The 45,178-nt window shown below is 49.6% G+C and carries 41 protein-coding genes and 1 pseudogene; 4 read left to right on the plus strand and 38 right to left on the minus strand.

From position 1 onward, the window contains the following. The coding region (locus J3350_RS05695; RefSeq protein WP_207686003.1) for an SPP1 phage holin family protein at positions 1–211 on the plus strand (211 nt) is incomplete at its 5' end. A 296-nt stretch (positions 212–507) separates the two neighbouring features. Here the strand turns inward: J3350_RS05695 and J3350_RS05700 are convergent. From J3350_RS05700 to J3350_RS05740, 9 genes are all read right to left on the minus strand, one after another. Continuing rightward, positions 508–1,719: a site-specific integrase gene (locus tag J3350_RS05700; protein ID WP_003526283.1), complete on the minus strand. Its 1,212-nt coding sequence runs from the start codon at positions 1,717–1,719 to the stop codon at positions 508–510. Between the two features lie 147 nt (positions 1,720–1,866). After that, complete coding sequence (locus J3350_RS05705) at positions 1,867–3,084, minus strand: site-specific integrase (protein ID WP_044926716.1); 1,218 nt, start codon at positions 3,082–3,084, stop codon at positions 1,867–1,869. Between the two features lie 84 nt (positions 3,085–3,168). Next, positions 3,169–3,399 carry a helix-turn-helix domain-containing protein gene (locus tag J3350_RS05710; RefSeq protein WP_009321998.1) on the minus strand — a complete coding sequence of 77 codons (231 nt, stop codon included), beginning with the start codon at positions 3,397–3,399 and terminating at the stop codon, positions 3,169–3,171. A 551-nt stretch (positions 3,400–3,950) separates the two neighbouring features. Next, the gene (locus J3350_RS05715) at positions 3,951–4,364 is read right to left on the minus strand and encodes a sigma-70 family RNA polymerase sigma factor (protein WP_015516006.1); all 414 of its coding nucleotides are present in this window, start codon (positions 4,362–4,364) and stop codon (positions 3,951–3,953) included. Positions 4,365–4,947: 583 nt separating this feature from the next. Further along, positions 4,948–7,458 (minus strand): ABC transporter permease, encoded by a 2,511-nt coding sequence (locus J3350_RS05720; RefSeq protein ID WP_005335788.1) that lies wholly within the window; start codon positions 7,456–7,458, stop codon positions 4,948–4,950. A 15-nt stretch (positions 7,459–7,473) separates the two neighbouring features. After that, entirely contained in the window at positions 7,474–8,139 is a 666-nt protein-coding gene (locus J3350_RS05725; protein WP_005335790.1) for an ABC transporter ATP-binding protein, read from the minus strand. Positions 8,140–8,280: 141 nt separating this feature from the next. Beyond that, positions 8,281–9,312: a sensor histidine kinase KdpD gene (locus J3350_RS05730; RefSeq protein WP_007882187.1), complete on the minus strand. Its 1,032-nt coding sequence runs from the start codon at positions 9,310–9,312 to the stop codon at positions 8,281–8,283. Beyond that, positions 9,309–9,992 (minus strand): response regulator transcription factor, encoded by a 684-nt coding sequence (locus J3350_RS05735; protein WP_009322000.1) that lies wholly within the window; start codon positions 9,990–9,992, stop codon positions 9,309–9,311. The genes J3350_RS05730 and J3350_RS05735 overlap by 4 nt, the downstream gene beginning before the upstream one ends. 50 nt (positions 9,993–10,042) lie before the next feature. Beyond that, on the minus strand, positions 10,043–10,222 hold the full coding sequence (locus tag J3350_RS05740) for a hypothetical protein (protein WP_005335797.1): 180 nt from the start codon (positions 10,220–10,222) through the stop codon (positions 10,043–10,045). A gap of 162 nt (positions 10,223–10,384) precedes the next feature. Here J3350_RS05740 and J3350_RS05745 point away from each other — a divergent pair, with 162 nt between their 5' ends. Further along, positions 10,385–10,741, plus strand: a complete 357-nt coding sequence (locus tag J3350_RS05745; RefSeq protein ID WP_005335798.1) for a helix-turn-helix domain-containing protein — start codon at positions 10,385–10,387, stop codon at positions 10,739–10,741. A gap of 222 nt (positions 10,742–10,963) precedes the next feature. Here the strand turns inward: J3350_RS05745 and J3350_RS05750 are convergent, their stop codons facing one another. Beyond that, positions 10,964–12,376: a relaxase/mobilization nuclease domain-containing protein gene (locus J3350_RS05750; RefSeq protein ID WP_207686004.1), complete on the minus strand. Its 1,413-nt coding sequence runs from the start codon at positions 12,374–12,376 to the stop codon at positions 10,964–10,966. A gap of 126 nt (positions 12,377–12,502) precedes the next feature. On the opposite strand from J3350_RS05750, the gene J3350_RS05755 reads away from it, so the two are divergent. Next, the gene (locus J3350_RS05755; RefSeq protein ID WP_004800190.1) at positions 12,503–13,915 is read left to right on the plus strand and encodes an ATP-binding protein; all 1,413 of its coding nucleotides are present in this window, start codon (positions 12,503–12,505) and stop codon (positions 13,913–13,915) included. Between the two features lie 74 nt (positions 13,916–13,989). Here the strand turns inward: J3350_RS05755 and J3350_RS05760 are convergent, their stop codons facing one another. From J3350_RS05760 to J3350_RS13905, 6 genes are all read right to left on the minus strand, one after another. Beyond that, positions 13,990–14,289: a CD1845 family protein gene (locus J3350_RS05760; protein ID WP_207686005.1), complete on the minus strand. Its 300-nt coding sequence runs from the start codon at positions 14,287–14,289 to the stop codon at positions 13,990–13,992. Then, on the minus strand, positions 14,286–14,588 hold the full coding sequence (locus J3350_RS05765; protein WP_008728402.1) for a hypothetical protein: 303 nt from the start codon (positions 14,586–14,588) through the stop codon (positions 14,286–14,288). The genes J3350_RS05760 and J3350_RS05765 overlap by 4 nt, the downstream gene beginning before the upstream one ends. 151 nt (positions 14,589–14,739) lie before the next feature. Then, entirely contained in the window at positions 14,740–15,078 is a 339-nt protein-coding gene (gene mobC, locus J3350_RS05770; protein WP_003526263.1) for a plasmid mobilization relaxosome protein MobC, read from the minus strand. Between the two features lie 2 nt (positions 15,079–15,080). Continuing rightward, the gene (locus tag J3350_RS05775) at positions 15,081–15,899 is read right to left on the minus strand and encodes a DUF3849 domain-containing protein (protein ID WP_207686006.1); all 819 of its coding nucleotides are present in this window, start codon (positions 15,897–15,899) and stop codon (positions 15,081–15,083) included. Between the two features lies 1 nt (position 15,900). Then, positions 15,901–22,065: an SNF2-related protein gene (locus J3350_RS05780; RefSeq protein ID WP_370569268.1), complete on the minus strand. Its 6,165-nt coding sequence runs from the start codon at positions 22,063–22,065 to the stop codon at positions 15,901–15,903. A gap of 1,496 nt (positions 22,066–23,561) precedes the next feature. Continuing rightward, the gene (locus J3350_RS13905) at positions 23,562–23,918 is read right to left on the minus strand and encodes a TnpV protein (protein WP_081016879.1); all 357 of its coding nucleotides are present in this window, start codon (positions 23,916–23,918) and stop codon (positions 23,562–23,564) included. Between J3350_RS13905 and J3350_RS13910 the strand changes: the two genes are divergently transcribed. Beyond that, complete coding sequence (locus J3350_RS13910; RefSeq protein ID WP_242700152.1) at positions 23,905–24,672, plus strand: hypothetical protein; 768 nt, start codon at positions 23,905–23,907, stop codon at positions 24,670–24,672. The genes J3350_RS13905 and J3350_RS13910 overlap by 14 nt on opposite strands. Positions 24,673–24,814: 142 nt before the next feature. On the opposite strand, the gene J3350_RS05785 is transcribed toward J3350_RS13910, so the two are convergent. From J3350_RS05785 to J3350_RS05890, 22 genes and pseudogenes are all read right to left on the minus strand, one after another. Continuing rightward, a complete protein-coding gene (locus J3350_RS05785; protein WP_006573504.1) occupies positions 24,815–25,234 on the minus strand; it encodes a nuclear transport factor 2 family protein in 420 nt (139 codons plus the stop codon). A 143-nt stretch (positions 25,235–25,377) separates the two neighbouring features. Further along, entirely contained in the window at positions 25,378–25,593 is a 216-nt protein-coding gene (locus J3350_RS05790) for a transposon-transfer assisting family protein (RefSeq protein ID WP_195956844.1), read from the minus strand. A gap of 1 nt (position 25,594) precedes the next feature. Further along, the gene (locus J3350_RS05795) at positions 25,595–28,879 is read right to left on the minus strand and encodes an LPD16 domain-containing protein (protein ID WP_207686008.1); all 3,285 of its coding nucleotides are present in this window, start codon (positions 28,877–28,879) and stop codon (positions 25,595–25,597) included. Between the two features lie 6 nt (positions 28,880–28,885). Beyond that, the gene (locus J3350_RS05800) at positions 28,886–29,164 is read right to left on the minus strand and encodes a hypothetical protein (RefSeq protein ID WP_004798047.1); all 279 of its coding nucleotides are present in this window, start codon (positions 29,162–29,164) and stop codon (positions 28,886–28,888) included. Continuing rightward, a complete protein-coding gene (locus J3350_RS05805; RefSeq protein WP_207686009.1) occupies positions 29,161–31,269 on the minus strand; it encodes a type IA DNA topoisomerase in 2,109 nt (702 codons plus the stop codon). Before J3350_RS05805 ends, J3350_RS05800 begins: the two co-directional genes overlap by 4 nt. Next, a complete protein-coding gene (locus tag J3350_RS05810; RefSeq protein ID WP_009003368.1) occupies positions 31,256–31,459 on the minus strand; it encodes a hypothetical protein in 204 nt (67 codons plus the stop codon). The genes J3350_RS05805 and J3350_RS05810 overlap by 14 nt, the downstream gene beginning before the upstream one ends. Continuing rightward, complete coding sequence (locus J3350_RS05815) at positions 31,456–32,220, minus strand: DUF4366 domain-containing protein (RefSeq protein ID WP_207686010.1); 765 nt, start codon at positions 32,218–32,220, stop codon at positions 31,456–31,458. Before J3350_RS05815 ends, J3350_RS05810 begins: the two co-directional genes overlap by 4 nt. After that, the gene (locus J3350_RS05820) at positions 32,210–32,467 is read right to left on the minus strand and encodes a DUF4315 family protein (RefSeq protein ID WP_002576231.1); all 258 of its coding nucleotides are present in this window, start codon (positions 32,465–32,467) and stop codon (positions 32,210–32,212) included. The genes J3350_RS05815 and J3350_RS05820 overlap by 11 nt, the downstream gene beginning before the upstream one ends. 28 nt (positions 32,468–32,495) lie before the next feature. After that, positions 32,496–34,232 (minus strand): CHAP domain-containing protein, encoded by a 1,737-nt coding sequence (locus tag J3350_RS05825; RefSeq protein WP_207686011.1) that lies wholly within the window; start codon positions 34,230–34,232, stop codon positions 32,496–32,498. Beyond that, positions 34,225–34,608 carry a DUF3851 domain-containing protein gene (locus tag J3350_RS05830; protein ID WP_044024583.1) on the minus strand — a complete coding sequence of 128 codons (384 nt, stop codon included), beginning with the start codon at positions 34,606–34,608 and terminating at the stop codon, positions 34,225–34,227. Before J3350_RS05830 ends, J3350_RS05825 begins: the two co-directional genes overlap by 8 nt. After that, complete coding sequence (locus J3350_RS05835; RefSeq protein WP_110436572.1) at positions 34,605–37,007, minus strand: VirB4-like conjugal transfer ATPase, CD1110 family; 2,403 nt, start codon at positions 37,005–37,007, stop codon at positions 34,605–34,607. The genes J3350_RS05830 and J3350_RS05835 overlap by 4 nt, the downstream gene beginning before the upstream one ends. After that, on the minus strand, positions 36,964–37,419 hold the full coding sequence (locus tag J3350_RS05840; protein ID WP_004798062.1) for a PrgI family protein: 456 nt from the start codon (positions 37,417–37,419) through the stop codon (positions 36,964–36,966). The genes J3350_RS05835 and J3350_RS05840 overlap by 44 nt, the downstream gene beginning before the upstream one ends. A 20-nt stretch (positions 37,420–37,439) precedes the next feature. Beyond that, the gene (locus J3350_RS05845) at positions 37,440–38,309 is read right to left on the minus strand and encodes a VirB6/TrbL-like conjugal transfer protein, CD1112 family (protein WP_207686012.1); all 870 of its coding nucleotides are present in this window, start codon (positions 38,307–38,309) and stop codon (positions 37,440–37,442) included. 69 nt (positions 38,310–38,378) lie between these two features. Continuing rightward, a complete protein-coding gene (locus J3350_RS05850; RefSeq protein WP_003525154.1) occupies positions 38,379–38,597 on the minus strand; it encodes a Maff2 family mobile element protein in 219 nt (72 codons plus the stop codon). Between the two features lie 216 nt (positions 38,598–38,813). Continuing rightward, a pseudogene (locus tag J3350_RS05855) lies at positions 38,814–39,629 on the minus strand (VirD4-like conjugal transfer protein, CD1115 family); the annotation flags it as partial. Between the two features lie 41 nt (positions 39,630–39,670). After that, positions 39,671–39,829, minus strand: a complete 159-nt coding sequence (locus tag J3350_RS05860) for a transposon-encoded TnpW family protein (RefSeq protein ID WP_006428300.1) — start codon at positions 39,827–39,829, stop codon at positions 39,671–39,673. 142 nt (positions 39,830–39,971) lie between these two features. Then, a complete protein-coding gene (locus J3350_RS05865) occupies positions 39,972–41,843 on the minus strand; it encodes an AAA family ATPase (RefSeq protein WP_207686014.1) in 1,872 nt (623 codons plus the stop codon). Then, on the minus strand, positions 41,840–43,336 hold the full coding sequence (gene mobQ / locus J3350_RS05870) for a MobQ family relaxase (RefSeq protein WP_207686015.1): 1,497 nt from the start codon (positions 43,334–43,336) through the stop codon (positions 41,840–41,842). The genes J3350_RS05865 and mobQ overlap by 4 nt, the downstream gene beginning before the upstream one ends. Then, the gene (locus tag J3350_RS05875) at positions 43,302–43,661 is read right to left on the minus strand and encodes a DUF3847 domain-containing protein (RefSeq protein WP_102287169.1); all 360 of its coding nucleotides are present in this window, start codon (positions 43,659–43,661) and stop codon (positions 43,302–43,304) included. Before J3350_RS05875 ends, mobQ begins: the two co-directional genes overlap by 35 nt. A gap of 358 nt (positions 43,662–44,019) precedes the next feature. Then, on the minus strand, positions 44,020–44,292 hold the full coding sequence (locus J3350_RS05880) for a hypothetical protein (RefSeq protein WP_173858621.1): 273 nt from the start codon (positions 44,290–44,292) through the stop codon (positions 44,020–44,022). Positions 44,293–44,429: 137 nt separating this feature from the next. Further along, a complete protein-coding gene (locus J3350_RS05885; protein WP_055182593.1) occupies positions 44,430–44,774 on the minus strand; it encodes a TnpV protein in 345 nt (114 codons plus the stop codon). Next, the coding region (locus J3350_RS05890; RefSeq protein ID WP_207686016.1) for a DUF4368 domain-containing protein at positions 44,771–45,178 on the minus strand (408 nt) is incomplete at its 5' end. The genes J3350_RS05890 and J3350_RS05885, both read right to left, overlap by 4 nt.

The following is a 45,178-nucleotide window of genomic DNA, read 5'->3' on the forward strand; positions in this document are numbered from 1 at the left end:
CACCGCCGCGCTGGCGCTGGCCCTGACCAACCAGATCCTCAGCACCACCGGCCACGCGGTGCTGCCCATCGAGTCGGCCCAGCTGGAGCAGCTGGTCTCCACCGGCCTGACCGTGGCCGCCGCCCTCATCAGCTGGTGGAAGAACAACTCGTTCACCCCGGAGGCCATCGAAGCCGATGACTACTTCTACAAACTGAAGAGCGGCCAGTAAACAGATGAGGGCCCGGTGCGCAATGCACCGGGCCCTCCGTGCTGTCCGGGGCCGCGATGCAGCCGCGCACCCCCGTTCAGCGAAAAAACAGCTATAATAAAAACAACCCTGCCGAAGCAGGGTTGCAAACGTACATTTTGAGGGTAAATCAGCGCTTGCTGAACTGAGGTGCGCGACGAGCAGCCTTCAGACCGTACTGCGCGAGTTTTTGAGCTGTTTTCCCTTGATACTCCGGGATTTTCCGGCTTTCTGCCTCTCAGTTATCCGGTGTGCGGACCATAAAAAACGGCATTTTTTCATTCAGCAATAGCCTGATGAAACGCACCATTTACTACCCCAAACAGCTCCTCTGGTTTATTGTACTTCACTTTTGCATAGATGTCCATAGTTGTTTTGCTGTTTTCGTGTCCGGCAAGGTATTGGACGGTCTTTGGATCAACACCAGCATAGAGAAGATTGGTAATGTAAGTGTGCCGCAGCTGATGCGGGGTTACATCAAAGTCCAGCGTATATCTGATTTTGGGTTGATTTTTCTGGGTCATGCCCAGCGTTGGGGTAACCGTGTATTTGATGCTCTGCCCATTCACATACTTATAATAGTTCCGGGGCTTAGTGGAGCGGACAACGACATACTGCCACACTCTTTGAAACTGCGAAGCAGCCAGCGGCTCCCCTTTGCTGTCAGCAATCACATAATCTGATATGGAATTTTCTTTCGTTTCTCTCAGACAATCCACCAAACACTTCGGTATCGGAATATCCCTTTTTGCCGCCGGAGTCTTTAGCACCGTAGAAATCACGGGTCTGTTATGCTCTGTACGCCATGCCCGCCTCACCGATAGATAAGGTGTATCCTCGTCCAGAAATACACAATCCCATTGCAGTGCAAGAATTTCTTCCCGACGCAGACCGGAATACAAACCGAGCATAATAAACAAATATGGAGGAAGTCCCTTGACTGTATCCAGAAGCACGGCTACCTGCTGATCTGTCAATGCCTCCTTCTTTTTTGTCGGTTTTCCGCCTTTACCGGATATTCCCGCACAGGGATTGTGTTCAAGAATTTGGTTTCTCTCTGCCGCATAAAAAATGCACTTGAGTAGCATATTGACCTTATTGTATAAGCCTTCCGATTTCTTTGACAATGGAACAAGCGCCAGCCGAATATCGTCAGCAGTCACTTCTTCCATATACATCTCTCCCAGAGGTTTGATGATATAGTTTGTCATATCCCTCGTATAACCTCTGAGTGTAGACGCAGACACCTTTGCCGACTGCATCAGCAGCCACTTCTCGCCATACTCGGCTACTGTCGGGTGCTGCCGGTGAAAGATAATTTCTTCCACCTGCTTCCGGGCCTCTAACTGCTTCTCATACAATTCTTCACAAGTTGCGGCATACAAACTCAACTCTTTGCCATCTGCATCCGTAATCCTGGTTCTGTAATACTGGATTCCTTTCAATGTAATGGTCCCGTACTTCGGGATCTGTGTTTTCTTTTTTGCCATCTTTGATCGTCCTTTCTTGATAATGTGTAGTCTCCGTATCTACACTCTCTTTTTATCAGAAAGCCCCGATTTAATCAAAGATACGGCTGAGGTAAAACAAAGAGCGAGACATCCTTGCCTCGCTCCTTCTTCATTTCCTATTTGTTATTACTGTGCTGCATCCCAGCTTGCAAACGCACAGTTCATTGATCTGACCAGCTCATCTGGTCTGTTGTACTTAACCTTTGCATAAATGTCCATGGTAATCTTGCTGCTTTCATGGCCTGCCAGGTATTGAACCGTTTTGGGATCTACCGATGCATGAATGAGATTGGTAATGTAAGTATGCCGCAGCTGATGGGGTGTTACTTCAAAGTCCAGACTGTAAACCACTTTTCCGTTATGAGCAGCCTTTTCTCCCAAGACAGGTGTGACAGTATGCTTTACTCTTTTTCCATCTTCATACCGATAATAGCTCCGCTCCTTGACCGTCCTCGTAACAATATACTGCCAAAGTCGCTTAAACTGCGTGTAGGACAGCGGTTCGCCATCCCGGTTTGAAACCACGTACTCCGAAGTCGAAGTTTCCTTTGCTGCTTTCAAACACTCAGCCAAGCAAACAGGAAGGGGGATATTTCTCTCCGCAGCCTTGGTTTTCAATTCATCCGAAATCACCGGTCTGTTGTGTTCTGTATGCCATGCCCGCCTTACCGTCAGATATGGAGTATCCGTATCCAGATATACTGAATCCCATTGCAGAGCAAGAATTTCTTCCCGGCGCAGACCCGCATACAAACCGATCATGACAAAGACATAAGGCGGCAAATCTCGGATAGCATCCAAAAGTCGCTCCACCTGTTCATCTGTCAAAGCCTGACGCTCCTCTTGAGGAACACCGCCACCTTTTGTTGTCAGATAAATCGTTGGGTTATGGTCAATGATCCTGCTTTCCATCGCTGCGCGAAAGATAGACTTGTAAAGGATCACCACAGATTTATAAACCGATGCAGATTTCTTGGAAACCGGAACAAGGGCAAGTTGAATATCATCCAGACTAACCTCTCCCATCCGTTTATCTCCCAATTCCGCTATAATATGCCGCCTGACCTTTGAGGTGTAATCCGTCAAGGTAGTGGCTCGTACATGAACCGACTGCATCAGCAGCCACTTTTCACAATACTCTGCAACTGTGGGCGTTTTCCGATGAAAAGTAGCATTCTCAATCTGTTCCAACGCAAGCGTTTCTTTGTTATATAGTTCTTCAGGTGTTTTTGCGTAGATAGCTACGAGCTTACCATTCGCGTCTTTGATTCTGGTCCTATAATATAGGACACCTCTTTTCATGACTGTACCATATTGAGGAAGTATTATTTTTCTATTTGCCAATTCCTCCACCTCCTAAGAATAATCTCCAGCGCTGTACCTTTGTTTTATCAGACCTCTCTGATTCCATCAAGGATACGGACCGGCTCACGATCTTCCGCTTCGAGGTTTACGGTAAGTTGCGCTTCTCTCAACTGGTTTTGCTCTGTGCGTGCATTTTGCGATATACTCCTGGAGACCTGCCGCAGTAAAATACACACAGCCATTCTGAACATACTGCACATAAGAGATCAAGCCGTTGTTACGGGCGGCATCCAGCGTTGCTATGCTGATTCCTAAGATTTCAGCAGCTTCTTTTCGTGTAATGAGCTTTTCCATAGACTATATTCCCTCCAATCTGTCAAGGTTATCATCGTGCTTTCAAAATCACATGAATACGCTGGCAGCCGAAACTGCCAGCGCATGGTATCTGATTTTGAATAGAAAGCGGCCACCCAAAAGAGCAGTCGCTTCCTATTTCAATATGACTCAATTCTCGTCACATTTGCCACGCAACCCTGACGATGGGAACATAACAGGTCTCCGCTGGCGCGGTTGTCATAACTCCGCGGCGTCGTTTTACTCGTGCGCCGCAGGGTTCCCCCCAAGTCTTTGGCGGGCCGTGAGGAAGTATCTTTAAGCCCCCATGCAGTCATCGCGCCGAATCTGCCACAATCCGTTTTATGAAATCGTAGATCGCTCCGAAGCAGTTCTTTCATCACCTCCCTGACTGCTCCATCTTCGCGGCGTTTCATATTCGCTCGTACATGGGTTATGTACCTGTTGTGCTGTCTATTCGATTGTCAATGTACTGATGAAGGAGGAAAACTTGTCCTTCTTATTAACACTGACAAAAAAGGCAAAAAACAGGCGTATCAAATGAAATTTTATCAAAAATATTTTACAAGCTGCTTTAATCCACGGCGGATACTGTCTCGGACACGGCTTGGGTCTACACCTTCTACTTCGGCAATTTTATTTACCGTCATTCCCAGATAGTATCTGGCATAAATCCTCTTTGCCTGTTTCTCCGGCAGCTTCATCACAGCGGCATAGACCTGCTCCTGAAACTGTTTTTCCTCCAGAACCATCTCCGGTGTCTGCGGCTTCAACAACACCGCATTTTCAATGCCATTCTCGCAATCCAGAGAATACTGTGCTTTATAACGATACATCTTTCGCTCATACGCAGCCTCCGCACGTTCAGCTGCTCGAATAGTCTCCATTACTTCCTCTGTCACATCTACAAAAAAGTCTGTTGTATAAACATCAGGATAAAGTTCCCGAAGGTTAATTTTCTTCATTATGTACCTCCATTTCGATTCACGGGTGATTGACGGGTGAATCGAATGGAGGTGGAGACCGACACCGGCAGACAACCGGGTCATCTCCGAAAAAATGGCAACAAAAAACGCCAGATTTCCGTGGGGGAAAACTGGCGCGCCAAGAACAGCCATTATTATACCGAATTACATAGAACGATAATGCCGATACAATATTATACTTGCCCGGAGGAGGAGCAATGCTTTTTTTAACTGATGTAGATCATGTGAGCTTTGAAAAAGCAAACGGGACACGGTAAATTAACCTCCAATCGGCTACCGTGTCCCTGCAAGTCGTCATTGGTTTGTGCAATCGCAAAGAAACGGCGGCTCTGAAAATCAAAGCCGCCGTTTCAAATGGGCGTGTTGATAGGCTGCTGTACGACGGCTTTTTTTCTTTTGCCGTCGTGCGGCAGCTTGTTCCTTTTGCGCTTATCTTAACAAGCAATCCTCACAGAAATGTCACTGACACACGCTGTTTCGACAGAATAATGGGCTGAAATCTCACGAACCTGTGAGATTTGAAAAACCGGGAGAATAATCTCCCGGTTTTCATCGCAAATATTTAATTCTGCCGCAGTCTCTCTACAACGCTTTGCTTAACATTTTGCATGAAAGTTATGACGGGGGTTGCCAAGCAGACCAGCAAAACAATAGCTGCGACAACCAACAGAGAAATTACAGGATAGTGAAAAGCTGCATAAGGAACCATTCTTCTAAAGGCTGAGTATATTGGAATATATATCGCTGTTCCCAGTGTGGCAAGCAGTAGGAAAGAAATACTCCAATAATACACGCCTTCCCAAAGCAATACATTTCTAATTTGCTTTTTCGTCATTCCTATACTTTCAAGTGTTGCAAATTCATGTTTCCGAGTATTTACACTAACAACCATTGTGTTAATGAAATTCATAATTCCTATCAGCAAAAATACAGCGGACAACCCTGCGGCTATAATCCTTGAGGTCAGCAAATATCCGGCCATTTCTTGCTGCTTTTCATATCGTGACAGAATCGTAATGCCCGGTGACGAAGCAGTAATGGATTGAAGCTGCTCCATAATCCCTTTGTCATAACTGCTATCAATCGTATCAAAAGCAATCCGAAAGATTTTGGTTTCTCCAGACAACTTCTCTATTGCCTGCTTACTGATATACAAATCAGGGGCAGTACCTCTCTCATTTCCTCGACCACTCTGAAAATCAGCGTCCAGAAAGCCAGTTGCCACTGTAAAGACCTGTTCCCCGGACTCACCGACAACGGTGATTGCTTGCCCTGGCTGAATCAATAGGTTTCCCTCATCATCCGTCATAGCGGACAAAACCACCAACTCTCCCTTTTCAAAGGCGGTTAAGTCAATAGGCTTATCAAGCGTTTTATTAAGTTCTTCGATATATCTGGAATCTATTCCGTAAACGCCGCTCCAAAAATTATCTGTATAGTTTTTTCGTGTTTCCGCATTTGAAAAATCAAGACCTGATACGCCATCCAAGGAATCAATATATTTCCCGAATACATTTTCGTCGTAAATGACATCCATAGTGGGCCACGGTGAAGCAGAATAAGTGACGCGCAGATTTTCAATTCCCTGCATTGTTTCAATTTGCTGCAACATTTCATCAGAGAGCAGGTTTCCTTCTTCGGAAATGCTGTAAGTCAATGCGAAATCACTTTCTCCCCATTGATTTACAAAATTGTCGGGACTTAGGCTTGATAGTAGACCAGCAGAAACCAAAAACAATATTAAGCCTAAAAATAAGGACGCAAAAGTAAGGAAAGCGCTTTTAGGGTTTCTAAAAATATTATCTCGTGCCATCCGAGATAATTTTGTTCTATGGCTCTTATGATCTCGGTAACTCCTTGTATTTGCCTCCGTATAGCGTGAAGCCGCAACAGGAGAAATACTTGCAGCTATTTTCGCTGGTTTCATGCTGCCGATGATTGCAGTAAAAAATGTGAAGATTGCGGCACCCGCAAAAATAATGGGGGAAAAGGACACTATCTCCCCAAGGTCTGTATCGCTTGAGTACATCATATTCATGGCAAACGGAACAAGTCCAAGCGAAACAATACCACCGACAATCAGGCCGCTGGGAATACCGATCACCGCCGTTCTGAATATTTGAGAACGCACGATCCGCTTGATTTGTCTTTTTGTCGTGCCTATCGTTTTAAGCTGTCCATAGAATTGTGTATCTCTTGAAATTGAGATATACAGAATGTTATAAATCAGCAAATAGCCGCTGATAATGATAAAGACGATAATAGCAGCCAGTGGAAGAACAATGGTGGTGGAATTGCTCTGAGCAATAGGTACAATTTCAAAGGACTGACTTTCTGTAAACGAAATCTTCCGTTTTAGTTTTTCACAGGATCGCAGGGCATTACTGTCATCAGAAAAAGAAATCATTGCGGTAGACACACTATCAAAGGGAAGCCCTGTTTGTGTTGCAAAAAGCTCCGAAACATAAGCGGCACCACGGTTGCCTGCACGTGAAGCCGAATAATCTGTATAATAGCCCGACAAAACAAATTCATCGGAGATATATTGATAATCTGTTCCGAGTTGATAGGAAAGGGAAATATTCATCCCTATCTGTGGATCATCAATCCCCATTGCACGCAAAGCCCATGTAGGGAGCATAATTTCATTTTTTGCTTGCGGATAATCTCCGTGTATATCCGAAATTGTTGGTACACGGTGTTCTTGCCATTCTGTTTCGTCTATCCAAGTAATACTCAGCAGGGCATCGTCCATTCCAGATGTATCAATGCTGCCCAATCTCTGACTGACACCAACTACGGATACCAAGCTGGATCGGCTCAATTCTTCATATTGTTCTTCTGAGAGACTTGTAATTGCCACATCCGCAGTCGTGCCCATCGCACGAATTTGCTGCATTTGATAGGTTTCAAAATAACTGCACCCCAAACTAAATACAGATGTAATCATAAAGGCGGTCAAGAATAATGCGATGGTAACGAAAACATTTCTCTGCTTATTAGCGCGGTAGCTTCTTTTGGCAAGACGATTGATTGTTGCCTGATTATTGTTCCCAAATAAAATATCATCCATCAATGTCACCCCCTGTCACTGTGCGATTTTTCCGTCCTCAATACGGATAATTCGGTCGGCAAGCTGGGCAATTTCATTGTTATGGGTAATCATTACAAGCGTTTGATGGAACTTCTGACTTGTAACTTTCAGCAAACCAAGAACATCACTACTTGTCCGGCTATCCAAATTGCCTGTCGGTTCATCTGCAAGTATAATAGCTGGTTTGGAAACAAGGGCGCGGGCAATCGCTACACGCTGCTGCTGGCCGCCGGACAGATTGTTAGGCATACTGTTCAGCTTCCCATCGAGAGCCAGCATTTTCACTACTTCATCCATAAACCGCTTGTCCACGGTATCACCATCCAGCTCCACCGGCAGGACAATATTTTCATAGACATTCAGCACAGGAACAAGATTGTAATTCTGAAAGATAAACCCGATGTTACGTCTGCGGAAGATGGTAAGCTGTTCATCCTTGAGTTTCGATAATTCTTTCCCTTTTACTTTAATACTGCCGGAAGTTGGCGTATCTAACCCGCCCATCATGTTCAGCAAAGTAGACTTACCGCTGCCGGAAGTACCAACAATGGCAACAAATTCACCTTCCTCAATGGATAGGGTCACGCCATCCAATGCTTTTGTAATGTTCGGTTCGGTGCCGTAATATTTCTTCAAATCTGTCGTTTGTAATATGTTCATATAGAACACCACCCTTTCTTTTTGATGGCTCTATCATAAAAGGTAAACCTCACAGAAATGTCACGGGAAACAAAATACCTCTGTTTAATTAAATCTCAAATGTCATAGGTCTGTGACATTTTGTTTTTTAGCGTACTTATTTTATTGTCGAGGCAGAAAGACGGAAAAAGTTGAACCCCTCCCAACCTCGGATGTTACCCGGATATAACCGCCTTGCAAGGTTACGATCTCACGAGCCAGATATAGACCAATACCAATTCCATCTACATCATGTACGATGTCCTCTCGATAGAAACGCTTGAAAATTGCTCCCTGATGCTGTTCTGAAATGCCAATGCCTGTATCTGCAATGTCGATTTTCACATACATTTCCCAACTTTCAACCGAAACACGGATTTGACCGCCCTCCGGCGTATATTTCACCGCATTGTCCAAAATATTGAACAATGCTTCACCTGTCCATTTTCTGTCATGGGAAACGACCAAGTTCTCCGGGCAGTCCACTTGAACATTGATCTGTTTTTTCTCGGCGTTCAGAAGAATACCGCCCAATGCGGCGGCAAGCGTGTCATAAAGCGGCTGGCTTTTCTTTTCCAGAGAAATGACACCTGCTTCCAGACGAGAGGTTTTAATCATCATCTGCATGAGAAAATCCAGTTTATCAAGTTGGCTGGCCTGTGCTGTAAGAAACTCTTTTTGCTTTTGCACAGGGACTTCATTTTCAAGCAGGGTGCTGTTAATCATTTTCAAGTTCGCAATCGGGGTCTTGACCTGATGAGAAATGTCGGAAATCAGTTCTTGCAGGTCAGCCCGTTCTTGTGCAATGCTGTTCTTGTTTTCCTGCATGACTTCATATAAACGGTTCAGCCGATATTCAATTTTATAGAAAAGACTTTCTTCTTCAATAATCTGTTTCGGCTGCATATTCCCGGACAACATATTATCTATCAGACTACAAAAGCTATCGGAGAACATTGCCAGTTTACGCCGAACCAGCACCATAAAACAAACAGCGCAAAGCAGCACAAAGATGCCGAACAATACTACATACCAGACAGCGGTTATATTCTGAGTTAGCCCATACAAAGCTGCTGAAACCGTCCCCATTGCCACCAGCAGGAGAACAGCTAAAAAGAGACAGGCTTTGTTGACAGAGAGTTTTCGCCCATTCATTTCAGCACCCCTCCAATCCACATATAACCCATACCATATACCGTTTTGATGTACTGACGGTCGGGTGTTTCAATTTTGTTTCGTACCCGGCTGATAGCCGCAGTCAGAGCGTGTTCATCCACGAAATTTCCGTCTGCGTCCCACAATTTTTCCAACAAGACTTGCCGGGTCAAAACAATCTGTGGATTTTTCATCAGAATTTTCAAAAGTCGATATTCCAGTGGTGTGAATGTAAGTGGCTTTCCTGATAGAGTAGCACTCATTTCTGAAAAATTGATGGTCAGTATGTCATCCTCATAAGTATCACCACCATATTGTTTTGTCAGCCTCCCTAGCACTACCGCCAGTTTCTTTTGAAAGACACTCATAGGGAAAGGTTTTGTCACATAATCTTCTGCACCCAGCTCATACCCTTTGAGCATATCGCTTTCCATATCATTTGCGGTCAGAAAGATAATAGCGGTATCGGGACGGCGTTCTTTTACCTCCCGGCAGAAGTCAAAACCGTTCCCATCCGGCAAATTTACATCCAGCACAATTAGGTCATAGTCCTGCTCTGTCAAGAAACTACCGGCCGCTGATTTTGTCAGCGCAGAATCCACCGCATAGCCCGCAGTATTCAAGTTATAGCATAAAGTATTATTCAAAAGTCGATCATCCTCGACTACTAAAATTCGCATGGTATCACACTCCTTCATTTTCAGTGTATCACCCAAATGTCACAGAAACCTCACTGAGATTTGTTTTCTTTTCTCCGCCTGTCTACTGGCTTCTCTGCATTTTTAGGAATAAGCCAAATCGTCGCCATTTTTACAGCACCGGGGATGCGCCCAGATGTACACAAATAATTTATCTGGCGCGGCGTAACATTCCATTTTTGGCTTGCCTCTTTTAATGTTATGTAGTCCATTTTGCACCTCCTAAAATATTATATTTCGTCTTCTCGAAGAATACAAGTTTATCCCTACCTATTACTCTACAAAAATCAGCATAATCTTACCGTTCATCAGGCATAATTAGGTTATTCCTTTGCACAAACCAGAACGATACAATGTTATTGAGGTGAACGATTATGCCGATTGATGATTTAACTGCTTTAGGGCAGAAAATGCGGGAAGCCCGAAAGAATAAAGAGCTAACACAACAGGAGCTATCTGATTTGAGCCATGTTTCTGTAAAGCAAATCGCCAATATCGAAAAGGGGAAAATGAATCCTTCTTATTTGATTTTGAGAGCATTGGCCAAGGTCCTGCATATCTCTTTAGATACACTTATAAATCCAGATGTTTCTCTGGAGGATGAAGGTGTCAATCAGATGAAAATGCTTTATTCCAGCTGTCCGCCAGAAATGCGTGACACCCTGCTGCATCACACCCAGGAAACGGTGAAAGAACTGACAGAGTTGTCAAAAAAATTTGAAACGAATTGAGCCAGTGAGTGAAATTTAACGATTCTCTCACTGGTTCTTTTCATTTTCGGAGAAAAGAGGCAAGCAATGCCTGTGTTAATACACACAGGCCCGCAGAGAAGAAAATCCCTCCGTGATTTTCCTCTCCGCTTGCTTGTTGAGGGCAGCGCCCCCAAGCCCCTTTGAACACAGAATTTCATTCTGTGGCTGCGCGTTCTGCGAACGCTTTTGACCAGGACCAGCTTACCGCTGGCCGTGGTCTTTTTCTTTTTCAACATCCTGTTCTACCTCCATTTTCAGCACTCGATCTACATTTGCTTTTGCAGTCAAAAGCTCCCTCATTTCTTCACGGGAGCGCCGATACTCGGAATAAGTCTTTTTCTTTTCTTCCAGCAATTTTGCGTACTCTGTCTGTAACTCTTTGACCTTTGGCAGCTTCTTGACGCCCATCTCATCAAAGGCATTCTTAGCAGCCTGGTGGAGCAGGATTTCTTCCTCATGTGCCTCCCGGAATTTCTTAGAGTAGCCCGCCTTGCGGTATGCCACATAGACCTCACGGGTCTTGGCATAATTTACGATGTGAGTACGCAGAACAGCGATCTCTGCCATGCGCTTTTCAGCCGCTTTGATCTGCGCCGAAAGATCATTGTGATGTGCCGTGGCAGCCGCAGCCTTTTCTTCCAAAACCGCATACTCCAGCAGATTGTTCTCTGACAGGTAATTCATGGTCTGCGCCATTTGTTTCAGATTAAAAACTTTAGCCCATCGAGCATAGCCAGCACCTTTTCCAGCCTGCAATTTTGCCTGAATGTCCACCAGCAGATTGACCTTCGGCGGCTCTGCCTGTGTGACGGTTTTCTTTCGCGGGGTATGTGCTTTCTTCCCTAAGAGAACTGCCCGCAAATCTTCCAATCCATATCCTTCGCCCAGACTGTCCATGCGGGCGGCTTTCTCCCAACCAGAGAGCTTCAGTCGATACGATTTTCCGCGCTTTGAGACTTCACAACCATACTCTTGCAACAGCTTCAGCAGTTCTTCAAAGTCAGCAGGACTTTGTGATAATGCGTTGTCAATCATCACACGCAGCTGTTCCCGATGGGAGGGCTTGGCCTGTTCGCCCAGCCACTTGTTGTAGCTTTTTCCGTGGGGTTTTGGGTCCTCCACAATGGACAATCCGTTCTCGATACAGATGGTATCGCTCAATCGCCGGACGGCTCTGGTGCTGCCCCAAAAGTTGCGGAATTTTCGGTCACAATCTGCATTGACCGCCGACCAGATGATGTGATTATGAACGTGCGATTTGTCTATGTGGGTGCAGACCACAAAGGCGTGATTGCCCTTAGTAAACCGCTTGGCAAATTCCACGCCCAGGCGGTTTGCTTCCTCCGGCGTGATTTCACCGGGTTTGAATGACTGGCGCACATGGTAAGCGATCACATCATCCGCGCCGCGCACTCGTCCGGTGGCGGCAATGTACTGCCGCTTTGCCAGAAGAAACTCTGCATCCGCAGTCCGGCTGTCACACGCATAGCCGGTAATGAGCTTGCCGTTATCTGTTTTCTTTGGGTTTGCCACATAATCGATGATGTCACTGATTGCCCGACTTTCTGTGCGACCCTTGCCAACATGAAGCGGCATGATTCTTGTAGTTGCCATAATAGAAGGACCTCCTCTCATAAATATTTTTGTTTTCGCTGAACTCTTTGCCTCTATCGTTGCAATAACTTTCTCCGCTGGGTATAATAAAAAAGAATATTCTACAACCTCAAAGGAGGGATTTCTATGATAGAACAGCTCATTGCTGAGGCAACAGAATGTGATTTCAAAGTTGCTCTCGAAACAAAAAAGCCAAAAAGCTGGTTGAAAAGTGTCAGTGCCTTTTCCAATGGAATCGGCGGCACTCTGTTTTTCGGAGTCTCCGATGACCGGGAGCCTATCGGCTTGTCCGATGTTCAAAAGGATGCTGAAGCGATCAGCCGATTAATCAAAGAACGTATCACACCATTACCTCAGTTTATCTTAAAACCATTACAGGAAGATGGTAAAAATCTATTAGCTCTGGAGGTTTCTCCCGGCCGTAGCACCCCATATTATTACAAGGCAGACGGCGTGATGGAGGCATATATCCGTGTTGGAAATGAAAGCGTAATTGCCCCTGATTACATTGTGAATGAATTGATCTTAAAGGGAACCAATCAGTCCTTTGATACCCTAACAACAGACGCGGTAAAAAAGGATTACAGCTTTACACTTCTGGAAGCAACCTATCTGGAACGGACCGGTCTCCGCTTTGAGCCATCCGATTATGTTTCCTTTGGTTTGACTGATAAAAATGGACTCCTGACCAATGCCGGAAAACTCATGACCGATCAGCACACGGTTTATAACTCCCGTATGTTCTGTACCCGGTGGAATGGCTTGGAAAAAGGCTCTATCTTTGATGATGCGCTGGACGATAAAGAATACGAGGGAAATTTGATTTATTTACTGAACAGCGGCAGTGAATTTATTCGCAATAATTCCAAAGTCCGTTTTGTCAAAAAGGCACAGTATCGTGTAGACAAGCCGGATTATGCTGAACGAGCTGTGACAGAGGCTCTTGTCAATGCGCTTATCCATCGTGATTATATTGTGCTTGGCAGCGAAATCCATATTGATATGTTTGATGATCGGGTGGAAATCACATCTCCGGGCGGTATGTTTGGCGGTGGATCAATTCAGGAATATGATATTTACAGTATCCGTTCCATGCGGCGAAACCCTGTGATTGCTGACCTGTTCCACCGCATGAAGTACATGGAACGCCGTGGAAGTGGCCTACGCAAAATCGTCAGTGAAACCGAAAAGCTGCCTGGATACACAGAGGCATATAAGCCCGAATTTTCCTCAACAGCGACAGATTTCAGAGTCATCTTGAAAAATGTAAACTACAACTTAGAGGGTGACGCCCACCAAGTTATCCACCAAGTTACCCACCAAGTTATTGAACTATCAACGGTATCCAAACAGATTTTGGCTTTTTGCACAACACCAAAATCCAAGAAAGAGCTTGCAGTATTTTGCGGCTTCAAAGATTTAAGAAACTTCACCTTGAAGCATATCAATCCGCTTTTAGAATCCGGGCAATTAGAAATGACTATTCCCGATAAACCTAAAAGTCGCAATCAAAAATATATTACAGTTCGTTCCGAATAAACAGAGAAGCAGGGCATTGGGTCTCATCTCCCATTGTCCTGCTTCTTTTTCATTCCAAATTATATTCACATCATTTACCCATACACCCAATCCTGGATCGCAAATTTCAAATCCTGCACCTTACCCAACAGCCAGATCGCCGCAAGCGGCAATCCCATCGGGCTAATCAAAAAAGCTATAACCAGCAAAATCACACCATTCTGCGGGGAATAGGTAATAAGCACAGCCACGCCAAGCAGAGCAATTACCGTGCTGAGCAGACCAAGCACCAGACCGGATATGTAGATCAGCCCCATGCAGAGCCAGACAAAAAGCGTCAACGCCAAAATGACCGGTGCAGTTACAATCATCAGCAAGCATTTCAAAATCTTCATTCCAGTTCCTCCCTCCAACGCTCCAGATGCCGTTTGCACAGGGCATCCGCTTCTCTCTCATCATCTTCCGTCACTTCCCGTTTTCCTTTGGTCAGTTCAATCTCCAGATAAGTCCGGTAATCATCGGCTAAGAGGTCGAACAGTTCCTTGGGAGTATGGCACACCTCGCCAGAGCAATAGTGAAAATCTTGGTCAAATTCAACTCTTACACATCCATGGCGGCTGATATAAACTTCTATGGTCTCGTCTGCGGTCAGGTAATCCGCAAAAATCTCCAGCACCTTTTCAAAGGTCAGCATCTGTTTTCACTCCTTTGCTTCACTTTTTATTCTACTCATATTATCCGGTACGGACAGGCAAAAAACAAGGATACCGCCAAAAAGAAAAAGCGGAGGAAGGTGCGGCGAAGAAACGCCGTTCCTCCCTCCGCAAATGGAGTATCTATCCCTGTTATGAAAGTTTGGAGAGTTGGGTAAGGATTTCCTTCACACCCTCCCACAGTTGTTCCTGCCGCTGGGATATATCCTCCAAGTCAGCATTATAAACCCGCCCGGTCTCATGCACTTTGCGGGTCAGCTGGTTCAAGTTGTTGCTGCTTCGGCGCATCAGGGAGACCAACTCCTTCAGCTCTGGCAGTTCCAGCTTGACCACATAACCATCCAGCGCCATTTTCCGCAGATAAGCGCTCAAATTCTCTGTCCCGTATTGCTGCATCTTTTGATGGATCAGTTCCAGTTCTTCTGCGGACACCCAAAACAGAACCGGCACATCCCGCTTGCGCTTTGCCATGGTTATCGCTCCAGCTCCCGTTTTTTCGGGGCGGCAGACTTATTGGCGGGCAGCTCCTGTTTGAGCTTATCCCGTACTGAGGGACGGGACGGTTCCAGTTTTTCTCTCTGGGTACGGCTGCGCTGCTGTTCTTCACGCACCAGATCAATAAAACCATCCAGCACAGCAGGGTGGCTGTTTAAGGCATAACCACAACGGACGGTTTCGGGATTATCATTAGGAATGGTCTTGGCCCATTCTTTGTTGCGTCGGGAGTAGCGCCCATCCCAGTCCTGAAGCTGGATCGTGTTAGACAGAACCATAGATACACGCTCCATGCCATAGGTCTCGATCACACCCTTTGCCGCATCGTGGCTGAGATACATTCCGTCGAAGTGTTCCCGCACCGCCGCTTCAATGGACTCCTTGCATTGGCGATTTACATTGTTGGAAGCTCGGTACTGCTCCAGCTCCCCATGTTCTCTCGCATAGGCAGCTGAATGGGGATAGACCGGTGTTGTTCGCAGTTCCTCTTTAGCTCTGCACACATCGTCGGCACGGTTCTCAATGCTGTCCCGGATCATATCCATATAGCCGGTCTCCAGCTTTTCAAAATAACGGTACACATCAGCCAGCGGCGAGGGGGAATCCAAAAGCGCCTGGGTCTGTGCGTCGGTCAGCTCCAGCTCCTCCATCGCCATCACGATGTCCTCGCGGATGGTGTACTCATAGGCATGGTTTAAGACTTCTTCCGGGGACTGGCTTTTCAGCCAGTCCCTATATTTTTCCTGCTCAGTGGCCATCTTTTCATAAAGGGCCGTATTCAGATTATTGGTATTCATGTTATCGCACCTCCTCATGCTGTTTTGGTTTCTTGTCTGTACTGCGGGGCGTCACCGGGCGCTTCAGGCTGTCCAGCACCGAAGTCCGTGTGCTTTTGGCAACAACAGCCTCGGCGTGCGCCTGTCCCTTTCCGTCGATGTTGAGCAAAGTATCCAGCTCCACCAGACGGGCATTTTTGCTTCGCAGTTCTTCTTCATAAAGGAATGGCTTTCCGACTTCCTCCTTTGCGGCAGCCTGCTGCTGATAGAGGTTATCCAGCTGGGCCTTTGCCGCCTCCAGACGCTGGGGCATCAGGGCGAGGGCATTGTCGATACGGGTAAGATTTCCGCGAGGGTCTGTACCAAGGGTTGCCCGGTGGGTCATCCGTCCTTTCAGCAGGAGCGTATACTCCTGTTTCCAAGCGGAAAATTCCACGGATATGGCATAGCCCCGGTAGCTGCCGATCTGCACCGGATCGGAGGTTTTGACCTCCTTGCAGGCATCCAAAAGGGCTGCACCGGCGTTCTCCTTATCGGTCAGCAGATCGCCACGGATTTCCATACCAGCAAAACCGTCCTCCGGGTGCGGGTGCGCTGCCAAAACCTCCAGATCGGATTCAAAGCCCTTGATAAAGCCTTTGTGCTTTTCAATCTCCTCCGGGAAGTATTTGAGCAGCTGGTCCTCCAGACGATATTGCTTGCTCTGGTGGTCGGCTTTCATCAGCTTCAGGCGGGATACCTCCACATCCAAATCCATACGCTCCTTGATGCGGGGATCTCCGGCACACAGAGCCTTGATCTCGGCAAAACTGAGGGCTGTTTCATCCACATCATCGCAGGAGCGCACCGGCGATTTAGAAGTCATGATCTGGCTGATGAATTTTTGTTTATTCTCCACCGTCTGCCAGAGGTATGCGTCAAAGGTTCCTTCAGTCACATAGCGGTACACATGAACAAGAGGATTCTGGTTACCCTGGCGCTCGATACGGCCCTTGCGCTGGGCAAGATCTCCCGGTCTCCACGGACAGTCCAGGTCATGAAGTGCCACCAGACGGTCCTGCACATTGGTGCCTGCGCCCATCTTGGCGGTGCTGCCCAAAAGGACACGCACCTGACCGGTACGGACCTTAGAGAACAGCTCCTTTTTCCGCACTTCGGTATTGGCTTCATGGATAAAAGCGATCTGGTCGGCAGGCATTCCCTGAGCAATGAGTTTCTGACGAATATCGTCATATACCGTAAAGACCGGTTCCTGCTCCGGCAGAGGCACAGAGCCTTCCAATGCGTGAAGCAGTGGATTATCCAGCGTTTTCGCCGCCTTGCTTGCAGGAGCTTTTGCCTGCGGTGTAGAAATGTCGCAGAACACCAGCTGGGTCAGCTTGTCAGCTTTGCCATTCCGCCAGATCTGCATGATGTTGTCCACGCACTGATTGACCTTTGTGCCAGGTTCATCCGGCAGCATCTGGTTGACGATTCTCTGGTCCAGGCCCAGCTTACGGCCATCCGAGGTAATCTTGAGCATATTGTCCTGGGACGGGTCAACGGTTCCGCTGTGTACCAGCGATGCGCGCTCCGAAAGGGTCTTGACCATTTCCTGCTGATGTTCGGTAGGCTGCGCCACGATGTTGTGGTATTCCACCTCCGGGGTGGGCAGATTCAGTTGGTCAGCGGTCTTGATGTCCGCCACTTCTTTGAACAGGTTCATCAGCTCCGGCAGATTAAAGAACTTGCTGAATCTCGTTCTTGCCCGGTAGCCGGTGCCTTCCGGTGCCAGCTCCAATGCTGTGACGGTCTCCCCGAATCGGGAAGCCCAGCAGTCGAAGTGGGTCATGTTCAGTTCTTGCAGGCGTTCATACTGAAGGTAACGCTGCATGGTGTAAAGCTCAGTCATGGAGTTGCTGACCGGGGTGCCGGTGGCAAAGATTACGCCACGGTTTCCAGTAATCTCATCCATATAGCGGCACTTGGCAAACATATCGGAGGATTTCTGTGCATCCGATGTGGATAAGCCTGCCACATTCCTCATTTTTGTGTATAGAAACAGGTTTTTATAGTTGTGGGCCTCGTCCACAAACAAACGGTCCACACCCAGCTGCTCGAAGGTTACCACATCGTCTTTTCGCCCTTCGGCTTGCAGCTTTTCCAGTCTGGCTTCCAGAGACTTTCTGGTACGCTCCAGCTGCTTGACGGTAAAACGCTCGCCGCCGCTGGCCTGTACCTCTGCAATCCCCTCGGTGATCTCGTCGATCTGCTCATAGAGAAGCCGTTCCTGACGCTCCCGGCTGATGGGGATACGCTCAAACTGGCTGTGTCCCATGATAATGGCATCATAATCACCCGTCGCAATACGAGCGCAGAACTTCTTTCGGTTATGGGTCTCAAAGTCCTTTTTTGTGGTGACTAAGATATTGGCGGAAGGATAGAGACGCAGAAACTCCGACGCCCACTGCTCGGTCAGATGGTTTGGAACCACAAAGAGAGATTTCTGACACAGTCCCAGGCGTTTGGCTTCCATCGAAGCAGCCACCATCTCAAATGTTTTGCCTGCGCCCACTTCGTGTGCCAGCAGAGTATTACCGCCATACAGCACATGGGCGATGGCGCTTTTCTGGTGTTCCCGCAGGGTAATGGCCGGATTCATGCCGCCAAAAGTGATATGGCTGCCATCATATTCACGGGGACGGGTAGAGTTCATTTCCTCGTTGTACTGGCGCACCAAAGTCTGGCGGCGTTCCGGGTCTCTCCAGATCCAGTCCCTAAAGGCTTCCCTGATAGCTTGCTGTTTTTGGGCAGCCAGGGTGGTCTCCTTGGCGTTCAGCACGCGGCGCTCTTTTCCGTCTGCGTCCTCTATGGTGTCATAGATACGGACATCTCGCAGGTTCAGGCTGTCCTCCAAAATCTTGTAGGCATTGGCACGACTGGTCCCATAGGTGGTATAAGCTGCCACATCGTTGTAGGATACGGAAGATTTCCCCTTAATCTGCCATTCAGCGGTAAAGGACGAATAGTTGACCCCAATACTGCGCTGGAGATAAAACGGGGTATTAAAGGTCTCATACATAAACTGCTGGATATATTCCTTGTCAATCCAGGTAGCGCCCAGACGCACCTCGATCTCCGACGCATCCAGGTCTTTGGGCTGGGCGGCGGTAAGAGCTTCCACATTGACTGCATAAACCGGGTCCTGCTGTGCGGCCCGTTGCGCCTGACGCAGTTTGCGGCGTACATTGCCGGAGAGGTATTCATCAGCAGTCACATAATGGGGTGTGCCGTCTTTCTCCAGCTGTCCCGGTACACGGAAGATCACGCCTTGCAGCTCTCCGGCCAGTTCTTCTTTTGTTTTTCCGGTAAGCTGGCTCATATAGTCCATATCCACGCAGGCTTTTTCCGAGATGGACACCGCCAGTGCTTCACTTGCCGTATCCACCACAGCCACCGCCTGATGGGGCTTGATGGTCCGCTTGGTGAACATATCTGCCTTACGTTCCAGTTTCCCATCCTCGTCAATGACTTCCAGCGCACAGAGCAGGTAATAGGAAGAATCATCTGCATAGGCCAGTCGGTTTGCACGGTCATTGATGAGACCGTATTTGGCAGAAAAGCTGTCATAGAGGCTGTTCAGTTCCGCCTGCTTTTGGGTAATGGTGCTGTCTGGAACCGCTGCATCCATCTGAAGGTCGATCAGTTCCTGCACACAATCACGCAGTTCCACAAGACCTTTTACACGGGCTTCGGCGGTGGCGTTGAGGTCAGGGCGCACCATACGGCTGTTTTCCCGGTAGTACACCTGCCCGTCTACAATGGCATAAGAATAGTTCTTCACATTGGGGTCGGCAGGAATGGAGGTGTCAATGGCTTCGCCCTCGCCCAGCTCCGGCAGCTCTGCCTCCTGATAAGTCCCATGAATGTACTTCACAGCATCATGCAGCTGGTCGGAAAGCTCCAGTCCCTCGATGGGGTTCACGGTGTAGTCCATACCATGAGCAGTGCTTACCGGCTCCTGTCTGCCCAGCACCATTTCCGGGTGGTCGATAAAATACCGGTTGATGGCAAATCCGTCCTCCGTCTGTCCGGTTTGAGTCCATTCCGGCACGATGTCCAGCGGGCGGTCCCGTTTTTGGAGGAAGATGATGTCCGATACCACCTCGGCACCGGCATTCTTTTTGAACGCGTCATTCGGCAGGCGGATAGCTCCCAGCAGCTCGGCACGCTGGACAAGATAGCGGCGCACGGTGGAATCCTTGGCGTCCATAGTATAGCGGGAGGTTACAAAAGCTACCACGCCGCCGGGACGCACCTGGTCCAGTGCTTTGGCGAAAAAGTAGTTGTGAATACTGAAATTCAGCTTATTGTAGGCTTTGTCATTGACCTGATACTGACCAAAAGGTACATTGCCGATGGCAAGGTCAAAGAAGTCACGCCTGTCGGTGGTCTCAAAGCCGCCTACTGTGATGTCCGCCTTGGGATAGAGCTGCTTTGCGATGCGACCGGAAACCGAGTCCAGCTCCACGCCATACAGACGACTGTTTCGCATTTCTTCCGGCAGCATACCGAAGAAATTGCCCACACCCATAGATGGCTCCAGAATATTTCCGGTCTCAAATCCCATACGGTCCACCGCTTCATAGATGGCCTGAATGACCGTAGGGCTGGTGTAATGGGCGTTGAGGGTAGAGCTTCTGGCGGCGGCATATTCCTCCGGGGTCAGCAGCTCTTTTAGCTGAGCATACTCTAAAGCCCATGCCGGTTTCTCCGGGTCAAACGCATCAGAGAGACCGCCCCAGCCCACATATCGAGAAAGAACCTCCTGCTGTTCGGGGCTTGCCTGCTGTCCGGCAACTTCCAGCTCTTTCAGCAAGCGAATCGCATTGACATTTGCCTGGAACTTGGCTTTCGGACCGCCTTCGCCCAAATGCTCATCGGTAATGCGGAAGTTTTTTGCATTGCGGCGCAGGTTAGCCTTGTATTCCTCATAAGATGCTTCCTCGGCAGCTTTGGCATTGGGGAAGGTCTGCCACTGGCCATTGACCTGAATGGAAACCGGGTGTTCATCCAACACTTCCTCAAAGGTTTTCTCCGGCTCAGTCACAGGGGCTGGTGGCTCCGGCTCCTCGATATGCAGTCGTTCCACCACCACATCATAAGGCAGATTGTTCTTATCGCCCGGATAGACGGCCATGGTCTCGGAATGGAAGGTCGGGGATTCGGTAGCCGGTTGGGGCTGTTCCTGTCCAAAACCGTCCTGCTGACGGGCATACATCCCGCGCAGCAAAGACGCAACCTCATCCCAGCGGAAATACAGCATAGCCAGACGCTTTTCCTCTGCATCCATGACTTCCAGTTCTATGCCCTGTGCCGTGGTACGGTAATCGGCAATATCGCCGGTCTCCAGATTCAGTGTCTCGATCTCACCGGAATAGGCTCTGCTCAGCCAGTAGGCGATCTCGCTGTTGCTCCTGCCGGATTGCAGCAGCGTGGAAATCTGCTTTTTATCCGCTTCATACATCAGTCCATGAGCCAATACATCCCGCAAGTCCTGATCTGCCTTGTCCGGGTCAATAGGAAGAAACTCGGTATAGTAAGCATTGCGGCGGTCTGCCCGAAGCAGCTGCTCAAACTGTTCTTTGCGCTCTGCCCGGTAGATGGGATATACCATCCCGGTGGGCAGAAGCTGTACGGTGTCCTCCCGCAGCTCGGTGATCTGATAGGCGTCATCCTCGATATACACGGTATCGCCCACGGCATAGACCGGGGCGGCTGGGTCATAGGAGGTTCTTTGCGGAATTGGGCGGCGAACTGCGTCATATTCCTCATCGGAAATGGAAACTTTGGAAGTCTGCTCTGTCTCGGCATCTGCGATCTGCTCGGCATCTGACATCACCTGTTGGATAAACGGGGCATTGTCCAGTTTTTCCGGGTCTGCCACCTGGCCGTTGACGATTCCTCTTTCTTCCAGAGCTTCCCGGATGGCGATGGGGTCGATGTCGTCAAAACGGTCCTGTTCTTCTTCGGTATAGAACCGGTCCTCCTGAATGAGCTGGGCAATCCGGCGCTGTACCTTCGGCCAGGGCAGCTGCGTTTCCTCCGGGCTGCCGGCACGGACAACGAACAGGCTGTTGCTGTTACTGCCGCCGTATTCCTGAGCCAGCCATGCGGCGGTATCTTTTTCTCTTGCATGGTCTTTCATATAGCGGACAACAGCGTGTTTACTCTCGATATTGCCGTTCCATGCACAAAGGGCAGTATCAATATCTTCCTGAGAAAGAGGGCGCAGAAGCTCATGGAGCTTTGGATAGGTCTCGTCGATCACTTCCCGGTGTAAACGCTGACGGAACTCCGGCACATCCGAATAGAGTCGGATCAGCTCCATATCCTTAGAACCAAGGACTGCACGGCGCACAGCGGCATTACCCTCGATGACAGCATTTTCACGGTCAGAATGACCGCAGGCATTGCGATATGCGGTATCCTCGGAAATGGCGGCAGTCACCACAGGCTTATACTGCTCAAACTGCTCCCCAAGGGTAGGCTTTGGCGTTTCTTTCTCCACCTCCGGCTGCTGTGCTTGAATGGCATCTTCTTCTGCCAGTTCCTTTTCAGCCTGGATTTTGTCATACTGCGCCTGTTCCTGTTCGGTAAGATAGCGGTCTTTCTGGACAAGTGAGGTAATGCGCTTGGCAACCTTTTCCCAGTTCAAGTGAACATCCGGGCAGTCCTGCTTTTTATAGTGCAGTCCTTTCCCATCGTGATCTTCGCCGCTGTGTGTTGCACCGGACAAGGCATGAGAGCGTCCGCCAATGCCATACTCGTCTTTGAGGAATCTTACTTTCTCCTTATCCGTATGGTTTTCCATGAAGAACGCATAGATACGGCCTTTTCCTCCGGCGAAACTGCTTCCGCCGGTCATGGCGGCGTCGATCTCATCCTCGGTAATAAAGTGCTGGACGGTTGGCACTTGGGAAAGCTCTGAAGAAAAGGTCCTGCGGGGCAGGTCAAGGTCCTTCAGGTTCTCCCAGATCTCCCTCGGTCTATGATAGTGAAAACGCAACAGGTCACGGTCCTGCTGATAGGCAGTCCAGAAGGCAGCGTATTCTTCCTTGAGGGTCTGGCGGAAAGCCGGGTCACTCAGCTGCTCCGTCAGGCGGCGGGTCTCCTCTGGGAAACCATTGCCTTTGATCTCTGACAGGCAGGACAAATATCCGGCTTTTCTGGCGTCCTCACTGAGATCGTGATACAGATGCCAGAGCTTTTCCGAGAGGAGGGAGCGTTCATAGCCTGCCGCTTCTGCAAGCTCCACATTGGAGGCAAACTGACCACTTTCCAAAAGCTCCCCGATACGCTCTGCGGCGCGCTCCCAAGAAATGACCTGGGCAGACCTGTCATAACGGACAGACTTCCCGTGGGAAAGATGGATACCATCCTCGGCATACCATGCACTCACACTGCCAAGGCCGTTGCCACCGTGGTACAGCGTTTTCAGTATCTCGGCAATCTCAGCGGTGGTTTTCTGCTTTTCAAAGGCTGCAACCACACGCTCCCTCTGACGGTCTGTATTGCCTCCCAAACGCAGCACATGGTCAATGTCATTTTGGGCAAAAGAAAAAGCAGAGGATGTATGCGCTACATTCTCTGCTTCATCTATGGATTGGATCTGTTCCGCTTCGGAGAGGAACAGGTTTAGAGTCAGCTGTTGATAAGCTCCGCCATCAGGATTTCCTCGGCCTGGGCTTTGCAGGTGTTCATCAGCCCCACCCACTTCATGGGATCGCTGGCTTTCAGTTCCTCGGTGGCTCCCGCTTCCTTCGCCAGCTGGGGCATCATCTGCTCCAGTCTGCTCTGGGCGGTCTCGTCGATCTCCAGAAGGTGCGGGTACAGCTTCTCGCTCAGCAACATCTGGTTGTAGAGGATGGGACGGTGTTCCTTCAGGTAGGTTTTCCTCATCCTTCCGTACTTGCCCAGGGGTTTCTCCGGCTGCTGGCTCAGCTTCAGGTCGGGAATCAGATAGTCTCCGTTCTGGATATAGGTCATGGGATTGTTCATCTTGTTTGCTCCTTTCTTGGTTGGCTTCGCGCTCTGCATTTCGGACGGTAACGCCGATCTGCCGCAGCACCTGCTGGTTGATCTGGCTGACCGCTGTTCCCAGCGCTCCGATGGTTGCCGGAGTATTGAAATCAAAGATCGCCATGAAATCTTCGTGGTCGAAGTAGCGTTCCGGCTCCAGTCCACAGCGGGACATCAAAGCGTAAGTGATACTGACGGTGGCTGCTGCCTTGAACTGTACTCCGATGTTAAACTCATCATATTCCTCCAAAAAGGAACCGTCAACGATATAGAAGAAGTCCTGCTGATGCTCCGTCCAGTATTCCTCAGCCAGTTTTCCGGCTACCTTAGTGAGCTGTCCGGCAAGGTCATCACCGGAAACATCATAGGTGCGCTCAAGCATGGCCTGCACCGAATCCAAATGGTGCTCCTCCAGCTGCCACAGCCAGGGAGTGCGGGAATGTTCACGGGTTCCGGTGTCGGAAATATCAAAAACATAGCGCAGGCGGGGCCTGTCCCCGGAATCGTCCACCAGAGCAATCCCTTTGGAACCGCGCCTTACATACCGGCCCATCTTTTCATTCCACAAATCGTACTCCGCACAGGCGGTGGCGTCTGGTCGCTGGGCATAGATCATCAGCTGCTCATGGAACGGGTACTTGTAAAGGCGGGAAGCAGTAGTGAGAAACCCTGCCCATTCCTGCCAGCTCCCCGTGAGCTGCGTTGTTACCTTCTCCGCCATCTGTGCATATAGTTCAGCTTTGGTTGGCATGGTGTTCTGTCCTCCTTTCGGTTTTTGGGTAAAAGAAAAGCAGGAAACCGAATTGATTTCCTGCTGGGTGAAACTGTGAATATTAAATTATTATTGGTTATACAAACTTGAATTTATAGTCCTCTCAAAACCAATTTGCTTTTTCTTCTCGAAATACGGGAATATCACTATCTCGATATGGATTGTAATTATGAAGATTGCAACCAAACTCTTTTAATGATTTTATTTTGTTATCCTGTGTCCATACAATTAAAGATATTCCGTCAAATTCTTCAACATTTCCATTATTCATTTTGTTTTTAAAATACCACTCCACGATTGTTTGATTGCCTTGATGAAAAAATTGCTTAATCTCCCAGACAAGAACACTTCCGCGTGTATTCCATTCGTCAAACCAGTGCTTTACCGTTTTGCGGTTTTCATATTTAGGACTCCAACTCTCAGTATATACAACATCATCTGTAAAAATATTGTCAATTCCTAAATCTGCTTTCTTAATCCACATATCAAACCATAATCGGATAATTTTTTCTCTCTCGTTCATAAAGCACCTCCACAACTTCCGATTTGTTACTTACATTATAGTTCATTCATCCCTCCAAGCATAGTAGGAGTTTGTAAAGAGTTGAGAGAAACCGCCTTCCCATCGAACAGTTTCTCTCACTATGTCATCCCGACACGATAAATTTACTGGTCAAAATCCGGGTACAACTCCAGCTCGGCAAACTCGGCATCACTCATGGTCTGGAGCTTGCCCAGTGCGCTGTCTGTCAACTCCCGCAGCTCGGTTTCCTCCGGGGCCAGCTCGCCGCGCATCTCACGCAGGCTGTCGATCAATCCGGTGCGGCTGCCGGTATTGTAAATACACATCAGGTTCATTTCCTCAAAAGTAAAGTTTCCCATATCAAATCTCCCTTTCCGCACTCTTTTTGGGCGCTGTCTTTTTGTGTTCTGCCTTGGGCTGGCTTTTCAGCTGCTCCATGACGGACTTTTTCTTTTCCCGTTCCTCCCGATGGGCAGCGGCAGCCAGATCCATCAGGGAAATGGGCTGACCGCTGCGGGCCTGCTGTTCCAGCTCTGCCACCGTAGGCTCTTTTGCGCCATTGTTGATGATACCGTCGATCATGCCGTAATCGTCCTCCACGGCCATCTCCGCATTTTTCAGCGGATTTTCCGGCAGGAATCCGGAGATCTGGGTAAAACCAACACTATCACAGTAATGACAGGATACCTTACCATCCTGCTTGATCGCAACGATGTCACTGACACTCATAGAAGGACTGTGAAAATCCGCCGGTTTTTGCAGATTAAACTGCTCATATAGTTTTTCCAACTGCTCCGGCACAATGCCAGACGCACTTAGCGGAGCTGTGTAAATGAGGTCATAATTGCTGCGGTCTATGGAAATGTCATGGGACTTTAACCAATCCAGATTCATAAAGCGCACATTCTGCGGATCGTCACGGCTCACCTGATAGATGGCAAAGCAATCTCTGTTCTGAGCAAGAAATGCCTGTTCCCGTTCCTGCTGATGTTCCTGGCGCTCCATGACCTTTTCATGGAACTGAGGGCTTTTCTCCCATTCCTCACGGTCCACACCGAAAATGCCGCCATGATCCATGATTTCCTGCGAGTCAAATACCATACTCTCCGTATTGTCCTCATGCAGCACATAGATAGTCAAACCAGCGGCATCCAGTTCCAGCGCCCGTTCTCTGGTGACAGGGAGCATCCCATCATAGAAGTAGCCGTATTCCTGCATATCCGGTGTGGATACCTGCTCATCAGGCATAGGGTATTCATCCAGCGCCTGCTCTTGTGCTTCCGGCAGCTGAGAAGAAGCAGCCATCTGACTGGCCTCTGCCTGCATCTGCTGGTAGGCAGCTTCCTGCAAGGTCTCAATCATGGACAACGGTGCGTATTTTACCGAGTCTCTGCCCAAATCGTTGTCATCACAAATCTGGAGAACTGCCTTCATGCGGGAAATCTCCGGCATATCCAGCTGACCACCATCCAACTCTTTCATGGACGCGGCATCGTAAAGGGTATAGTCCCAGCCGCTGTCACAGGATTGGATATGAAGATAGGTGGCATCGTCAATCAGAAACAAAGCCTCCTGCTGGTTGGCGTCCGCCCCCAGCACTTCCATTTCCGGCATTGCCGCAGCCAGTTCCTTTACCGCTTTTTGCACCAGAGGATTATCACGGTAATAGTCGATTGCCTGGACGGTGTCCAGGTCAATGGTCTGGCCGGTCAAAATCGGAAAAGGTCCTTCATAGTCGCTTCCGTCTTTCAGCTCAAAACCAATGCCCTTGATCCCGTTCATTCGCTCTGCCGGAATTTCTTGATAAATGCGGATTGCTTCCTCCAAAGACAGGTTATCGTGGTATTCTCCGAGGTTTGGAAATTCCATGCACTCTGCTACATAGTAGGTCAGATTGCCGGTCGGCTGTCTATCGGCTACCTTAGCAGCATCTTCTGGCTGCTCTATCGGGGCGGTTTCCGGCTCTGCCTTTGCATGGGGGTCAATTCCACGCTCTTTGCAGATTTCCTTATAGTGGCGCTCAATGTCAGAGATCAAAGTACCGGAGGTCTTGTTGATGGTTTCCAAACTGGCTCTCAGCTCTTTCAGCTCCTTGCCCTGACTCCAGCTTGCAATATAGCCGAAGCTGTTTTCTCCGGTCTCGATGCCAAAATATTTGCAGACTGCGTAGGAGATGCTTTCAGCCTCTACTTCCTCCGTGTGACGATTTTTGATTGCCTGTTTTTCTGCGGTTGGATCTTCCTCAACTGCAAGACGCCATTCAAACTGATTTTCGTCCACATAGCGCCAATCCATATCAGAAGCAAACTGTTCAGCTTCTCTTTCTGTGGCAAAATCCAGCTTGAAATCATGCTTGGTTCCACCTTCACTCTCCAGCACAACCTTCCATAACGGTAGCATTTCATATTTTTTAGGGTCATGGAGCTTGCTGTGGGCAATCTCGTGTACTGTGGCTGAAACCGTCTGAACCTCACTCATGCCCTGACGAATGGCAATTTTCTGATGATCAGCAGAAAAATAGCCGTCCGTATCAGCGGCCATTGCTTCAAAAGTAATCGGCACCGGTGCGCTGCGGCGCAGGGCCTCCATGAATGCCTCATAATTTGGCACATTGCCGGAAAGGGATGATGCAAGCTCAGGCAAAGGTTTACCGTCGGTCTGGCTCACATCAAAGACCTTGACCGGACGAAACATGGGGATCTCGATTTCTTTTTCCTCTGTAACGATCTTTCCGTCTTTATCCAAAATCGGAGCCTTGGTATCTGGGTCCAGCTTCTGCTCCTCGATTTTCTTCTTATACGGTGTGGGAGCGATGATGGTAATGCCATGCTCGCCCTTTTTTACATGACGCTCAAACTGGTCTTTCCACTTATTGTATCCGGCTACCAATGTGGCGTCCGGCTTCTGCATATAGATGAGCATGGTGTTGTTTACCGAATAGCGGTGGAAGCGGGACATGATGGACAGATAGCGCATATACTTTTCACTCTCAAACAGTTCTTTGATGCCCTGCTCGATGCCATCTGTGATTTCCCTTAGCCGTTCTCGGTTGGTGGGTTTGTTCTCAGCCATGATTTTCAATCTCCTTTCCAAGTGTATGATTTCTGCTGTGTGTTCTGCAATCCATGCCTTTTGTTCTTCTTCACTTTCATAAAGAAAAAGGTCCAGCAGGTACTCTACATAGGCTTTCTTCTGGATTGCTTCCACAAAACGGGGGTGCGGTTCTTCCTCCGGTGTCCTGGGAGAACGGTCGGCTTCCCATTTTTTCAGCAGATAGTAGTAATCGGACAGTACGCAATAACAGCGCTGTCGATCCTCCCGAAACTTCTGTGCCTCGGTTTTTTGCCGGACATATCTCCTGCGGGGCGGGGCCTGACTGTCATAGATCAAGCCAAAGTCCTGTGCCAGTTTCTCCGCCGCTTCTTTTGGGGAGAGGTTAAAGAGCTTTGCGGTAAAGTCGATCACATCCCCATCTGCACCGCAGCCAAAGCAGTGGAACCGCTGGTCTACCTTCATGCTGGGGTTCTTATCATCGTGAAAGGGACAGCAGGCCATACCATTTCGTTTGACCTCGATCCCATAAAACGCTGCCGCTTCTCTGGTGCTGACCGACTGCTTGACCGCTTCAAATACATTCTCTGCCATGTGCCTTTAACTGCCGGACTTTTTCACAGGGGGCTGGTATCCGGCGGCTTTCGCACGCTCACTGGCAGCTTTGCGACGCTCGGCGCTGTATGGCTCCCGGACTGATACACACCGCTTGGGGACGGTAAAGTTATGGGCGTCCTTTCGGGTGATCTGGTCGGGATGCTTTTTTGCCAGCAGTTCCAGCTTCTCCATCAGACGGGGATCGTGGGTATAGACCTCAGCCATTGGTTCTGCCTGGTTATAGAGGAGAATGGTTTCCCGTTCCACTAAAGAGAGCTTCATCGGCTGCCTCCTTTCCGCTGGTCAAATTCCAGCTTGAAGTTGGCATACTGTCCATCGTCCTCCAAAACCACAGTGGCATCGTAGGTCTTGCCGGTTTTCTCCGAATATAGCCCCGTCACACGGACACAGCCATCGTTCAGCAGCGCAGACACCACAGCTTTGGTCGGCTCTTTTTTCTTGGCAGCCCACCATTTGTTGTTTTTCCAGATTGCAAATTTGCAAGAATCATTCTGACAGAAGAAGCCTTTTTGCAGTTCTGCAACTTCACCGCCGCAGCGAGGGCATTTGCCCACCACCTCACGGGGCGGAGTGAACAGGTACTCAGTTCCCTTGATGACCTGATAAGTCCCCACCAGATCTTTCAGCATGGTGCTGATCCCGTCCAGAAACTCCTCTTGGGCAAGCTGCCCGCGCTCGATCTCACCCAGGCGATACTCCCACTCGGCAGTCAGAAGCGGCGATTGCAGTTGTTCCGGCAGCACCGTGATAAGGGATACTGCATCGTGGGAAGGAAGAAGTTGCACCGTTTTTCTGTTCTTTTTTCGCTCCAGAAAACCGGCAGATACCAGCTTTTCCAAAATACCGGCACGGGTGGCCGGTGTCCCCAGACCTTTTCTCTCAGCATCCTCTGGCATATCATCTTTCCCGGCAGTCTCCATTGCGGACAATAGGGTGTCCTCCGTAAAGTGCTGAGGCGGACTGCTTTTGCCTTCTTTGACGATTGCCGCAGAAACCGAAAGTGTCTGTCCTTCGGTCAGCTCCGGCAGGGCTTTCTCTACGCCCTCTTTTTTCGGCTCTGTATCCTTCATTTTGGCACGATAAGCGTCCTCCAGTGCTTTCCATCCGGGGTGCTTCACTGTTTTTCCTTTTGTGGTAAACTCCCCACCGGCACACGCTGCAATCACAACGGTTTCCGAATAGATATGGGGCTGGGCTACGGCGCACATCAGACGCAGGGCCACCAGCTCCAGCACCGCTTTTTCTCCCTCAGGAAGGGCAGAAAGGTCTGCATCCTTGAGATTTCTGGTAGGGATTACTGCGTGGTGGTCGGTTACTTTCTTATCGTTGATTACCGTCTGCGGATCACAGGTAATGGCGATTCCTTTGCGAAACGGCATAGCATTGGCAACCAGATTCACCAACATCGGCAGGCTGTCTGCTATATCGCCAGTCAGATAGCGGCTGTCAGTACGGGGATAGGTACAGAGCTTCTTTTCATACAGGCTTTGCAGATAGTCCAGGGTCTGCTGGGCTGTAAATCCAAGCAGGCGGTTGGCATCTCTTTGCAGAGTAGTCAGGTCATAGAGGGCAGGCGGCTTTTCGGACTTTTCCTTGCACTCCACCTTTTTGATTGTGACATTTGCACCCTGACAGGCTTCTTTCAGCTGCTCAGCAGCAACCTTATCCGCCATGCGCTCCCCGGATACGGTAAGACCGGGCAGCTCCAGCGCCACGGTATAAAAGGGAATCGGCTGAAAGGTGTCGATCTCAGCTTCTCGCTGAACAATAAGCGCCAGCGTCGGGGACATCACGCGCCCGATGTTGAGGGTTCGGTGATACAGCACGGAAAAAAGCCTTGTCGCATTGATCCCCACCAGCCAGTCGGCCTTGGCACGGCAGAGGGCAGCATCCCGAAGTCCGTCATAATCCGCACCGGGGCGCAGGTTTGCAAAGCCTTCCCTTATGGCAGAGTCCTCCATCGAAGAAATCCAGAGCCTTTTCATAGGCTTTTGACAGTCTGCCAGCTCATAGACGCTGCGGAAGATCAGCTCACCCTCGCGTCCGGCATCGCAGGCATTTACCACCTCCGTCACATCCGGGGCATTCATCAGCTTTTTCAGAATATCAAACTGCTTTTTCTTATCCTTTCCCACTACCATCTGCCAATGTTCCGGCAGGATAGGCAGGTCATCATATCGCCACTTGGCATACTTTGGGTCATAGCTGTCTGCATCCGCAAGACCGGCCAGGTGGCCCACGCACCAGCTGACACGCCAGCCGTTGCCCTCCAGATACCCGTCCTTACGGACGGTTGCGCCGATCACCGCCGCCAAACTCTGGGCAACTGATGGTTTTTCGGCAATTACCAATTTATGTTGAGCCATGATGGTTCCTCCTCTCTTTGAGCCATCGGGACATTTCCCGGTGACAGATACCTACGCAGGGTCTTCCATAATTCCCGCAACCATAGCAGGGGTGGCTGTGGGGTAAAGAAGGAGGACGGGAAGTTTCCTTCCCGCCCTCCGGCCTGCGTGTCATCATGCGTTCATAGGGACTGTCTGTGAATCGGGTCATTTCACGCTGTCCTCGTCATCTTCTTCTGTGCTGCCCCCGTCAGCATCCGGTTCTTCCGAATCCTCACCCTCGGTTTCCCATTCCTCAGAATCTTCCTCGCCATAATCATAATCGTCCAGACTGTCATTGCCCTTGGTCTTAGGCTTGTTCTTAACGAGCTTCAAGTAGGAAAATACGCCACCGCCACCAAGCAGAGCCAGCAAAAGGACCAGCGCAGCCGGGTTCAATCCGGCAGGCTTCTCCTTTTCCGGCTCCGATGTTTCTGCCGGAGGTTCCGGTGCTTTGCCCGTACATTTACTCTTATCAGTTGCGCAGACCGGGCAGGCCGTATTGACTGCCCCTGCTTCACATTTTGTTGAACAGCTGCATACCGCAGGCATCTCCTCTTTGGGTTTTCCATCTTCCATCAGCGCCGCAAGGTCTGCATCGTCCACCTGATTCAGAAAGTGAACAGCAGTCTCCTTGTCCTCATTCGCCCTATCAATCAGGATATAAAAGTAATTTCCAGCTTTGGTCGTAACAGTAATAAGCTGCTTATTGCCTCCAAAATCATCCACCAATGCCGCATTCCCCTCCGGTGTAAGTGCCGGTGCCGGTTCTGTTTCTTCCACAATCACATTGCTGTCATTGGTAGAATCCTCTGCCGGTGCCGCCGGAGCCTGTTCTGACCCCTGTGCGAAAGCAGGGATCGTAAAGCCAAATGCCACAACCATTGTCAGGCAAAGGGCGGAAAGTGTTTTGCAAATTCTTTTATTCTTCATAAGCGGTAGCCTCCTGATTATTTGATTCCGACAGTGCTGTATCTCTGCCGTGGTTCATTCCACCGGAAAGCATAGCGTTCAGCTGTGCTGGAGTCATGCGTAACGCACGAACCATCTGAACGATTTCCAGATTCTCTGCCTCCGTTTTCTGTGCTTCCAGGGTCTTGAGCTTTTCCTGATATTCTGCAATCTTCTCACGGGTTTTCTCAATTTCCTGGTCGATACGTTCAATTTTGTTTTTTGCCATAACCGTTCACTCCTTTCCACAAAGTCTGTTACCAGTTCATCAGGCCGTAGCCCTTAATACTTTGATAATTCAGGTCATAACTTTTGATCTTGCAGGCATCGCCGGAATTTCCCTCCACCGTATAAACACGGCTGCCATCCGTACCGATCACGATACCCACATGGTCTGCTGTCCCATCCAAATCCCAATCAAAGAAAATTGCATCTCCGGGAGCCAGATTGTTATAGCCTCTTGCACCCCATTGTCCATGAGACTGGAACCACGGAACGCCCTGCCACTCACAGCCTGCAAAGCGCGGCTCACTTTTTCCAGCCTGGTTATAGCACCAGGATACAAAGCAGGCGCACCACTCCACGCGGCTGTCAAAGCCATACCAGCTCCAATAAGGATAGCCGCCCACATTGCCGACCTGACGCTTGGCCAGCTCCACCAACTGCGGATTTCCGGGACGGGTTCCATTTACAAACTGTACACCGGTCAAGTCCTCGGAATTGCTCATGTCAGGGGAACCGCCGCCAAACAACAGCGGCTTATTGCCCATGGTCTGCCGGTAAACCTGATACATTTCCATCTGCTCCGGGGTCAGTAACTCCGACGCCACAGCGGAAATGGGCTTGCTGGTGAGTTTCACATTCAAAATGTAATACTCATAGGGGACTTCTTCTGAGGTGGTCTCGCCGGTCTCCGGGTCGGTGGAGGTCTCCGTGCGGTAGCGAATCTCCACTTCCTCAGTAAGCGTCAGCTGATACTGTGCTGCAAACACACGCGCCAGCTCTGCCTGAGCGCTCTGCTGGGTGTAACCTTGCAAGACGGCAGACAGAAATGCTGCCAGCTCATGAGGGTCATGGCCGATCATACCAAGGTCATAGCGATACTCGTCATACCCTGGGTGGCTGCTTTCAATGTTGTCGATTTCCTCCTGCAACCGGACTTCTCTGGCTGCATAATCTGCCTCCACTGCCAGCATTTCCGGGTCATCCGACGGATAAGTGGTGCCGGAGAGAACGGAACCGATGCTCTGCGCCATCATGGAGCAGGAGGACATGGTATTCATCAGCATACAGGTAATGAGGAACAAAACCCCTGCCATCAGGAAACCCTTCTTGTGGCGCACGACGAACGCCCCTGCCTGCTGTGCCTTTTCTTTCACCGTCCTTGCGGCTTTTCCGGTTTTGGACGCAGCCTGGGCGGTATTTCCGGCAGTCTGACCGGCGTGTTTGGCGGCGGCATACTGCCTTTTGATGGCCTGCTTTTGCTGCCAGCGGGAAAGAGGGTTGCTGGCAAACTGGGGATTTTCCTGCAAAGATTTCTGGTACAGAACATTTACATTTGCCTTTTCCAGTTGACGCTCTGCCTGGGCTGCTTTGCGGTACGGCTTCAGCTTGTGGCTGCGATAGCCCTCCCGCACCAGATAAGCGCCGGTCTCCACCGCTTCCTCGGACTTGTGGGCGCTTTCCACGCCCACATTGTTCTGCTCTGTTTCCCGGATCTCTTTGTGGAGCTTGCCTGCGACCAGATGGACGGGAGCTTCCCTGACTCCTTGAGAAACTTTGGAAGGTGGCTTTTTCTTGTCCTCAAAGGTCAGCTTCGAGGTCTTTTTTCCGGTATCCGGGTCAATGACCGTCTGCCTGACCTTTTTCTTTGGGATATTGGCCTGCGCCTTATCTGCTCTGGCCGCAGCTTTCTCCGCTTTACGGATTGGCTTTTCCAGTGCAGGGTCAGACCGTTCCTCATCAGTAAAGCGCAGACGCGGTTCCTTATTCAAACCATTCTCCCAGCATGAGGGAGGACATCATGTAGTGCAGCTCTGCATAAATGGCCATTCCCACCGGATCGTTGAACATACAGCCGGACAGGTAGGCATAAAACTGTGCCACCACATCGGACAGGATCTTCGCTTCGGTTCCTTCCAGAACCAGACCACCCATACCTTCCTTGGCACGGATGGTGCTCCAGACCTCTGCCAGACGGAGCAGCCCCACCTGACCGGTCTCATTCAGTTCGGCTGCCTGATCTGCCGCCGTGCGGCACTCACTTACCGCATCGGCCATGACTGTAAGCAGCTGGCTGCGCTGGGCATTTACCGCCCTGTCAAAAAACATCAGCGGATTTTTATTCAAAATGTTGGGGTTCATCATCATTCATCCTCCTTCTTTTTCAGTTCCTGGGGTTTGGTAGTCATAATGCGGTACAGCTCGGTATTCTTCGGGAAGTGGTCCACGAAAGGCAAAATTGTGGAGCCATAGAACAGCAGGCCCTCGCCCTCACCGGAGTGGGTCACATAGCTAAGCTGGTGCGTTGAAATGCCCAGCTGCTTGGCAAGTATCTGACGGTCTCCGCCTGCCTGGTTGAGCATATACACGAAGTCGGAATTTTCAAAGATGTTCTCTACCTCGCGGCTGCTCAAAAGGTCTTTGACATTCTGGGTGATACCTGTCGGAATACCGCCCCATTTTCTGAATCGCTTCCAAATTTCCACCGTATAGGCGGCGGTCTGCTCTTCCTTCAAAAGCAGGTGCATCTCGTCGATGTAGTAACGGGTGGACTTGTGGGCGGCACGGTTGATGGTAACGCGGTTCCACACCTGATCCTGTACCACCAGCATACCGATTTTTTTAAGCTGCTTGCCCAGTTCCTTGATGTCGTAGCAGACAATCCGGTTATCAATGTCCACATTGCTCTGATGATTGAACACATTCAAAGAACCCGTTACATAGATTTCCAATGCCGTTGCAATGTACTGAGCTTCTTTTTCTTCCTGCTCCCGCAACAGGTTATAAAGGTCCTCCAAAATCGGCATATTCTCCGGCTTCGGGTCATTGAGATATTCGTTGTAAACCAACCGTACACAACGGTCAATAATGGTTTTCTGCACCGGCTGCAAGCCCTCCTTACCGCCCACGATCAGCTCACACAAGCTGAGGATAAAGTCAGACTTGAGTGACAGCGGGCTTTCATCATCCGAATAGTCCAGATTCAGATCCATCGGATTGATATAGTTGGTTGAAGTAGGTGAGATCTTGATGACCTGCCCATGCAGACGCTCAACAAGAGGTGCGTACTCCGCTTCCGGGTCACAGATAATAACATCATCACTGGTAAGCAAAAAGCAGTTGGCAATTTCTCGTTTTGCGCTGAAGGACTTACCGGAACCCGGCGTACCCAGAATCAGGCCGTTGGGGTTTTTCAGCAGCTTTCTGTCCACCATGATGAGGTTGTTGGACAGAGCATTGATGCCGTAGTACAGAGCTTCTTTCCCGTTCTGGAACAGTTCCTGCGTAGTAAAGGGCACAAAGATAGCTGTGGAACTGGTGGTCAGTCCTCGCTGAATCTCAATCTGATTGAGACCCAGAGGCAGACAACTCATCAGCCCTTCTTCCTGCTGGAAGTCCAGCCTGGTCAGCTGACAGTTATACTTCTGGGCAATAGAGCCTGCCTGAAAGATGTTGTTGCCAAGCTGACGGGGATTGTCCGCTGTGTTCAGCACCAGAAAAGTCAAAAGGAACATTCTCTCGTTGCGGCTCTGCAAATCCTGCAAGAGTTTTTTCGCTTCACTGCCGTAGGTAGCAAGGTCAGATGGAATGATGTCCATGTCGTATCCGGCACGGACTGCTTTTTTCTGTTCCTCGATCTTGCTGCGGTCCAGGTCGGTAATCTTTCGCTTTACCGTTTTGATGGCTTTCACCTGATCCACCGACTGAATGTGCATACTCACAATGAGCGAGCTTTCCATATCCAGAAAATCAGCCAGCAAACGGTCATTCAGTTCCGGTGCGAGAATCTGCAAAAAAGAAACAGTCCCGTATTTCTTACCCATACGGAACTGCTTGCCGGTGCGGAACTCAAAGGAGCTTGGTGCAATAAAATCCTTTGTGGACAGACCGGAAGGAGCCAGCCAGTCCCATTCAAACTGAAACGGGAGTTGTTCATCCATGTGGAATACCGCATGAAGCTGAAAAAGCCTTTCTTTACCGTCCAGCGTTCTGGCAGCCACACCAAGACGCTTGAAGTTATTAAGTATATCGGTCTCAATACGCTCCAGACGGGGCTTGGCGGCTTTGATGCTGTCCGCGTCGATACCAAAGGTCAGGTATTTGGTCTTGATGAGACCGTTGTTACCTCTGGCCAGCTGATTTTGCAGCATTGTGGTGTATTCCTCGCGGATACTGTCAAAGGCGTCCCTCTGGGGCGGGATGGAAATGGAGTTAGCAAAGGTCTCCTCCGATGCCGCAAGGTTCAAAAAAGACAGCTGGAAATGAATCGAGCTGTCAAAATAATTGAGGAAATCACACCACCCCTCAAAGATTGCCGTCTTATCTTCGTTTTGGGAGAGCTGATAGTTGATGTCCTGAAACTGGATGGTCTTTGTGTAGTGGCTGTCCGATACGCGGCAGATTCCGTCCGGCCACATCCGTTCATAAGGGATACTGTCCTGCGCAGATTTTCCTTTTTTGTCCGTGCGGTTAGCGCGGGCAATGGCCGCTTCGATCTGCTTCTTATCGGCACGGGACAGTTTTTTCTTTGTCTTTACCGGCTGCACAGTTTTTTCCTCGGTTTTTCCGAACATCCGATGCAGCCATTTTTTTATTGCGGTGAACAATGTCATACACCTCCTTATCGAGCATTTCCTGCCGCTTTAATACGGCATAAAAGTTGTTGGTCTGGTAAGGTCGCTGCTTTGGACGGATCACAGCTACTTTGAGAATGTTGCCCACGATCTTTTCCAGGGGCTGTCCATGCTTTTCGTACATAGCCAGCATAAAGAAGGGCAGCATAACCAGCATCATACACATAGCCGCTACACTGTTTCCGGTAGGTTTTCTGAGCAAAAAGAAAAGCGGTACGCCAATAAGTGCTCCGCCCGTGAAGCAGATAAGCTGCCGCTTGGTCAGATTGAACATGACCTTTGTTTTGACTTTTGTTAAGTCCTTGGGTACGGGTACATAAGCCAATGTGGAAACCTCCTTCCGTTTTAGTGCGCCTGAAAGACTGATTTGGCGAGACTGCCGGTTTTGAACAGCGTAAAACATAGCAGTACAGTGTAGCCCACGCAGCTCCAGATTGCCATGATGATGTCATCTTCCATAGCGATGTTCTGCACCAGCACAGCATAAATTGCCACGCAGACGATAATGAGAAACGCCTGAAAGCCCAGTGCCAGCAGGGATCGGAGGTAATTCTGTCCCATACCGCCCCATTCTTTGCCCATCATTGCAGCCATTGGAACGGGAGCCACCGAAGTTACAAGGTAGATCTCGATCATACGGCCATAAATAACGATAAAGATACAGATATACAACGCCCACATGGTAATGCCAATAAAGAGGGATTGGAACCACAGTCCGAACAGCGGTCCCAAATCCATTTCCATCAGCCTCGGTTCCAGATCGGTCATAACTGAGGAAATGTCAATGGACGCATCCGAATTGATAATCCCTGCCGCCTGCGCCACCACGCTCTGCGCCATATCAAAGACGCCCATCACGATATTCCATGTGTTTGTGACAATGAGGATGGCGGCAGCTGATTTGAACATCCACTTGAAAATCATCCAGGTATCCACATCATGCAGGTTGTTCTTGTCTGCAATCATCTGGATCAGGTCTACGGTCATCACGATAGCCAGGATCACACCTGCAATCGGCACCATGATGGAGTTGGACAGATTCTCAATCATATTGAAAATACTGCCATTCCATCCCTGTGGGGTCTGTCCTACCTGTACGGATATATCCGCGACCTGTTGGTTTACACTGTCAAACATCCCCGAAAGGTTGCTCATAATACCGCCCACCAGCATTTCTTTCAGCCAATTCGTCAGGGCTTCAAGTAAGAAATCCATACGGTGTCAACCTCCTTTCCGCCGCCCCCGCAGAGCTGCGGGAGCGGCAAGGATTTCATGCAGGAACGCTTAGACAGAGAACAGCCCGGAGAGCAGAGGTACAAGAACCATGCCGACTACGGCTACACCGGCGCCGGCCATGAGCTGCTTCATGCCCTGAGATTTGGCGCCAGGGTTGTCGTTGCCGTAACCTTCCAACAGGTTGATGACACCCCAGATACCAAGACCAGCGCCCAGAGCGATAACGAGAGTCTGAAGAACGGTAATTGCCTGTTCAAAAAATGCCATAAATAATATTAGCCGGAATCATTTGAATGATTAGTTAGGTTTGTTTCATAAGCGCACAAAAGCCGGAACAATCTGCCCTCTATCTATGAGAGCCTGATTCCGGCTGTCCTCCTTTTTCATTATTTTGTTGATGATTGCCCGCTTTGTACGCCAATGGCCTCAACAGAGGCAGTTGCGGCAAATAGATACGATCACTCCTTTCTCAGCGGAACCGTATTACACGCCCTCCGTGTCTACTTCATATACATCGCAGACCTCATCAGTCTTGAGTTTTAGTCTGGCAGACAAAAATGCTTCAATATCAAAGGTATTTCGCTTGTCTGCATCAGCTGTGTATTTGAAATTAGGGTGTCTGGTAATGTCATACTTGTCTGAAAGAAACGGACGCACACCGCGCAACTGCAAGATGCACTTGCCGCCATCCATAACTGCCAGCTCGTCCTGGCTCATCAGCTCTTTTCCCAATTTCTGATAGTTAAGCGAGTGGGAGGTCTCCCGTCCCCGGCTCTCTCCGGTGTTGTAAGTGTCTATGGTCTCCTTTCCCAGAACAGCCGCCAGCTCTTTCAGCGTTGTTGGCTCTTTGCCACCCAGGAAGATGGAAGTATCCATATTGCCGATGATGGTATCGGCATTATCTTTGTAAATTGCCTTGAGCTGGCTCTGTGCCTGCAACACCAGACAGGCAGAGATTTCACGGCTTCGGATGGTGGCCACCAGCTTTTCCAGCTTCGGAATCTGCCCGATGTTGGCACACTCATCAATCAGACAGCGCACATGAACTGGAAGCCTGCCGCCATACACATCGTCGGCCTTTTCACAAAGCAGGTTGAATAACTGGGTGTAGCACATGGAAATGAGAAAGTTAAAACTGTCATCCGTATCACTCATAATGAGGAACAGAGCCGTTTTTCTGTCTCCCAGCGTATCCAGTTCCAACTCATCGTAGGATGTAACCTCGCGCAGCTCCGCAATATCAAATACGGCCAGACGCGCACCGCAGGAAATCAAAATCGACTTAGCGGTTTTTCCAGAGACGAAAAGTCAAGGACTTTTTCATCAAATCCAAAAAGAAGTCACATTTTGCGGACTTCCTCACGGAGCAGACGCTTGATTTTGTCCTCCATCGTCTCTTTTGCGGTCTGGCTGAAATGGACACGGACGATATATGTGGTCTTGCCGATCTGCTTTCTGACAGTCGGGCAAGTGGCGGTGTTGGTTGCGGTATTGTTCATTCAAAATCCTCCTGTAAATGAAAAATGCCCGGTGACTGTTCATCATCGGGCGGTGTCGGTATGAGGGAACAAGGCAAGGCGGCAACATTAAGGTATCTATAAAAACCTTGCCGTCTTTGCCACGCTTGCCGTGTTCCTGTTGTCAGTCTCGGAGATAGCAGACCCATGCTGTGCCGTCTTTCTCGGTCACAAGCCTGTACCCGATACGGCTCTTTGCCGTTCTCATGGTGCGTGAGGAAATCCCACGCTCATTGACCATCTTTTCCAGCTCTGCGCTCGGCATACGCTTTCCGTCTGCCAGCAGTTCCAATATCAGTGCTTCTGCCTGTGCGGTCTTGCTTTCCGTCTTGGCTGTGTCTGTCCCGGCAAGAAGCTCGTCAGCGGTAATGTCATAAGCTCCTATCCACGCAAACCCTTTCTCGTCTCCCAGAGAAAAGGCAAGGGACTGTCCGGGCGGCGCAAGGGAGCTTTTCTCATGGATAAGTACCCTTGTTGTGGGGCTGTCCTTCAGCTTGCCGATAAAGAGCAGACTGCGGACTGCCGCCGTAATGTCGATAGACCCTAATCCCCGGTAGGTGCTTTGCGTTCCTGCGGCTTTGTTGAGGTGTCCGATCAGCACGATAGCGCACCCGGTAGCCTGTGCAATGTCTCCCAGACTGCGGAATATCGGGCGCACCTCGTTTGCCCGGTTCATGTCCACATCTGCGCCCAGAAACGCCTGTACCGGGTCAATGATAACCAGCCTTGCGTTGTTTTCCCGGATTGCCCTTGCGATGCGTTCATCGGCAAGGGTCAGCGGTGTGTCTCTATCGTCAATGACAAGCACTTTTTCAAGGTCTGCGTCCGCTTCCATCAGCCGGGGCTTAACGGTATCGCCCAGACCGTCCTCGGCGGTCTGATAGATGATATTAAAAGGCTCAAGTGTCTCCATACCGGGTAAAGGCTTTCGATTGGTGCAAGCCGCCGCAAGGCGCATAGCAAAGTAGGTCTTGCCCTCGCCGGGGTTGCCCTGTATAATCGTTAGCTTTCCAAATGGGATATACGGAAACCATAGCCAATCCACGCTCGTCAGCTCCACATCTGCCATGCGGAGCATGGGAACAGGCTGGGCGGTGGGCAGCTCTCGCAGCGTGATTGTCTCGGCTATGAATTTGCGGCTGGGAATGTCCCCTTGCTGACGGAGAACATCGTTCCAGTCTTTCCTTGCCGGGACAAGGCGAATGACGGCGATCTCGCTGGGAATGTCCTGCGCCAGTCGGAAGCAGGCTTCACCTCCTGCGGTGTCGCTGTCAAGGCAGAGGAATACTTTTCGGGTGTCCTTGCGTTCAGAAAGGAAACGGTCAAGGGCTTTGCCCGAAACGCCGCCCAGGGCAAGATAGCTCCTTGTCTTCCAGTCCTGCGGATAAAGGCAGATGAACGATAACAGGTCAATCGGTGCTTCAAAGACAAAGAGCTGGTTGCCGTTTCCCTCGTATCGGAACGGATAGGACTTGTCAGACCCGGTAATATCCTGTCTGAATGTGTCTGCCGTTCCTCGCACATGGGCGTATCTCGGCGTACCGCTTCGGTCTCTGCCGACAAACACAACATTGTGCCGCTTTGCGTCCTCGTAAATATCCCCGGAAAGAAGAAAAGTCTCAACAAGCGTTTTGTTGAGACCTCGGCTTTCGCAAAGATATTGAATTGCTCTGTCGGCTGTTCTGTTGTGCAAGGGCAAGTGGAACGCTGTGGGCGGTGCTGTGGTGGCTTCGGTCTGTCCCTCGCCGTTTTCGCCTGTCAACATCTGAACAGCTTCGGGAAAGGACTTGCCGTAAAACTCCATGACGAAATCAATGGGATAGCCGCCCTTGCTCTGGCTGTGGCGAAACCACTTGTTTCCCCGGACGGTCAGGCTGTCATGTTCTTTCCAACGGTATTCCCGTCCGCTTTTGATAAGTGTCTCTCCCTGTGTGCGGAGAAAATCTTCCAGACTGACGGCGTTTGCCCGGTCAATCTGTGCTTGGGTGTAATTCATCGGGATAGTTCCTCCTTTTTCTGTCGTGTTTGGGGTCGATTTTGGAGCTTTTGTTCCTCTGTACGCTCGTTAAATCGGGCGGCAGTATCTACGCATGACTTGACCTTCCAAAGGCGGTGTAAATCGTCTCTGACAGCCTTAAACTCGCCATAGGTGGTTTCGTGCGCCTGTTCCAGCTCGTCATACTCGTCGGACAGCTTTTTCATATCCACCTTGCCGTCCGGGAACTCCCTGGTCAGCTTTCGTCTGGCGGCGTAGAACTGTATCAGTTCCGCTTCATGCTCTGCCTTGTACTTGGCTCTGGGCTTCTCAAACTTGATTTTCTGCAAGCCGTCATAGACAGGCTTCAAGTTCTGGAAAGCAGCGGAGCTGTCATAGAGCTGCTTGATTTCTTTCATTCGTGCGGTCTGCCTGTCCAGCGTTTTCTTCAAGCTCTCTGTGGTGGAGCTGTGTTCATTGACACGGCTTTCCAAATCTTCAAGGTTGTAAATGCCGTTTGCCCGGAGATAATTGAAAGTCTCGTTCATCTCCTTTAGGTTGCTGATTTTGCCTTTCTGGGAATAAGCCCCGGCTTTGCGCTGGGTGTAGTAGGCGTTCAGCAGAGAAACAAGGTTGGGTGCCTGCGGCTTGGCAAGCTCCGCTTTTGCTTCGGCAATCCAATCAAACAGGAGAGCGATTTTCTTCTTGATGTCCCGGATAACGGCATTGGTTGCTCTGATCCAGCGGTTGAACTCGCCTTTCTCGGTGCGTATGCCTTTCTTCTCCATTGCCCGGACGGTTGCGCCCTCATGGACGGTGGGAAGAAGCTCCACGCCCTGACGCTCATAGCTTCGGTGGTCGATACGAACATCAAGCCCTTTCTCCGCAAACTTGGCGTTGCATAGTTCCGCCCATGTCTGCCGCCAATGTTCCAGCGTTTCGGGACTGCCCCAGTCGGTAGTGGGAACGGCGTTGAACACAAACTTTCCGTCTGCGTCTCGGATACGGTTGCCGTCCTCGTCCAGCTCATACACCCGGCGTTGCTTTAGTCCCCATTTGCCGTTCTGCTCGATGGGGCGGATGGGGCAAAGCACATGAAAATGCGGGTTTGGTATGCCGCCGTCCTCCCGGTCTGGCTGGTGTACGGCGAAGTCAACCACCATGCCACGGCTCACAAAGTTCTCCAACAAAAATTGCCTTGCAAGAGCGATGTTTTCCTCAAGGGAAAATTCATTCTGCAAGGCAATGTCAAAGCTGTATGCAAGCTGGGCGTTCTTTCCACGCTCGGCTTTTTCCACGGCGTTCCATAGGGTCTGGCGGTCTGCGTATTCTGGCGGTGCATGGGACGGCAGGAGAATATCGGAGCAGATCACGCCGCCCTTGCGGGTGTAGTCGCTGTATTCGCCGTAATACTCGCTATACAATCGCTCCCCGGCACGGTAGGCGGCAGAAGCAATAGCGGACTGTCCTGCGCTTCGCTTAGTCTGCGTGACGCTCAGATGAAATAGTGCCATCGGCTTTCAACTCCTTTTCTCTGTTTGCTTGGCTGATATGGGTAATCGCCATGTGACGGACGGCTCGCTGGACTTCGGACAGGGAAAAGATGTGTTCCATCAGCTCTGTCATTTCGGTGCGTGTGAGATCTTTGACCTCCGGGGCAAGGCTCTCAATCGTGCCGCCCAGATTGCAAAGGCGGTGGGTGCGCTTGGTGCGTTCACCTTTCTCCAGATACTTCTTTCTATTCTCCAGACGCTCCAACTTGTGCTGTTCCTGTGCAAGCTGCGTCTCGGCTCGTTCCTTTTCGGTTCGGAGCTGTTCAAGGGTTTTCGGTTTTGTCATTGTGATTGACCTCCTTTTTTGATTTTTGGGATAAAAAAAGACCGTCAACTTTTCGCACATTGCGACCAGTCAACGGTCAGTTTTTCGGTATTCAGTTTTTCAAACTTGCTGGCGGCGAACAGCATTTCATGCTGTTTGCGGACGGCAAGTACACAGGGGATAGCCGCATAAGCGGCGCAAGGGAGTGTAGCTCCCTTGACGGAACAAAGTGACGCAACATTCTCGGTCGGGCAGTTTTCTTCTGCTGACAGAGAATGAAGCTCCGCAGGACGCACGAATACTTCCGATAGGAGAGTATAGAAGTGCGCCCTTTAGTTCCTAAAGGGATTTTATCAGTTCGTCAAACTGGAATTTGTAGTTATTCTAATTTTTCAAATTCAAACTTTTTGTGGCATTTAGGACATTCTTTAGGGAACGGTCGATATCCAACAAGTGAATGCCCACAATAAGGACATTTTACCATCACCAAATGATATACAATGCCAGCTATAATAGTCAAAAATCCTATCCAAAGCCATAAATTTAGCTTATAGTCCTGTGCTGTCACTGCTCCGATAGTTGCAAAAAATATTCCTGCTCCAATCACTATCCAGGATATTATTAAATTTTTCTGCGGATTCTTCTTTTTCATAGCAAGCCTCTCCATAAATTCCGATTTGTTGCTCACTTTTCGTATTCAAATTATACCATAAAACTTGTGAACAATTCTACCGCAACTTTGGAATATATGAGAAAAGTCCGGACAGTTTTCTGCCCGGACTTCCTCGCTCAATCATAAATCAATTCCGCTTTCACAATCTCCTCTGCCTGTGCCTTGCAAGCGTTCATCTGCCGCACCCATTCCATTTGATTATCGGCTTTCAGTTGCTCGGTCACGCCGTACTGCTTTGCCAGTTGCGGCACGATCAGCTCCATTCGGTTTTGTGCCGCTTCGTCAATCTCGGCGCAATGCTCAAAGAGCCTATCGGATAGCACCAGCTCATTGAACAGTATCGGGCGGTGCATTTCCAGATACGCCTTGCGGAGTCTGCCGTAGTGTCCGAGGGGCTTTGTCTTGCGGATAATGATGTTCGGGATAAGATAATCACCGTTCTGTGTGTAAGTGATATTCATGCTGTTTGTACTCCTTTCATCGGCTCTCTCTGCGGTAAGCTGCTGACAGGGACGAACACGCCCTTTGCAATGTCCTCTGCACGAATGGCGGCTTTCTTAGCTTCGATTTCTGCCTTTTTCCGCTTCTTGATTTTGTCCTCGTATCGCTTCTGCGCTCCGCTGGCTTTCCGCTTCAAGTAGTTCTGATGAAGCCTGTCTTTGCGTTCCTCACGCTTGTGGATTTCCTCTAATTCCTCCGGGGTAAGCTCCACTTCGCCAAACGCAGGGGGAACGAAATGACCCACGAAATTGAAGTAAATCTCGACCTCCTGTGTGGTCTGAATACTGCCCTTGCGGTCACGCTCATGCACAAGGATTTTCTCAATAAACTCATTGAGCATGGCAATCGTCAGCTTGTCGAAGTT

This window comes from Faecalibacterium sp. Marseille-Q3530 (assembly GCF_017377625.1).
Taxonomy (GTDB): Bacteria; Bacillota; Clostridia; order Oscillospirales; family Ruminococcaceae; genus Faecalibacterium; species Faecalibacterium prausnitzii_E.

Coding starts and splice junctions, on each gene's coding strand:
- J3350_RS05810 (WP_009003368.1), bottom strand. CDS start 31,459: ATGACCCGATTCACAGACAGTCCCTATGAACGCATGATGACACGCAGG.
- J3350_RS05860 (WP_006428300.1), bottom strand. CDS start 39,829: ATGAACAATACCGCAACCAACACCGCCACTTGCCCGACTGTCAGAAAG.
- J3350_RS05725 (WP_005335790.1), bottom strand. CDS start 8,139: ATGAACATATTACAAACGACAGATTTGAAGAAATATTACGGCACCGAA.
- J3350_RS05720 (WP_005335788.1), bottom strand. CDS start 7,458: ATGGATGATATTTTATTTGGGAACAATAATCAGGCAACAATCAATCGT.
- J3350_RS05795 (WP_207686008.1), bottom strand. CDS start 28,879: ATGGCAGAGAATGTATTTGAAGCGGTCAAGCAGTCGGTCAGCACCAGA.
- mobQ (WP_207686015.1), bottom strand. CDS start 43,336: ATGGCACTATTTCATCTGAGCGTCACGCAGACTAAGCGAAGCGCAGGA.
- J3350_RS05715 (WP_015516006.1), bottom strand. CDS start 4,364: ATGAAGAAAATTAACCTTCGGGAACTTTATCCTGATGTTTATACAACA.
- J3350_RS05790 (WP_195956844.1), bottom strand. CDS start 25,593: ATGGGAAACTTTACTTTTGAGGAAATGAACCTGATGTGTATTTACAAT.
- J3350_RS05785 (WP_006573504.1), bottom strand. CDS start 25,234: ATGAACGAGAGAGAAAAAATTATCCGATTATGGTTTGATATGTGGATT.
- J3350_RS05750 (WP_207686004.1), bottom strand. CDS start 12,376: ATGGCAACTACAAGAATCATGCCGCTTCATGTTGGCAAGGGTCGCACA.
- J3350_RS13910 (WP_242700152.1), top strand. CDS start 23,905: ATGGGATTGTTCATCTTGTTTGCTCCTTTCTTGGTTGGCTTCGCGCTC.
- J3350_RS05815 (WP_207686010.1), bottom strand. CDS start 32,220: ATGAAGAATAAAAGAATTTGCAAAACACTTTCCGCCCTTTGCCTGACA.
- J3350_RS05760 (WP_207686005.1), bottom strand. CDS start 14,289: ATGAAGATTTTGAAATGCTTGCTGATGATTGTAACTGCACCGGTCATT.
- J3350_RS05850 (WP_003525154.1), bottom strand. CDS start 38,597: ATGGCATTTTTTGAACAGGCAATTACCGTTCTTCAGACTCTCGTTATC.
- J3350_RS05765 (WP_008728402.1), bottom strand. CDS start 14,588: ATGCTGACCTTTGAAAAGGTGCTGGAGATTTTTGCGGATTACCTGACC.
- J3350_RS05780 (WP_370569268.1), bottom strand. CDS start 22,065: ATGAAAGACCATGCAAGAGAAAAAGATACCGCCGCATGGCTGGCTCAG.
- J3350_RS05730 (WP_007882187.1), bottom strand. CDS start 9,312: ATGAATGGGCGAAAACTCTCTGTCAACAAAGCCTGTCTCTTTTTAGCT.
- mobC (WP_003526263.1), bottom strand. CDS start 15,078: ATGGCAAAGCGCAAGCGGGATGTGCCGGTTCTGTTTTGGGTGTCCGCA.
- J3350_RS13905 (WP_081016879.1), bottom strand. CDS start 23,918: ATGAACAATCCCATGACCTATATCCAGAACGGAGACTATCTGATTCCC.
- J3350_RS05820 (WP_002576231.1), bottom strand. CDS start 32,467: ATGGCAAAAAACAAAATTGAACGTATCGACCAGGAAATTGAGAAAACC.
- J3350_RS05775 (WP_207686006.1), bottom strand. CDS start 15,899: ATGAATACCAATAATCTGAATACGGCCCTTTATGAAAAGATGGCCACT.
- J3350_RS05885 (WP_055182593.1), bottom strand. CDS start 44,774: ATGAATATCACTTACACACAGAACGGTGATTATCTTATCCCGAACATC.
- J3350_RS05700 (WP_003526283.1), bottom strand. CDS start 1,719: ATGGCAAAAAAGAAAACACAGATCCCGAAGTACGGGACCATTACATTG.
- J3350_RS05735 (WP_009322000.1), bottom strand. CDS start 9,992: ATGCGAATTTTAGTAGTCGAGGATGATCGACTTTTGAATAATACTTTA.
- J3350_RS05740 (WP_005335797.1), bottom strand. CDS start 10,222: ATGGACTACATAACATTAAAAGAGGCAAGCCAAAAATGGAATGTTACG.
- J3350_RS05745 (WP_005335798.1), top strand. CDS start 10,385: ATGCCGATTGATGATTTAACTGCTTTAGGGCAGAAAATGCGGGAAGCC.
- J3350_RS05830 (WP_044024583.1), bottom strand. CDS start 34,608: ATGATGATGAACCCCAACATTTTGAATAAAAATCCGCTGATGTTTTTT.
- J3350_RS05845 (WP_207686012.1), bottom strand. CDS start 38,309: ATGGATTTCTTACTTGAAGCCCTGACGAATTGGCTGAAAGAAATGCTG.
- J3350_RS05865 (WP_207686014.1), bottom strand. CDS start 41,843: ATGAATTACACCCAAGCACAGATTGACCGGGCAAACGCCGTCAGTCTG.
- J3350_RS05800 (WP_004798047.1), bottom strand. CDS start 29,164: ATGAAGCTCTCTTTAGTGGAACGGGAAACCATTCTCCTCTATAACCAG.
- J3350_RS05805 (WP_207686009.1), bottom strand. CDS start 31,269: ATGGCTCAACATAAATTGGTAATTGCCGAAAAACCATCAGTTGCCCAG.
- J3350_RS05710 (WP_009321998.1), bottom strand. CDS start 3,399: ATGGAAAAGCTCATTACACGAAAAGAAGCTGCTGAAATCTTAGGAATC.
- J3350_RS05875 (WP_102287169.1), bottom strand. CDS start 43,661: ATGACAAAACCGAAAACCCTTGAACAGCTCCGAACCGAAAAGGAACGA.
- J3350_RS05880 (WP_173858621.1), bottom strand. CDS start 44,292: ATGAAAAAGAAGAATCCGCAGAAAAATTTAATAATATCCTGGATAGTG.
- J3350_RS05755 (WP_004800190.1), top strand. CDS start 12,503: ATGATAGAACAGCTCATTGCTGAGGCAACAGAATGTGATTTCAAAGTT.